The organism is Leifsonia sp. 21MFCrub1.1 (genome assembly GCF_900107895.1).
Taxonomy (GTDB): Bacteria; Actinomycetota; Actinomycetes; order Actinomycetales; family Microbacteriaceae; genus Leifsonia; species Leifsonia soli.
In genome coordinates this window covers 681370-736318 of the sequence record NZ_LT629867.1, presented here as the reverse complement: position 1 = coordinate 736318, position 54949 = coordinate 681370, and the positions used below count along the sequence as shown (strand labels likewise).

Genomic DNA, 54949 nt, shown 5'->3' with positions numbered 1-54949 from the left:
CGATCGCCCCGGACCCCGCCGGTCCGGACGAGCACGGGCGGCTGCGGACCCTCTACCGCGACCAGCTGATCGTCCGCGCCGGCGCGCTCACGCCCGTCGCCTGGTACGCCTTCTGGCTGTTCTGGCAGTGGCGCGGCCTGCGCCTGCGGCAGCTGGCGCCCACCTGGGCCTACGATCCCGAAGTGCGGACTCCGGCAGACGCGGAGGCCGCGGGCGACACCACGAACCCGGAGGACAGATGACGAACACCGAACCCCTTACCGGTGGAGACGTGCCCGGTGGACAGACGGGCGCCGTGACCCGTGCGGTCACCGCCGTGCAGACCGCGGACTGGCGGCGACGGGTGTTCGCCCTGTACGCGTCCGTCCGCCGGCTCGCCGGTCACGACCCGGCCGAGGCCCACGCGCACTGGGTGTCGTGCCGCAACGACCTGTTCTCGTCGCATCCCGCGTCGCCGCTGCTGCCCGAGGACCGCGAGGGCTTCACCGGGCTCCCGGTGACGCCGTACGACCCCGACTGGCGGTTCGAGCTGCCGATCCGCCCGGCCGCCGAGGCGACGCGGATGGACGTGGAGACCGGCACGGACGGCGTCGTCCCGTTCGAGCTGCTCGGGACGGTCCGCGTCCCGCTGGCGGGCACGCTGGACGTCTGGCGGCTGTCGTCGTACGGCGGCGGCCTGTTCGTCCCCGTCAAGGACGCCCTGGCCGGGCGCCCCGGAGGCACGTACGGCGGCGGGCGCTACCTGATCGACACCATCAAGGGCGCCGACCTGGGGCTCGACACGGATGAGGGCGAGGCCTCGCTGGTGCTCGACTTCAACTTCGCCTACAACCCGTCGTGCGCCTACGACCCCGCCTGGGCGTGCCCGCTCGCGCAGGCCGGCAACACCCTCCCCGTCGAGGTCCCCGTCGGCGAGCGCTACCCCGGCACCTGACCCGCACCCCGCTCCCCGCACACCCCGCTCCCCACCGTCGAGTCCGCGAATTTTCTACGTTTTCGCGGGACCCCGCGTGCAGTTTTTGCGGACTCGACGGTGGGGGTCAGCGCGCGACGAGGGTGAGGCGCTGGGTCGGGCGGGTCATCGCGACGTAGAGGGATGCGGCGCCGCGCGGCGACTCGGCGGCCAGCGCATCCGGGTCGGCCAGCACCACGGCGTCGAACTCGAGGCCCTTCGCCTCGTAGCCGGTGAGCACGGCGATCGGGCGGCTCAGGCCGGTCGCGCCGCGCCCCGCTGCGTCTCCGAAGCGCTCCTCCACCGCGGCGGCGACCTCCGGCAGGTCGGACGCCGTCGTGATCACCGCGAGCGTCCCGCCGTCGTCGATGCCGCGATCGTGCGCGACGGCACCGGCGACGGCCGCGGCGAGCGCCGCATCCCCGCGCTCCGCCGTGACGCGGCGGATCGGCCAGTCGCCCTCGCGGACGGCACGCGTCGGCGTGATCGGCAGGCCGGCGGAGGAGGCGATGCGCTCCGCCTCGCGGGTGATCTGCGCGGGCGTGCGGTAGTTGACCGTCAGCTCCTCCAGACGCCAGGCGTCCTTGAAGATCGGGTTCAGCGCGTCCTGCCAGCTCGTCGCTCCGGAGGCGGACGCGACCTGGGCGATGTCGCCGACGATCGTGAACGACTTCATCGGGCAGCGTCGCACGAGCACCCGCCACTGCATCGGCGACAGCTCCTGCGCCTCGTCCACGACGACGTGACCGTACGTCCAGCTGCGGTCGGCTGCTGCACGCTCCGCCGTCGTCCCGCGGTCGGCCTGCTCGGCGAAGCCGTCGGCCAGCTGCTCGGCGCTCACCAGCCCCTGGACGCCCATGTTGCGGATGGCCGCCCGCGCGTTCTCCAGGTCGCGCTTGCGCTGGCGGTCGCGCTCCCGGTCGGCGGGGTCCGGGCGGCCCGGGAAGTCGCCCAGCAGCTCGGCGGCCTCGTCGAGCAGGGGGACGTCGGAGACGGTGAAGGGCTCGGTGCGGTCGCGGTGCAGCGCGTCCCTCTGCTGCTCCGTCCAGCGCGGCGCCAGCTCGGCGAGCCAGGCGGGACGGGCGTAGAGGTCCTGCAGCAGTTTCTGCGGCGTCAGCGGCAACCAGGCCGTGTTGAGGAGCACGCGCACGTCGTACGAGGTGCGGAGGTCCTCGCGCAGCACCTTCAGGTCGGCGTCGTCGATCGTCGAACCGGAGGCGCGCAGCTGCGCCGCCAGCTGATCGGTGAGCTCAGCGAGGGCGTGCTTGACGAACGTCACGCGCGCGACGTTGTGCGGCTTGCCGGTGCGCTGGGCCTTGGCGATGGCGCGCTGGATGAGGTCGGGCGCGACCACCAGACGCTCGTTGTCGACGACGATGGTCTGCTCGTCGGCCGGCGCCTTCTGCCGCGACTTCACGGCCCGCGAGAGCAGCCGGGCCATCTGGGCAGAGCCCTTGAGCACCGCGGCCTCCGGCGCATCCTCAGCGGTCGCCTCGACGCCCGGGAACAGCTCACCGAGCGTCGACAGGACGACGCCGGTCTCGCCGAGCGACGGCAGGACGGCCTCGATGTAGCGCAGGAACGCCGTCGACGGGCCGACGACCAGCACGCCGGAGGTGCTCAGCCGCTGACGGTTCGCGTACAGCAGGTAGGCCGCACGGTGCAGGGCCACCGCCGTCTTGCCGGTGCCGGGGCCGCCCTGGACGACCAGCGCGCCGCGGAGGTCGGAGCGTATGATGCGGTCCTGCTCGGCCTGGATGGTCGCGACGATGTCGTGCATCCGGCCGGTCCGCTGCGCGGTCAGCGCGGCGAGCAGTGCGCCCTCGCCCTGCACCTGCTCCCCAGCGCTGCCGCCGTCGAGCAGGGACTCGTCGAAGACCTCATCGTCGATGCGGGTCACCTGGCGGCCCGACATCGTCAGGTGCCGCCGGGCGCGCACGCCCATCGGCTCGCTCGCCGTCGCCTGGTAGAAGGCGCCCGCCTGCTGCGCGCGCCAGTCGACCAGGAGGGAGCGCTGGTCGTCGTCGCGCAGGCCGACACGGCCGATGTAGCGGTGATCGGAGCCGTCCACCGGCTCGTCCAGCAGCAGACGACCGAACACCAGACGCGCGTCCACATCCCGCAGCTGGGTGAGCTGGTCCTCATAGAGGCGCGCGAAGGCGTCGCGCTCGCTGCGCGCCTGATGGTTGCTCCCGACGCTGTCGCGGCGCACGCGGGCCAGCCGCTCCTCCGTCTCGGCACGCAGCTCATCCAGCCGCTGATACAGCCCAGCGACCACGGCGCGCTCGCGTTCGAGCTCCGATTCCAGCACGCCCATGGCCACCTCTCGTTTCCGGGCCGACAGTCTACGACCTCGGGATGAGAGTGCGCTCCCAGCACTCGTACGGCCGGATGCTCTATGGTGGAGGAAGCGGGCGACGAATCTGCCCGCGGCGTCGTAGAACGCTTCGCGTCGCGCCGGGCCAACGGCCCCGCCGCGCTTCTCTTCATACGGCGAACGATCGCGCCGCTCGGTGCGCTCGCCATTTCCCCGGTCCGCCCCTGCCGACCGGGTCGATGCCTGAAAGGCACATCCTTGACTCTCTCCTTCGCCGAACTCGGCGTACCCGCTCCGCTCGTCGCCGTCCTCACGGCCGACGGCAAGACCACCCCGTTCCCGATCCAGGCCGACACGCTTCCCGACGCCCTCGCGGGCAAGGACGTGCTGGGCCGCGGCAAGACCGGCTCCGGCAAGACCATCGCCTTCGCCCTGCCGCTCGTCGCGCGCCTCGGAACCGTCCTCGCCGGCGGTCGCCGCCGCCCCGGACGCCCGCTGGCCCTCGTGCTGGCGCCGACCCGCGAGCTCGCCACTCAGATCGCGACCGCCTTCCGTCCGCTCGCCGACGCCTACGGGCTGCGCGTCTCCACCGTCTTCGGCGGCGTCTCGCAGAACAAGCAGGTCGCCGAGCTGAAGGCCGGCGTCGACATCCTCGTCGCCTGCCCCGGCCGCCTCGAAGACCTCATGAAGCAGGGATTCGTGAACCTCGACGCCGTCGAGATCACCGTGCTCGACGAAGCCGACCACATGGCCGACCTCGGCTTCCTGCCGGTCGTCACGCGCATCCTCACCGCAACGCCCGCCGACGGGCAGCGCCTGCTGTTCTCGGCCACGCTGGACAACGGCGTGGACAAGCTCGTCAAGCGCTTCCTGCACTCCCCCGTCCTGCACTCCGTCGACGACGCGAACAGCCCCGTCGAGGCGATGACCCACCACGTGCTGCAGGTGGAGACCCCGGAGGAGAAGAAGGACCTGGTGGAGGCGCTCGCCTCCGGCACCGGTCGCCGCATCCTCTTCACCCGCACCAAGCACCAGGCGAAGAAGCTCGCCAAGCAGCTCACCGCGTCCGGCATCCCGGCCGTCGACCTGCACGGCAACCTCGCCCAGGCCGCGCGCGACCGCAACCTGGCCGCCTTCGGCCAGGGCGACGTGAAGGTGCTCGTCGCGACCGACGTCGCCGCCCGCGGCGTGCACGTCGACAACGTCGAGCTCGTCGTCCACGTCGACCCGCCGGCGGAGCACAAGGCGTACCTCCACCGCTCCGGGCGCACCGCCCGCGCGGGCAGCGCCGGCGACGTCGTGACCGTCATGCTCTCGGCCCAGGCGGGCGACGTGAAGACGCTGCTCCGCAAGGCCGCCATCGACGCCACCCCGCAGCGCGTCACCGCGACCTCGACCGCCGTCGTCAGCCTCGTCGGCGACGTGGCGCCCCGCGTCGCGCCGTCGCTGCACGTGCCGCAGTCGACCGGCGGCGGGATGTCGCAGGGCGCGAACGCGCAGCGCAAGCGTGCGCGCCGCTCCGGCGGCCAGGGTGCCGGCACCGCCTCCGGCTCCGGCCGTGGCGGCCAGGGCGCCGGCTCCGGCCGTAGCGGCCAGGGCGCCGGCAACGGCCGTGGCGGCCAGGCTGCAGGTAACGGCTCCGGTCGTGGCGCAGGCAACGGCTCCGGCTCGCACGGCGCTGCCGCGGGCGGCGGAACCGCGGGCGGCTCGCGCCGTCGCGGCGGATCCCAGCGTCCCGCCAGCGCGCAGTCGGCCGGCGCGTCCCGCTCCGGCGGAGCTCCGCGCGCGACCGCGGGCCACGGCGACACCTCGGTGCGTCGCGGCAACGGCTCGCGCCGCGCCCAGGGCTGACGCCCCTTCGCTCCCGACCGCTGACGCGGGCGTTCCGATGGAACGCCCGCGTTCGTCGTTTCACGGCTCGGTGTCTGCCGCCCGGCCCTCCTCGGAAGCCACCGCCCCGTCGGCCGGCGCGTCCTCCCCGGATGCGCCGTCGCCATCGAGCTTCCCCGTGGGCTGGAGCAGGGAAACCGCGATGAACGGCACCACGAGTGTGCTGGAGAGGATCGCGAACACCAGGTGCTTCGTGTTCTCGATCGCCTCGCCGAAGACCGCGGTGATGAACTGCACCACCGTGAACGCCGCCATCAGCACCGCGGCATTGGCGAACCCCCAGGCGGGCGAGCCGCGTTGCGACCTCCGGCGCGCGAGCGCGCCGAGGGTGAACGCGAGCGCCCCGCCCACCACGAAGAAGTGCAGGCCGTTGATGGCCTTGCCGACGGCGGCGATCAGGGAGAAGGCCGGCTGCTTCTTCGGGCCGTGGCCCGGTTCGTTCGCACCCATGTAGGTCGGCTGGGCGACGAAGAAGTCGTACGCGCCCGTGTTGAGCAGCGGCCAGACGCGGTCCGGGTGGGCGAGCAGGAACCGGGCGACGGTCCCGTAGTTCATCCGGTCGCCGTACTCCCGCCACTCCGGAGTGTGCATCACGGACCCCTCGTCGCCTGCCGTCTTCCCGGCATACTTCGCCATCTCGGCAGGGAACCCCATCTCCTCGAGATCCTGCGCCGGGGTGTGACTCGGCCCGAGGATGCCGACGGAGATGAGTTCCCAGGGATTGATCTGCTGGAACTCCTTCGGGTTATTGGACAGCATCCACCCGGCGGACGCGACGAAGACGACGACCAGCGCGGCCCCGATGATCCGACCGGTGAACGCACCGGTCACGCTGCGCCGTCTCCGCCGCCCGCGCCGGCTCGAGATCGGGATCCACAGCAGCATCGCCGCCAGGGGCACGAGCAGAGTGATCATCTGCACCTTCGAGGTCACGACCAGCCACCCGCCGGCCCCCACCAGCAGCACACCCCACCACTGCCGCCCGAAGGTGGAGTAGTAGACCGTTCCCACCCCGACCAGAGCGACGCCGACCAGGCCGACGTACTCGCCCATCGGACCGGCCGCGTAGGACGCGAAGACGGGGTCGCTGAGGATCAGCAGCATCAGCGCGCTCCCCAGGAGCCGGACCGCCAGCGACGCCCGGTTCGCCGCCGACGCGAACAGCCCGACGATCAGACCGATGAGAAGCGCGTTCGCGATGACCAGCCAGTGGAAGTCGAGGGTGCCCGGCCGCCCGGAGATCGCGGACGAGAACCATTCGAGCGCCCGAAGCACCCAGATCTGCGACGACGGGTAGGGGATGCACGGGCTGGCCGGGGGCGATCCGGTGTGCTGCCACTCGAAGAGTGCGAAGTCCCAGTAACGCGGGGCGTCCTTCAGGACCGGCTCGACCGCGTCCGTCCCCAGCTGGCAGAGGTACCGGTCACCGTCGGGGTGCGGACCCTGCCCGGCGAACGTCGGTACGGTCGCCCGCAGCAGAGCGACGACCGCGGCGATCAGGCCGGTGGCGACACTGATCAGCGCGGACGGGAGACCACGGGAGAACCGCGACGACGCATCCATCGCTCTGGAAGTGAACCTGGACACCTGACCCCTGCCTCGGCCGTGACGACCGGCCCCGGGAGGGGTCCCCCGGGAGAGAGACGCCGTCGCTTCTAGGGACGACCGTGCCCGCGGTTTCGTGACGCGGAGGCGCGTGATCCGCAGCGGACGTGTCTCTCGCGGGTCAGGCGGCCAGCCGCTCCACTCCGGCGATCACCCCATCGACGAGCACAGAGTAGCTGCGGTCCAGATCGTCGGAAAGACGGAAGCCTCCGCCCAGCTCGAGCGTGACGAACCCGTGCACCGCGCTGCGCAGCATCCGGATGGCGTCGACCAGTTCGTCGTCGGGCAGGCCGAATCCGCGCAGCACGCCGGCCAGCACGGTCAGCGACTCGCCCGCCCGCGCGGCGAGTTCCGCGTCGGCCGGGTCCGCGGCGTCCGCCGCCACCTGCGTCGCCGCGTAGCGTCCGGGGTGCCGGTGGGCGAATCCGCGGATGGCGTCCGCTGCGGCACGGACCGCCTCCGGCCCTGCCCGCCCGATGGTGGCGCCTGCCAGCACGCGGGTGAGTTCCGTGACCGACTCGGTCGCGACCAGGCGTCTCAGATCCCCGAGCGACGCCACGTGCTTGTACAGGCTGGGGACGGCGACGCCGGCACGGCCGGCGACGGCCGCGAGCGTGAGCCGCTCGAAGCCCGCCGTGCCGCCCTCGTCGACCAGCTCCAGGGCGACCGCGGTGACGGCAGCACGCGTGAGCCCGGCCCTAGGCACGGGCCGCCCAGGCCGAGCCGTCGCCGTCGCGCCGGGAGGCGATGAACGCCAGCGTCGTCGGCACGGTGAGGTCGGGTCGCTGTGCGTGGGGGTAGTGGGCGGCGTCGGGCACGCGCACGACCTCCGCGCCGATGGACTCCATCCAGGCGCATTCGGCCGGGAGGTCGCGGAAGTCGGGGTCGAGGTCGCCGACGAAGGCGAGCATCGGGGCCCGCACGTCGGCGAGGCGAGGCTCCACCACCGAGTGGGTGAGGGCGAGCGTGAGGCGCCGGAAGCTCCTGAGGCGCCCCGGTTCGCTCAGGGAGGCGCGGATCCGCGCCGTGTGCTCGGCGAGCCAGGGGGCCTTCCTCCCACGGTTGAGGGTTCCGCCGTAGTAGCCGGCCCACGTGGCCGCACCCCACGGCTTCACGAACATCGCGCGGTACAGCAGGTGCATCAGGCCGGTGGCCGCGCGTCCCATCGCCGGGTCGCGGAGGAGCGGGCCGTAGAAGACGAGCCCGGCGACGAGGTCGGGACGTTCGGCGGCGGCCCACGCGGCCGCTGCGGCGCCCATGGAGTTGCCGAGGACGACGGCCGGGCCGCCGAGCTCCTCGATCAGCGCGATCACGTCGCGGCCGGTCGCGATGTCGCCGAACTCGGTGAAGGTCGTGTCCGAGTCGCCGTGCGCCCGCAGGTCGGTCACGGCCACGCGGTATCCGGCGGCCACGAGCGGGCCGACCAGTTCGCGGTAGCTGGAGCGGAGGTCGCCCATGCCGGGCACCGCGACCACGAGGGGCCCGGAGCCCTCGACGGTGTAGCTCACGCGCCCGTCCGGACGCTGCAGGAAGTGGACCTGCGAATCGGCGGAAGTGTTCATAGCCATAAAGCTAATGCCATTAGCCGAAGCGCGCAAGAGGTGATTCGGCAGCCATCGCGCCGAACGCTCAGGCGATGCGGCCGAGCGAGGCCATCGCCGCCTTCACGAGCGCACCGCGGCCCCCCTCGAGCTCCTCCGACACGGTGAGGGACACGGCCTCCTCCGGTGTCATCCAGGTCAGCTCGAGCGCATCCTGCCGCGGATCGCACGTACCGGTCACGGGAACGACGTACGCCAGCGAGACGGCGTGCTGCCGCTCGTCGGTGTACGGCGATACCCCCGGCATCGGGAAGTACTCCGCCACCTGGAACGGCACCGGGCTCGCCGGCAGCTGCGGGAACGCCATCGGGCCCAGGTCTTTCTCGAGGTGACGGAACAGCGCCTCGCGGAGCGTCTCGCCGTACATCACGCGCCCCGAGACCAGCGTGCGGGTGATCTGCCCGACCGCGTTGGCACGCAGCAGGATGCCGACCTCGGTCACCTGCCCGAGCCCGTCGACCCGCACAGGAACCGCCTCGACGTACAGCAGCGGGAGCCGGCGACGGATCTGCTCCAGCTCGATGTCGGACAGCCAGGCGGGACCCGGCTGCGGCCCGTCGCCGGGCAGCGGGTCGGGAGTCGGGTCCGGATCCGGGGTGCGAACGCTCATGCATGCATCCTACGGACGCTGAGGGTGGCGGCCTACGGGGGACAGACGGATCTGTGGACGGGCGGCACTCCGACGGGGGCTGTGGACGACTTCGGGTCCTGGCGCAGAATGGAGGGTGCCTTTCCCCGCCCCCGACCTGCGCATCGACCGCGACGCGGTCCTGTGGTCCGCCTCCGAACGCGACCGCGCGGGACGCCCGCTCCTCGTCCTCCTGCACGGCTACGCCTCCGACGAGGCCGATCTGTTCGGCATCTCGGCGTACCTGCCGCTCGAGCCGGTGATCGCCTCCCTGCGTGCGCCCATCCCGGAGGGCGCGGGCTTCGCCTGGTTCTCCCGGTTCACCAATGTCCCGGGCGACCCCCTCGCGGGCAACGCGGACGCCGCCGCTCGCGCAGTGCTCGACTGGCTGGACGAGCAGCCGCGCGTGCCGACGGGCCTCCTGGGCTTCTCGCAGGGCGGCGCGCTGGCCCTCCAGCTGCTGCGCCTCGCCCCGGAGCGCTTCGACTACGCCGTTCAGCTCTCCGGCTTCGTCGTGAAGGGCGATCAGCCGCGGGACGCGGAGCTCGCCGAGGCGCGCGTCCCGGTCTTCTGGGGCCGCGGCACGCTCGACGACGCCATCCCGACGGCATCGCTCGACCGGACCGCCGACTGGCTTCCCGGCCACTCCTCCCTGGACGCCCGCATCTACGAGGGCATGGGCCACGCCATCTCCCCGCTCGAGCTGGGCGACATCTCGTCGTTCATCCGCACGAATCTGCCTCGCTGAGCGTTCTCCACCGGTCCTGCAGAAGCCCCTGACAGTGTCGGTGGCGGGGTGCAGGATGGAGGGATGGCCGACGTGCTGGATCGATTCTCCCCCGCGACCCGGGAGTGGTTCCGGGGGGCCTTCGCCGCGCCGACGGCCGCGCAGGAGGGCGCGTGGGAGGCCATCTCCCATGGCAAGCACGCACTGGTGATCGCGCCGACCGGCTCGGGCAAGACGCTGGCCTCCTTCCTGTGGGCGATCGACCGCCTCGCCAACGATCCGCGGCCCTCCGACGCAAAGCCCGGCACGCGCGTGCTCTACATCTCGCCGCTGAAGGCGCTCGGCGTGGATGTGGAGCGCAACCTGCGCGCTCCGCTGGTCGGCGTGACGCAGACCGCCAAGCGACTGGGGTCCGAGCCGCCGCACGTGAGCGTGGGCGTCCGCTCGGGCGACACGCCGGCCTCCGACCGGCGGGCGCTGCTGAGCAGTCCGCCCGACATCCTGATCACCACGCCGGAATCGCTGTTCCTGATGCTCACCTCCCAGGCGCGCGAGACGCTGACGTCGGTCGAGACGGTCATCGTCGACGAGGTCCACGCCGTGGCATCGACCAAGCGCGGCGCGCACTTGGCGCTGTCGCTGGAGCGGCTCGACCAGCTGCTGGAGCGTCCGGCCCAGCGCATCGGGCTGTCGGCGACGGTCCGCCCGCCGGAGGAGGTGGCGCGCTTCCTCGCGGGCAACGCCCCGGTGGAGGTCGTCGCGCCCCCGGCCGGCAAGCGCTTCGACCTGAGGGTCGTCGTGCCGGTGGAGGACATGAGCGAGCTCGGCACATCGACCTACGCCAGCGAGAACCCCGGCGACGGGTCTCCCCCGCAGGCCGGCTCGATCTGGCCGCACGTCGAGGAGGCGATCGTCGACCGCGTGCTCGAGAACCGCTCCACCATCGTGTTCGCGAACTCACGCCGGCTCGCCGAGCGCCTGACGGCCCGGCTGAACGAGATCTACGAGGAGAGGATCCTCGGCGGGACGGCCGCCGAGACGGCCGCCCGCGCCCCCGCCGAGCTGATGGGGGGCTCCGGCCAGACGCGCGGGTCGCAGACGGTCGCCGACGCGGAGGCGCTGGTGCTCGCCCGCGCCCACCACGGCTCGGTCAGCAAGGAGCAGCGGGCGCTCATCGAAGACGACCTGAAGTCCGGTCGCCTCCGCTGCGTGGTCGCCACCTCGAGCCTCGAGCTCGGCATCGACATGGGTGCCGTCGACCTCGTCATCCAGGTGGAGGCACCGCCGTCGGTCGCGAGCGGCCTGCAGCGCGTCGGCCGCGCCGGGCACCAGGTCGGCGAGATCTCGCGGGGCGTGGTCTTCCCCAAGCACCGTGCCGATCTCATCCACTCGGCGATCGCGACGGAGCGGATGGCGGCCGGGCTGATCGAGTCGCTCTCGGTCCCGGCGAACCCGCTCGACATCCTCGCCCAGCAGACCGTCGCAGCGGCCGCGCTGGAGCCGATCGACGCAGACGACTGGTTCGACACCGTCCGGAAGAGCGCCCCGTTCTCGACCCTTCCGCGGAGCGCCTACGACGCGACCCTCGACCTGCTGGCCGGCCGCTACCCGTCGGACGAGTTCGCCGAGCTCCGGCCCCGGATCGTCTGGGACCGCGACACGGGAGCCATCACCGGCCGGCCGGGAGCACAGCGGCTCGCCGTCACGAACGGTGGCACGATCCCCGATCGCGGGCTCTTCGGCGTCTACATGGTGGGCGAGAAGGCCAGCCGCGTCGGCGAGCTCGACGAGGAGATGGTCTACGAGTCGCGGGTCGGCGACGTCTTCGCGCTGGGATCGACCAGCTGGCGCATCCAGGAGATCACGCACGACCGCGTCCTCGTCACCCCCGCGTTCGGCGAGCCGGGCCGGCTGCCGTTCTGGAAGGGCGACGGGATCGGCCGGCCGGCCGAGCTGGGCCGGGCGGTCGGCGCGTTCACGCGCGAACTGAGCACCGCATCCCCGGCGGATGCGGAGCTGCGGTGCGTCGAGGCCGGCCTCGATGCGTGGGCGACGAACAACCTGCTGGCCTTCCTGCGCGAGCAGAAGGAGGCGACGGGCCACATCCCGACGGACAAGACGCTCGTCGTCGAGCGCTTCCGCGACGAGCTCGGCGACTGGCGCGTCGTACTGCATTCCCCGTTCGGCATGCAGGTGCACTCGCCCTGGGCGCTCGCCGTGCAGGCGCGCGTGCGCGAGCGGTACGGGATCGACGCGGGAGCGATGGCGGCGGACGACGGCATCGTGGTGCGCATCCCCGACACGGAGGCGCAGCCGCCCGGCGGAGAGCTGTTCGTCTTCGACCCGCAGGAGCTCGACGAGCTGGTCACGGCCGAGGTCGGCGGGTCTGCGCTGTTCGCCTCGCGGTTCCGCGAGTCGGCCGCCCGGGCCCTCCTGCTTCCCAAGTACAACCCGGGCAAGCGCTCGCCGCTGTGGCAGCAGCGGCAGAAGGCGGCGCAGCTGCTGGACGTCGCACGCAAGTACCCGAGCTTCCCGATCATCCTCGAGACCATCCGTGAGGTGCTGCAGGATGTGTACGATCTCTCCGCGCTGACGGACGTCGCGAAGCAGATCGAGCAGCGCAGCATCCGGCTGGTCGAAGCGGCGACCGAGACGGCGTCGCCGTTCGCGCGGTCGCTGCTGTTCGGATATGTCGCTGCGTTCATGTACGAGGGCGACAGCCCACTGGCCGAGCGCCGAGCGGCGGCTCTCTCGCTCGACACGGGCCTGCTCGCCGAGCTGCTCGGCCGGGCGGAGCTGCGCGAGCTGCTCGATCCGGCGGTCATCGAACGCGTCGAGCTGCAGCTGCAGCGGCTCGCGCCGGAGCGGCGCGTGCGCGGCGTGGAGGGCGTCGCCGACCTGCTGCGGCTCCTCGGCCCGCTCTCGGTCGAGGAGGTCGCCGAGCGCCTCGAGGCGGAGGGCGAGACGGCGACAGCAGCGACGGGAAGCGCCGCGGGCGCCGCGAGCCCGGATGGCCCAGAAGCCCCCGATGGCGCAGAAGCCCCCGATGGTGCCGAGGACGCCGGGAACGGCGAGGCCGAACCCGCCGCACCGCATGCAGACCGCGCCACCGCCGCCGGGCATCTCGCGACTCTGGTCGACACGCACCGGGCGCTGGCCGTCACCATCGCGGGCGTCGAACGCTTCTCCGCGATCGAAGACGCCGGCCGTCTGCGCGACGCCCTGGGCGTCCCGCTTCCGATCGGCGTTCCCGTCGCCTTCATCGAGCCCGTCGACGATCCGCTCGGCGACCTGGTGAGCCGCTTCGCCCGCACCCACGGACCGTTCGAGACGGCCGACATCGCGACACGCCTCGGGCTCGGCCCGGCGATCGTCCACGACGCCCTGCGGCGGCTCGCCCGCGACGGTCGCGTCGTCGAGGGCGAGTTCCGCCCGCACGCGCACGGCAGCGAGTGGAGCGACGCCGAGGTGCTCCGGCGGCTGCGGCGGATGTCGCTCGCGGCGCTGCGGCACGAGGTCGAGCCCGTCGACACCGCGACGTTCGGGCGATTCCTGCCCGAGTGGCAGCACGTCGGTTCCACGCTGCGCGGCGTGGATGCGGTCGCCTCGGTCATCGAGCAGCTGGCCGGCGCGCGCATCCCGGCGTCGGCATGGGAGTCGCTCGTGCTGCCGAGCCGGGTGGCCGACTACAGCCCGGCCATGCTCGACGAGCTGACGGCGACGGGCGAGGTGATCTGGTCCGGAGACGGAAGCCTGCCCGGCGACGACGGGTGGATCAGCCTCCATCTCGCCGATTCCGCCCCGCTCACCCTCGCGCCGCCGTCCGATCACGAGCCCGACGAGCTGCAGCGCGGCATCCTGGAGGCCCTGGGCCGCGGGGGCGGGTACTTCTTCCGCCAGCTCTCCGACACGCTCGGCACGGAACGCGGCTCGGCGATCGACGATCCCGAGCTGGTGACAGCGCTCTGGGACCTGGTGTGGGCCGGACGCATCACCAACGACACGCTCGCACCGCTGCGCACGCTCACCGCCGGTGGCTCCGGGGCGCACAAGCGACCGCGCCAGCCCACGCGAGCGCGCATGTACCGCGGCCGCGTCCCGACCCGCTCGGCGATGGTCACCCGGATGGGCCCGCCGACCGCGGCGGGCCGGTGGTCCCTCCTGCCGGAGCGCGACCTCGACTCGACCGTGCGGGCGCACGGGCAGGCCGAGACCCTGCTCGACCGCTACGGCGTCGTCACCCGCGGATCGGTGATGAACGAGGGGACGCCGGGCGGCTTCGCGCTCGCCTACAAGGTGCTCAGCGGATTCGAGGAGACCGGGCGCGCGCGCCGCGGCTACTTCATCGAGACGCTGGGCGGCGCGCAGTTCGCCAACGGCGCGACGGTCGACCGATTGCGCTCCTACGCTCGGGACCACACGCAGCGACGCCCGTACGAGGCCGTCGCTCTCGCGGCGACCGACCCCGCGAACCCGTACGGTGCTGCACTGCCCTGGCCGGCCGTCCCTGGCGAGAGCGGGACCGGCCACCGCCCCGGCCGGAAGGCGGGTGCCCTCGTGGTGCTGGTCGACGGCGAGCTGGCGCTCTACGTCGAGCGCGGCGGCAAGAGCCTGCTCTGCTTCGTCGCCGGAGGTGAGCAGGACGAGACCGCCGAAGAGTCGGGCCTCGTGCTCGCCGCGGCGGCCCGCGCACTGGCCGCCCTCGTCACCTCCCGCCGCGTGGACAAGCTCGCGGTGGAGACCGTCAACGGCGGCTTCATCCTCGGCTCGTCGCTCGGCGACGCGCTCGGCGAGGCCGGCTTCCTCGCCACGCCACGCGGATTGCGGTTGCGGGCATGACGGGCCGTCCACGACAGCGGGTGCAGCATGCCTGAGGGCGACACCGTCTACCAGGCGGCCCAGCGCCTGCACCGCGCCCTGGCCGGCCGGATCCTCACGCAGACGGACTTCCGCGTCCCCGCGTACGCGACGGTCGACCTCTCCGGGCAGCACATGGACGAGGTCGTCAGCCGCGGAAAGCACCTGCTGATGCACGTGGGCGACCACACCATCCACAGCCACCTCAAGATGGAGGGCTCATGGGAGGTCTACCCGCCGGACGGCCGCTGGCGGCATCCCGGCTACCAGGCGCGGGCGGTGCTCCGCACGGCCGAGACGCAGGCCGTCGGCTTTCAGCTCGGGGTGCTGGAGGTCCTCCCCCGCGACCGGGAGGAGGACGTGGTCGGGCACCTCGGCCCCGACCTGCTCGGGCCGGACTGGGACGCCGACGAGGCGCTCCGCCGGCTCGCCGAGCATCCGGACGTGCCCGTCGCCGTCGCGCTCCTCGACCAGCGCAACCTCGCCGGCCTCGGCAACGTCTACGCCAACGAGCTGTGCTTCCTCCGCGGGATGCTGCCGACGCGGCCGGTCCGGGAGGCGGATCTGGCAGCCGCGGTCGACCTCGGCCACCGGCTCATCACGGCCAATCGCGATCGGAGCGTCCGCGTGACGACCGGCGACACGCGTCGTGGCCGCAACACCTGGGTGTACGGCCGCCGCGGTCAGCCCTGCCGCCGGTGCGGCGCGCGCATCCAGTCGTCGTCCCTCGGCCGGACCGAGCTCGAAGAACGGGTGACGTACTTCTGCCCGGTCTGCCAGACGTAGCAGACCGGGCAGAAGCCGGAGAGAGGGACGTCAGGCCGCGGCCTCGTCCTCGTCCTGCTGGGCGCCGGAGCGAACGGTCTCGAGCGCGGCGGACCACGCCTCGACCTGGTCGAACAGCGGGGTGAGCGCGGCGGTCTGCTGCTCGGTCGGCTTCAGCTGCCAGTTCTCGAAGTCGTGGGCGAGGCTGAGGCCCACGTGCGCGCTGACCGTGGCGACCTGGAGCTGCGAGAGCACCAGGCGCAGGTGCTCGACGGCGCGGGCGCCGCCGAAGACGCCGTAGCTGACGAACCCGGCGGCCTTGTTGTACCACTCGGCGCCGACGTAGTCGATCGCGTTCTTGAGGGCGCCGGAGGTGCTGTGGTTGTACTCGGGGGTGACGAACACGAAACCGTCGAACTCGGCGATCTTCGCGGCCCACGCCTTGGTGTGCTCACCGGCGTACTGCCCCATGGCGGCGGGCATGGCCTCGTCGAGGTGCGGAAGGTCCCAGTCCTTGAGGTCGACGAGCTCGTACTCGACGCCGGAGCGCTTCGCGGCGTTCTCGTAGACCCAGCGGGCGACGGCCTCGCCGTTGCGCCCGGGGCGCGTGCTTCCGATGATGATGGCGATCTTCGTCATGTCAGCCTTTCGTTTTTGATGACGTGTCATCCAACGCGAACCAGCCCGGTTCCTGATTCATTCCCGGCTAGGCTCGCCGCATGTCCGACCAGCGCGAACATCGGAACGACGACATCCATCTGCCCGCCGATGCGTCCGAGAACGAGCGGCGTCAGGCCGGCGACCGGCTGCGGGAGCGGATCTACGTCACCTTCACAGCGCTCGCCATCCTCATGGCGATGAACGCGCACGGCGAGGCGCTCGACTCCCCCACCGTGCTGTGGACGCTGGTCATCTCCGTCGTCGGAGTGCTGCTCGCCGGACTCGTCTCCGACCTCGTTTCGCACATGATCGCGCACAACACCCTCCCGTCGATCGCGGAGTTCCGGCACATGCTTGCGGTGTCGTCGCGCGCCCTCGGCGTGCTCGTGGTCCCGCTGATCGCCGTCGGGCTCGCCGTCTTCGACGTGATCGAGGACCGCACCGGGCTCACCATCGCGATCGTCGCCCTCATCGTGTCGCTGGCCGTCATCACGTGGATCGCCGTATCGCGGACCGGACTCTCGGGCTGGCGCCAGCTCGCGGTGCTGGCGGCCGTGGTGGCGCTCGGCGTGCTCGTCGTCTTCCTCGAGGCCCTGGCCCACTGATCCCGCGCGCGTGTCAGGATGGCGTATGGCCACCGTGCGCACCCGTCCCGACCCGCGGAAGCTGACGGACGACGAGCTGGAGCTGTTCCGCGCCTTCCATCTCATGCGACGCGGATTCGAACGGACCCTGGATGCGCAGCTGCAGCAGGACGACGGCATCTCGATCTCCGAGCTCGAAGTGCTAATGGCGCTGATCCGCTCGCCGGGGCGGCGACTGCGCGTCCGGGACCTGGTGGATGCGACGGGCTGGGAGAAGAGCCGCGTCTCGCATCAGGTCACCCGGATGGCGGCGCGCGGTTTCGTGGAGCGCCAGGAGTGCGCCGAAGACCGCCGTGCGACGTGGATCCACCTCACCGGGGAGGGCCGCCGCGTCGTCGTCCGCGCGTTGCCGAAGCACTCGGCGACGATCCGCCGCATCCTGTTCGACGCCCTCACGCCGGACCAGCAGGAGCACCTGCTCGGCATCGCACGGACGATGAACGCGGCCATCGACGCCGAGGAGTGCGAGCCGCCCGCGGACTGCGACGACTGAGCGTTCTCGCAGGCTGACCGCCGTCGCATCCCGGCCTCCGCTGTGAAGCCCGGGCGGAAAAGCTGGTGATTCCTCGGGAACACCGTGCGAAACCAGGCGGTTCCAAGCCGCCGCCCCCTAGCGTTTCGGTGTGCGACGCCCGAACTTCCCCGCCTCAGAGCCCGGTGCCGGCGGCAGCGACCAGCAGATGCCGCCGACGCAGGTCTTCGGCCGCGCGCCGTCGGCCGACCCGCGCCGGCCCGTGCGCGCGACCCGACCGGCCTCGGGCGTGCCGACCGGGAGCGGCGGCGCGCCGTTCGACCCGTTCGGGCTCGGCGGCGACGCCCCGGGTCTCGGCGGCGACGGCGCGGGACGCCGGGGCGGGTCCGGCGGCGGTAACGGCGGTAACGGAAACGGCCGTGGCGGTAGCGGCGGTGGCGGCGGAGCCGGCGACGACGGCACCCCCACCCCGCCCCCGGGCGGCCGACGTGGCAAGGCCCCGCGCAAGCACCGCCGCGCGAAGCGCATCATCGGCTGGACCGCCGCGGCCCTCGCGGTCATCCTGGTCGTCGTCGGCGGGTACGCCGCCTACAGCTACTTCCGGTTCGTCGGCGGCGTCAAGCACGTCGACGTGATCTCCAAGCCCGCCAACGACGTGGACGGCCAGGACCAGAACATCCTGCTCGTCGGCGACGACCACCGGCCGGACGGCGCGTCGCAGGCCGAGCTCGATCAGCTGAGCACGACCGACGACGGCGGCGGGACCAACACCGACACGATGATGATCCTGCACATCCCCGCGAACGGGAAGTCGGCGACCCTGATCTCGCTGCCGCGCGACTCCTGGGTGGATGTGCCCGGCCACGGCATGAACAAGCTCAACGCCGCCTTCTCGCTCGGCGGCGGTGCGACCGATGCCTCCAGTGGTGCGAAGCTCCTCATCCAGACCGTGCAGAACCTCACCGGCCTGAGCATCGACCACTACGTCCGCGTCTCGCTTCTCGGGTTCTACACGATCGCGCAGGCACTCGGCCCCGTGCAGGTCTGCCTCAACAACGCGGTCGGCGACCCCTACTCCGGAGCGAACTTCCCCGCAGGAGTGTCGACCCTCGATGCGAAGCAGGCGCTGTCGTTCGTGCGTCAGCGGCACGGCCTCCCCCGCGGCGACCTCGACCGCGTGGTGCGGCAGCAGTACTTCCTGTCGGTGGAGGCGCACAAGTTCCTCTCCGCCGGGACTCTGCTCAACCCCGGCAAGCTGACGAAGGTGCTGGATGCGGTGAGCGGCTCGTTGGAGACCGATCCCGGTCTCAACTTCCTGCAGCTGGCCGCCCAGCTGCAGGGCCTGACCGGCGGCAAGATCCAATCCGCCACCATCCCGGTCTCCGGCACGCCGACAATCACCGTGGACGGGTCGGACCTCTCGATCGTCGAGGTGGACACGGCGGCGATGCCCGCGTTCATCCAGAGCCTGATGGGGACGCCGACGGCCTACGACAAGGCGACGGCGGCGAAGCCGGCGGACACCAGCGTGACCGTGCTCAACGGCGGCAGTGCGAACGGCGCCGCGACGACGGCGACGCAGACCCTCGCCGCCGCCGGCTTCAAGACCGGAGCCCCTGGCGACGCGGACACCCGCGCGACCACCGTCATCCAGTACGCGGCCGGCCAGGAGGCGCAGGCCAAGGCCGTCGCCGCGTCCCTGCCGGGCGCGGCCGTGCAGGAGACCTCCGGCGTGAGCACGGTCACCGTGATCCTCGGCGACGACGGCATCATGCCGGCCGCCCCGTCCGCCGGCGGAGCGGCGACCGCCCCGCCGGCGCCCGCACCCACCCCGTCCGGCCCGGCCGCCAACTACAGCTCCACGGTCTGCATCAACTAGTTCAGCGTCTGCTTCTCCCCCGTGCCGCCCACATCGAGGGTGACGACGTCGCCCGGGTTCACCGTCACGGCTTGGCGGTACACCCGGTAGCCGGGGACGCTCGACAGCGAGAGATACCAGGCGTGCTCACCGGCCACGTGCGAGAGGTAGTGCCCGTTGTTCCGTGCCGTCACCCCGGGGGTGGTGTACAGCGTGTTGATCGGCACCCAGATCTCCAGCACGGAGGACGTGCCGCCCGTGTGCACGAGCTGGCCCGTCACCCCCTGGAAGGAGTCCGGGAGCGGAGTGAGCACCTGTCTCGTGCCGTTCTGGTGGACGCGCAGCTCGACCTGATCGCCCGGCGTGACCGTGATCGTGTTGTAGTAGGTGCGCGTTGCGGCCCCGGTGCGTTGGTACAGGTAGTAGTACTCGGAGCCCTTCACGGTGCCCAGGTACTCGCCGTTCTTCGTCGCGGCAACGTCGGGCACGGACGTCAGGCTGCGCGGCACAATGATCTGCAGCTGGTACTGGTCGCCGCCGAGGGGCGCGAGCTGGCCGCGGATGCCCTGGAACGCATCTCGCGGCTGGAGCGCCGCCGCGACGGCCTGGCCTGTCGCCTTCAGGCCCGCTGCATTGGGGTGGAAGGACTGCGGGGTCGCTCCGGAGAGGCCCCTCAGCTCGAGCGATCCGATGTACGGCTGCCCGGATGCGGAACAGACCGTGTGGTCGGCGGCCGTCGTCAGCTGCGACAGGTACTCCGCGCCCGTGTTCTCCGCCGCCTGCTGGAACTGGACGTCGACGGTGCGCTGCACCGAGTGCATCCACTCGAGGTCCGTTGTGACGAACGGGAAGATCGCCCCCTGCAGCGTCAGCTTCTGGAAGCAGCCGCCGGCCGGGGTGTGAGCGGCATCCGGCATGAGAGGCAGGTAGCCGACGACGAGGATGCGGGCCTTCGGGTAGGTGGTCCTCAGCTTCGCGAGCGTCGCCTCGAACTTCGGCGTCACCTCGTTCGTCAGCTTCTGAACGATGTCGTCGACGCCCCCGCTGGTGTGCTTCTCGCGGCAGGACGCCGCCCCGTCGGTGATCGGTCCCGTCGCCGAGACGGCGAGACAGTTCGTGAGCACCGAGCGGAAGCCGAGGTCGTTGCCGCCCATCGAGAGGGTGATCAGTCCGATCGAGTCCGCCGGCGCGCCGGCCTGCGGTGGCCGGCCGGCCGACGACGTGCTGAACACGTCGTCCAGCACCGCGCCGCTGCAGGTGTTGTCGGTGAGGGCGAGGCCGAAGTCGGCCGCGATCTGCGAGGGGTAGCTCGCCGGGGACTGCAGGCAGGCCGGATCCGCTCCCTTCGCACCGCCGATCGCCTGGCCTGTGGCGTACGAGTCGCCGAGCGCAAGGTAGCCGTTCGATGCCGCGAACGCGGGCGCGGCCGTCAGCAGGGACGCGGCGAGCGCGGCCGACGCGGACGCGGCCGCCAACCACCTGGCACCGCGGCCCCTTCTGACCGCGGGGTGAACGATTCTTCGAGTTGCGTGCATGATCCGTCCCTTCGTCACGACCGCCGTTCGAAGGCAGCCGTCACTCTGTAGACGGGTCAGTACACCGTTTGATAACGGAGGAACGCGAAAATACCGGCGGCGTCAGTCGAACAGGCGCCGGAAGACGTTCGTGTCGGCCAGGTCGATCAGCTCGTCGCCGCGTCCGCTCATGATCGTCCGGAGCGCGTACAGCGTGAACCCGCTGACCTGCTTCGCCGTGATCGCGGGCGGGATGCTGAGCTCCTGGCGGGCGGTCACGACCTCCACCAGCGCCGGGCCGTCGTGGGCGAAGGCCGTGCGCAGGGCGTCCTCGAGGTCGTCCGGCTTCTCGACGCGCTGGCCGTGCAGTCCGATGGCCCGGGCGACCTCACCGAAGTCCGGGTTCTCCAGCCCGGTGCCGAAGTTGACGAACCCCGCCGCCTTCATCTCGACTTCGACGAAGTTCAGCGACGAGTTGTTGAAGACCACGATCTTCACGGGCAGCTTGTTCTGCCGGAGCGTCAGCAGCTCGCCGAGCAGCATGGCCAGGCCGCCGTCTCCGGCGAGCGCGACCACCTGCCGGCCCGGGAACGCCGTCTGCGCCCCGATCGCCTGCGGGAGGGCGTTCGCCATGCTGCCGTGCGAGAACGAGCCGATCAGTCGCCGGCGTCCGTTCATGCGCAGGTAGCGTGCCGCCCAGACGACCGGCGATCCGACATCCGGGATGAACACGGCGTCCTCCGCCGCCAGCTCGCTCACCAGCCGGGCGACGTACTGCGGGTGGATGGGCGTGCGGTTGCGGTCGTTGACCGCCAGGTCGTCCAGACTCTTCCGGGTCTTGGCGTAGTGCGAGAGCGATGCGTCGAGGTGCTTGCGGTCCTTTCGGCCTTTCAGCAGCGGCAACAGCGCCTCGGCCGTGTCCCGCACGCTGCCGACCAGGCCGAGGTCGAGCGGGACCCGGCGACCGAGGTTCTCACCCCGGATGTCGACCTGGATGACCTTCGCCTTCGACGGGAAGAACTGCTGGTACGGGAAGTCGGTCCCGAGCATGAGGAGCACATCGCACGACTCCATCGCCCGGTAGCCGGAGGAGAACCCGAGCAGGCCCGTCATCCCCACGTCGTAGGGGTTGTCGTACTCGATGAACTCCTTGCCGCGCATCGCGTGCACGATGGGCGCCTGGAGGGCACCGGCGAGGCCGACCAGCTGCGCGTGCGCGCCCTCGGCTCCTGCGCCGGCGAGGATGGTGACCCGCTTGGCATCGTTGAGGATGTCGGCGGCGGCCTGGAGCTCGGGGTCGGTCGGCCGGGTGACGCGCGGCGAGAACGTGATCGGGGCCGACTTCTTGCGGCCGGCGCTGTCGGCGAGGAAGATCTCTCCGGGCACGACGATCACGGCGACGCCCCGGCGCTCGATGGCCGTGCGCATGGCGATCTCGAGGACCCGCGGCATCTGGTCCGCCTGGCTGACGAGCTCGGTGTAGACGCTCGCCTCGCGGAACAGCTCCTGCGGGTGCGTCTCCTGGAAGTACGCGCTGCCGATCTCGGCGCCCGGGATCTGGGCGGCGATCGCGAGCACGGGGACGCGGCTGCGGTTGGCGTCGTAGAGACCGTTGATGAGGTGGGTGTTGCCCGGGCCGCAGCTGCCGGCGCAGACGGCGAGCTCGCCGGTCAGCGCCGCCTCGGCGGAGGCCGCGAAGGCCGCCGCCTCCTCGTGCCGCACGTGCTCCCACGTCACGCCGTCGGTGCGGCGGATGGCGTCGGTGAAACCGTTGAGCGAGTCTCCGGGGATGCCGTAGATGCGGGTCACCCCCGCATCCCTCAGGATCTCGACAGCGGTATCGGCGACTGTGGGCACAGCGGTCTCCCCTCGATTCGGATGCGGTGCTGCCGGCCCGCAGCGAACGGCCCGGCAGACCCAACGCTACGCCGGGGAGGTGAATCGTCGCATCCTCCCCGGAGCAACTGTGCGTTAACGTGAGCGCATCATGGTGAAGCAGGAGCGGGCCCAGGTGACGCGGGGGACGATCGTCTCCGGAGCCGCCGCGGTGTTCGGCCGCCGGGGGTACGGTCTCGCCTCGATCGCCGACATCGCCGCCGAGGCGGGCGTGACGAAGGGCGCGCTGTACTTCCACTTCCCGTCGAAGGACGAGCTGGCCCGCGCGGTGATCACCGAGCAGCACCGGCGGACGATGGTCGCGGCCGCCGAGGTGGTCCAGCAGGGCCTCCCGGGGCTGGAGACCGTTGTGCGGCTGAGCGCGGTGCTCGCGCACCAGCTGCTGACGGACCCCGTGGTGCAGGCGGGGATCCGGCTGACCACGGACGTGTCGATGTTCGATCCCCCGGTGACGGAGCCGTACGAGGACTGGCTGCGGACCACGGAGGCTCTGTTCCGCCAGGCCGCCGAGGAGGGCGATCTGCGGCGCGACCTGGACCCGGGGATGCTCGCCGGCGTGGTCGTCCCGGCGTACACCGGCGTGCAGCTGGTCTCGGAGACGGTGGCGCGCCGGGCAGACCTGCTGGAGCGCGTCCGCGATCTGTGGACCGTCCTGCTCCCCGGAATCGTGCCGCCGGGCGAGTTCGAGCGGCTGCGTCGCCTGCCCGAGCTGATCCGCTGAGACGGGCCGGTCCGACGGGCCGGTCCGACCCGGCCGCAGCGCCCCCAATCCGCTACGGCCGCGCCGGAATACCTTTATATTCTACTCCAGAACCGGACGATCGGTATGGACTCTCGGAGGACGCCCAGCGGGTCGGCCGGGGCGCGGTCCCCTAGACTTGGCCGACGGGGAACGCCGGAGACGGCGGGAGCAACAGGGGGAGGCCGGATGCCGTCTCGGGGCAGCAAACAGAAGAAGCGCGCGACGATGCGGCTGGTGTACATCGACTTCTGGTCGGCACTGAAGATGTCGTTCCTGGTCAGCATCATCGTTGCGGCGATCACCGTCGTGATCGGCCTGCTCATCTGGAGCGCCCTCGAACGTTTCGGTCTGGTCGCCGCCGCCAGCAACTTCCTCGAGGACATCGCGGGGGCGCAGGGCGCCGACCTCGTCGCCGGGCTGACCTTCCCCAATGTGCTGACGTTCACGCTCGTGGTCGCACTGCTCGAGGTCATCGTGGTGTCCGCGCTCGGGGCGATCTTCGCCGCCCTGTTCAACCTCGCCGTCCACGTCGTGGGCGGCTGGAAGGTCACCTTCGGGAGCGACTGAGCTCCAGTCCGCCGACCAGCAGGTCGACGCCGAAGGCGAACGCCGCGGCGGGGTCGTCCTCGTCGAGCGGGGAGCTGTCGCCCGTGGCCAGCACGCCGAGCGAGTCGTACTGCAGGCGCTGCTGCTCGTGCGAGACGTGGCCCAGCACGAAGTGCAGCAGCGCGGTCGCGGCGCGGCGGGAGGTCTCGGCGTCGAAGCCGCCCCGCGCGACCGCGCGGGCGAAGCGGTCCACCGTCTCCGGCGACCCCAGGCCGAGCGCCAGGGTGCTGGAGACCACCTCGGCGCCGTCGCGGTACGCCAGCAGGGCGTCGCGCAGGGCGGCGGCCTCCGAGCGGACGGATTCCGCCCAGTCCGTGTCGGCGCCGCCCGCAGCCTCCGGGCCCGCGTCCTTACCGGCAGCACTCCCCTCCGGCCGCGTCGCGACGATGCGGTCGGCGAGCTCGGCGAGCAGCGTCTGCTTGTTCGGGAAGTGCCAGTAGAGCGCACTCGGCTGCACATCGAGGGATGCCGCCAGCCGCCGCATGGTCAGGTCCGGCAGCCCGAGGTCGTCGAGGATGCGCAGAGCGGCCTCCGCCACATCGTCGCGCGAGTGCCGCCGTCCGGTTTCGTTGCCTGCCACGTTCTCACTATAGTGAACACCGTTCAGGTGAACAGTGTTCAGGTAAGGATGTCCGCATGACCGTCAGCACCCCCATCGCCCCCCGCCGCCGCCTCGACGCGACCGACCTGGCGCGCGTCGCCGTCTTCGCCGCGCTCGTCGCGGTGCTCGGCCTGCCGTCCGGCGTGACCGTCTTCGGCTCGGTGCCGATCACCGCCCAGACGCTCGGCGTGATGCTCGCCGGCGCCATCCTCGGCCCGTGGCTCGGAGCGCTGAGCATGGCCGTGCTGCTCGCCCTGGTCGCCGTCGGGCTCCCCCTGCTCGCGGGCGGCCACGGCGGCATCGGCGCCTTCGTCGGACCGTCGGCCGGCTACCTGTTCGGCTGGATCGCCGGCGCGTTCGTCATCGGCCTGATCGTGCACGCCGGCCGCCGCACGCCGGTCTGGTGGCGGACGCTGCTCGGGATGATCGTGGGCGGCATCCTCGTCGTCTACCTGTTCGGCGTTCCGGTGCAGAGCCTGGTGACCCGCCTGCCGCTCGACGCCACCGCCCTCATGAGCCTCGTCTTCGTACCGGGCGACCTGGTGAAGGCCGTCATCGCGACCGCGGTGGTGACCACCCTGGTGCGCGCGTACCCGCGGGCCTTCCGCCGCACCTGGGTGACCGACCAGCGCGGCGTGGCGGCCGACGCCCCGGCTCCGGCGGACTCGCGCGTCCCGTGACCGGAAGCGTCCCGATGCCCGGCAGCCTCCCCGCGCCGGACGCCGTCCCCGCCCTGCGGCTGGACGGCGTCGGCGTGCGCCTCGGTGAGGTGGACGCGCTCCGCGACGTCAGCCTGGCCCTCGACGCGCGCACCGTCGCGGTGATCGGCGAGAACGGCTCCGGCAAGTCGACCTTCGCCCGCCTGCTCGCCGGGCTGGTCGCCCCGGGCGCCGGCGTCACCCGCATCCTCGGCCTCGACCCGGTGCGGCAGGCCGCCGAGCTCCGGCGGCGCGTCGCCGTGGTGTTCAGCAATCCCGACGCGCAGATCGTGATGCCGACCGTCGCGGAGGACGTCGCCTTCTCGCTCCGTCCCGAACGCCTCGGCCGTGACGAGCTGCGACGGCGGGTGGATGCGGCGCTCGAGCGCTTCGGGCTCTCCGCGCTGCGTGAGCGCTCGTCTCACGACCTGTCGGGCGGCCAGAAGCAGCTCCTCGCCCTCGCCGGTGCGTTCGTCCGCGAGCCCGAGCTGGTCGTCGCCGACGAGCCGACCACGTACCTCGACGCCCGCAACGCGCGCCGCGTCTCCGACCATCTGCTGGCCGACACCGGGCACCGCCTGGTGCTCGTCACCCACGACCTGGCGCTCGCCGAGCGCTGCGAGGCCGCCGTGCTCTTCGCCGGCGGCCGGGTGGAGGCGGTCGGACGACCCGCGGAGGTCATCGCGGACTACGAAGCGGCGCTCGCGTGCTGAGCCTCTACCGCCCCGGCGACGGCCTCCTGCACCGCCTCCCCGCGGGCCCGAAGCTGCTCCTGCTGCTCGTCGTCGTGCTCGCCGTCTCGCTGCTCCCCTCCGCGTGGTGGGCGGTGGGGGTGGCCGCTGCCACCGCGGTCGTCGCGTACGCGGTCGCCGGGCTGCGGGACGGGATGCTCGGGATGCGCGAACTCGCTCGCCAGCTCGTCGCCCTGCGCTGGCTCATCGTCGTCACGCTCGCGGGCCAGCTGATCTTCCTCGGGCCGGAACCGGCGGTGTCGAACACCGCGCGCGTGACCGCCGCCGTCGTGCTCGCCGGTCTCCTGGTGCTCACCACGCGGGTCGGCGACCTCCTGGACGCCGTCGAGCGCGGGCTGCGGCCGCTCGACCGCTTCGGGTTCGATTCCGGGCGGGCGGCGGTGCTGCTCACGGTCGCGCTGACCACGGTCCCGGTGCTCGGGCGACTGGCAGGCGACGTCCGCGAGGCGCAACGCGCGCGGGGTGCCCGGCAGGGACTGCGCTTCTTCGCGGTGCCCTTCCTCATCCTGTCGCTCAAGCACGCCGACCAGCTCGGCGAGGCGCTCGCGGCGCGGGGTGTGCGATGAACGGCCGGCCCCGGGTGCTCGGCGCGGTCGTCGACGACGAGACGCGCTGCATCCACTACCGGTCGCCCCTCGACGTGATCGCGATCCGCTTCGCGTGCTGCGGTGAGTACTACCCGTGCCACCTCTGCCACGCCGAGGCGGCCGGACACCCCGCCCGCCAGTGGGCCGCCGACCGCCGGGACGAGCGCGCCGTGCTGTGCGGCGTCTGCGGCCACGAACTGACCATCGCCGAGTACCTCGCCACCGACGACTGCCCGGAGTGCGGCGCCGGCTTCAATCCGGGCTGCCGGCTGCACACGCATCTCTACTTCGAGTAGCCGACACCCCGGCGCACGGCCCCCGAACGCACGGATGCCGGGCACGCGCCCGCGTGCCCGGCATCCGTCAGGGTGTGGCTAGAACCAGCCGAAGAGGCGGTCCAGCAGGTCGAGCAGCCAGTCGATGACCGGGATGCCCGTGTGCGGCTTGTCGGCCTTCACCTTGAGGGTGGTCCAGCCGATCACCTGGTTGGACGCGTCCTGCACCGACAGCTTGTGCTGACCGTTGCCCGCGTCCTTCGGGAGGGTGAGCGTCAGCACGCCGTCCGCCGGCACCTGCACCCAGCCCCCGCTGAGGTTCTGCGGCTTCGAGTACAGCCAGACCGACACCCACTCGCCGGCGTGCTTCGCGCCGACGGTCACCCGGATCGCGTCACCCGGGCGGTAGGTGTCCTTGTCGACGGTGACCTTGTCCTCGAGCGCCTTCTTGAGCGCCGACTCCTTGGCCGCCTTCGGGTCGGTTCCCGGCTTCGGGTTGGTCGGGGCGTCCGCCACGGTGAGCGGGACGCGGACCGTCGTGCCCGAGTCGGGAGCGGTCAGCACGAGCGCGCTCGCGCCGGCCGCATCCGCCGGGACGGTGAAGGCGACGGTCGCGCTGCCCGCGGCATCCACCGGCACCGAGCCGATCGGGGCCGAGCCGTTCCAGGTGAGGTCGAGCTTCGTGTTCGCCGGGCTGCCGAGCGAGGTCAGGTTCAGCTTGGACACCTGGAGGGTGACCTGCTGACCGCGCTGCAGCGTCCCGGTCGGCACGCCGCTCACGCCGACGCCGCGCTTGGCGAAGCTGGGCGAGAGCGGGCTGTTCTTCTGGATGTAGCTGATCCACGCGTCGCGGTCGATCAGCCCGGAGTCCTTCGTGTTCGCCCCCGCCGCGAAGGCGCGGAAGTTGTCGCCGCCCTGGAGCAGGAACGAGAAGGACCCGATGCGGTACGACTTCGCCGGGTCGATCGGCTGGCCGTTCACGACGATGCTCGTGATGCGGTCGCCCTCCGGCCGGGAGGCGTCGTACGTGTAGCTGACGTTCTTCGACAGTCCCAGGTTGAGGAACGGCCGGGTCGGCACGGTGCCGTCGGCGTTCCGCTGCCACTGCTGCTCGAGCGCCTGCTTGAACTGCGCCCCGGTGAGGGACGTGGTCCACAGGTTGTTCACGAACGGCAGCACCGCGTTGGCCTGCGCGTAGGTGACGGTCCCGTCGGTGCCGTACAGCAGCTCCGCCCGCAGTCCGCCCGGGTTCACCACGCCGATCTCGGCGCCGCCGAGCTCCTGCGAGGAGAGAGTGGACAGCAGCGAGTCGGCGACCAGGTTGCCCAGGGTCGACTCGCTCGAACGGTCGTCGCGCGCTCCGTTGAGGTAGGCGGTGGTGATGTCCTTCGTCACCGAGCCGACCTTCTGGTTGCCGATCACGGCCGCGTCGGCGAGCGCCTTGTCGACGATCGTCTTGACGGCGGCGACCCGCGGGTACGCGGCGACGAGGGCGGCGTCGGCGTCGGTGGTCCTGGCGACGTTGCGGGCGGTGTACGAGGTGACCTTCTCGGTCTCCGGGTCCACCGTCAGCTTCACCTGGCCGATGTTCTCGCCGTAGCTGCCGGTCTGGAGGATCGGGCGGGTCTTACCGTCGACTCCCGGCACCGGGGCGTCCCACGCGTACTGCTTGTGCGTGTGACCGGTGAAGATCGCGGCGACCTTCGCGCTCGTCTTGGTGACGATCTCCGCGAACGCGCCGCCTGCGGCGACCTCCAGGTCGAGCGTCGCCCCCTCCGGCGTGCCGAAGCCGGCGCCCTCGTGGTACTCCGCGACCAGCACGTCGGCCTCGCCGTTGGCGGGGTCGCCGTCGGTCAGCTCACCGGCGACGCGGTTGACCGCATCCACCGGGTCGCCGAAGTCGAGCGACGAGACGCCACCCGGCGAGACGAGCGTCGGGGTCTCCTGCGTGACGGCTCCGATGACGCCGACGGTCAGTCCGTCGATGTCGAAGGTGGCGTACTCGGGAAGGGCCGGGGTCGTCGTGCCCTTCTCGTACACGTTGGCGCCGAGGTACGAGAAGTCGGCCGCATCCTTCACGCGTCCGGTGAGGTCGGCGTAGCCCTTGTCGAACTCGTGGTTGCCCACGGCGCTCGTCTTCAGCTGCAGCGTGTTCAGCACGTCGATGGTCGGGATGTCGCCCGCCGTCGCCGAGGCGAACAGCGATGCGCCGATGTTGTCGCCGCTGGAGAGGAAGAGCGAGTTGGCCTCGCCCGACTCCGCCTTGAGCTTCTCGATCGTGCCCGCGAACTTCACGGTGTTGGCGTCGATCCTGCCGTGGAAGTCGTTGATGTTCAGCAGGTTGAGGGTGACCGGCTTCGCCGTGAGGCCGAGGCCGACGACGATCGGGTCGTGGTCGCTCGACCGGTACGGGTCGGCCGCGTAGAAGTTCGTGACGTTGTAGTTGTAGCGGCTGTACTCCAGCGCCACCGACTCGCCCGAGTTGATGTTCCACACGTCCGCGCCCGTGATGGCCGCATCGGCCGCCGGGGATGCCAGCACGTGGTCGAGCGAGCCGACCGTTCCGCCGAAGGAGTAGGTCGCCTTCGTCGTGCGGGTGCTGACCTGGTCGACGTAGCCGGCGTCCGTGAGGACCTTGATCGGGTCTTCCTTCAGGTACGCGTTGAAGTCGCCGATGAGGAGCACCTTGTCGGTCTTCAGCGCGGCCTTGCGCTCGTCCGCGAACGCGACGAGGGCGGTGGCCTGCTTGACGCGGGAGGCGTTCGACGCTCCCTGGCCGTCGCCCTGGTCGGCGTCCGCGCCGGTGCCGGACCCCTTCGACTTGAAGTGGTTGACGATGGCGAGGAACGCGGACGAGTCCTTCGCGCCGACCTTCTTGAAGGCCTGGGCGAGCGGCTGGCGTGCGTTCGAGAACGCCGAGTCGTCGAGGATCTTCGCGTCGCCGACCGGGGTGGCGTTCGCCTTCTTGTAGATGAACGCGGTGCGGATGACGTCCTCCGTCGCCGGGAGGGTCGCCGGCGACTTCACGTACGCCCACACCTCGGATCCGGCGGCCGCGTTCAGCGCGATGACCAGGCTCGCGAGAGCGGAGTCGCGGTTCTCGCCGAAGCGGGCCGAGTTCTCGATCTCCTCCAGCGACACCACGTCGGCGCTCAGGCCGTTGATCGCCGCGACGATCTTGTCCTGCTGACGCTTGAGGTTGGCCGCATCGGCGGCGCCGCGAGCGTCGCATCCGCTGTTGACCGTGATGGGGTTGCCGTCGCGGTCGGTGTAGAAGGTGCAGCCGCTGAGCTGGTCGCCCGTCGTGGTGAAGTAGTTCAGCACGTTGAAGGTCGCGAGCCGCAGGTCGCCTCCGACGTTCCCGGGGGCGGCGGTCCGGGTGTTCGTGAACGTGACCGGCTGCACGGCATCGGCGTTGGCCGGCGTCAGCTCGCCGGTCGGCTGGAACTTCCAGGTGTTGTTGCGGTAGTCGAGGACGACCGGCTTCGTGAACGCGACCGGCTCGCCGACGCGGACCGGGTTGCTCAGCGAGAGGTACGGGAGCGGCTTCGACTTGTTGGCCGCGCTCAGGAAGTTGGTCGAAGCGCCGTCGTCGAGCGTGACCGCGCGGGCCGCGTTGTCCGCGACGACCGCGGCGTACTCGGCCGAACCGGGGCGCGCGGCCTCCGTCGGCTGCACCAGCGGCTTGTCGCCGGCGGCGAGGCCGATCTCGCCGTACTGGTTGGCCGCGTAGACGTCGGTGACGGTGAACGCGCCCTGCGGCGCGAGCAGCATGCCCTCGAGGCTCTCCCGCTGAGCGGCCGTTCCCGGCAGGCCGACCGTGGCCGGCACCGGCGCGGTGACCGTCGACGCGTCGAGCTTGGTGACGCCCGTCGCCGTGATCTCGGTGAGCCCGTTGAACTCGCTGACCGCTCCGGTGACCTTCACGTAGTCGCCCGCGGCGACCGTCCCGGCGAAGGACGAGCCGTAGACGAAGACCGCGTCGGAGGCCGTGTGCGTCGCAAGGTCGATCGCGCCGCCCGTGCCGGGTGTCTGGATGTAGAAGCCGTTGAAGCCGCCGGTCGCGTACTGCGCCGTCACGACGCCGACGGTGGTGACCGTCGTGCCCGCCTTCGGGCTGGTGTCGCCGGTGCCCTGGATCTCCGCGATCGGGGTGGTGGCGCCGTCGCCCGGCGTGCCGGGGTCGCCGGGGTCACCCGGGTCACCTGGCGCGCTCGCGGCGTTCTGCGGGGTGATCGTCGCGCTGAGGGTGAAGTCGGCGCTGTTGTCGTCGGTGTCGGCGAAGTTGGTGCGAACCAGCGACTTGACGTCGGTGTTACCCGACGGCGCCGTCGCCTTCGCCTTCTCGAACGTGTTCGACGTTCCGTAGCCGAGGAGGTCGGCGACGTTCGCGTCGCCCGTGATCGAGCCGGTCGGCAGGGTCAGCGCCGAGGCGGTCTTCGCGAGGACCAGCGTCCCCGTCGTGCCGCTCGGGTTGAGGGCGCCGCTCGCCACGTCCGGGGCCGGCAGCGCCTGCCCGTTCGTTCCGTTCGACCCGCCGGCGACGAGGTAGTAGCCCTTGGCGCCGATCGAGCCGGTCAGCGGAACGACGCCGGTCGATGCGTTCGTCCCGGTCGCCGGGCGGTACTGGATGCTCCATCCCGCCAGGCTGACAGCGCTGTCACCGGGGTTGTAGAGCTCGACGAACTTGTTCGTGAAGGCGGCACCGGCGCTCCCGCCGGACAGGTAGGCCTCGTTGATGACGACACCGGTGCCGTCGGTGCTGGCGAACGCCGGAGTCGCGACGAGCGAGCCGGCGGCGAGGCCGGCCCCCGCGAGCGCGGCGGCGGCGACGCGCGCCAGCCTGCCGAATCTGGTTGACATTGTTCTCCTCGGTCGGTGAGGTGTGGGATGAGTCCGCGCCCACGGTAGGGACGGCGTGAAACGGGACTGTTTCTCGTGTGTGAACGTACAGAAAACTCGTTCAGGGGTAGACCGCTCATTTGAGCACCACACGGGGGAACGCGCCGATACGCCATGATGAGAGGCATGCGGATCGACGAGATCGCCCACTTCCGGGCGCTGGCCGCGGAGGGCCATCCTGCTCTCGCCGCCGAGACCCTCGGGGTGTCGCAGTCGACCCTCACGCGATCCCTCGCCCGCCTCGAGCACGAGATGGGCGTCGAGCTGTTCGACCGCCGTCGCGGCCACCTGGAGCTCAACCAGTACGGCGAGATCCTGCTCGCGCACGCGGTGCGGGCCGAATCGGAGCTGGAGAACGCGCGGGCCCGCATCGAGGCGCTCCGGGACCCGTCGGGCGGCACCGTCTCGGTCGCCTACGTTTCGTCGTTCGGCGGGTGGCTCATCCCGAAGGTCATCAGCGAGTACCGCGGCCTGTTCCCCGACATCCGCTTCGTGCTGAGCGGCGGCACGGCGGACACCGTGCTGGATGCGCTGCGCGACGGCGCGGCCGACGTCGCCTTCCTGAGCCCCGATCCCCGCGACCCGGAGATCGAGTGGGAGCCGCTGACGGCCGAGCGCCTCGTGCTGGGCGTGCCGGAGGGGCACCCCCTCGCCGGAGCGGCGGCGGTGAGCGTCCCCGACCTCGAGCCGTACGACCTCGTCGCCCTGCGCACCGGGTCGGGCCTCCGGCACATCGCGGATGCCTACTTCGCCGCCCACGGCGTCGTGATGAGCCCGGTCATCGAGGTCACGGAGCTGTCGACGCTCCGCGGTCTCGTGCGCGACGGGGTCGGCGCTGCGCTCATCCCCGACACCCCCGCCGAACCGGGCATCGTCGCTGTCCCCCTGCGGGACGAGGCCACACGCATCATCGGGCTGGCACGCAACCGCACCCGCTCGCAGTCCGCGGCGGCCGCGCAGTTCGCCCGCTTCGTCCGCGAGGAGCTCGACTCCCTCGGCTGAGACCGCTGGGCCAGCCGGAGGACACGCCGCGTCACAAGAGACGCACAGCGGTCTCCCATGCGCTTGACTATGGCCGCTCCACCTCACCGAACACGTGTCTTGGAAAGGACTCCCTCGTGACGTCTCCGCAGTACCCGACAACTCCCGCCGCCGCACCGACCGGCGAGACCCCGCTCTGGGCGCCGCTCTACGGGGCGTCGTTCGGCCAGTCCGTCCAGCGCTTCTTCAAGAAGTATGCGGACTTCACCGGGCGCGCCAGCCGCAGCGAGTACTGGTGGTGGATCCTGTTCTCCGTCATCGTCGCGATCGTGCTCGAAGTCCTGGCGCTCGTGCTCGGATCGATCGGCGCGACCGTGAACGACGACGGCACCTCGACTCCCGGCCCGCTGTTCTGGCTGGTCGGCGTGCTGATCCTCGCCTGGGGGCTCGGCACGATCGTCCCCCACCTGGCGATCGTCTGGCGCCGCCTTCACGACGCGAACCTCGCGGGCCCGTTCTTCTTCCTCAGCTTCATCCCGTTCGGCAGCATCGTCGTGCTCATCCTGACGATCCTGCCGTCGAAGCCCGAGGGCGCGCGCTTCGACCGCCCCCGCGCCTAGCGGGAGCCGGGCCGGCTCAGCGGGAGCGCATCCTCAGCGGGAGCGCCTCAGCAGGAGTCGGCCCACAGCCGGCGCGGCCGCTCGGGGTCGGTGTCGTCCAGCAGGACGGGCGCCACCTCGCGCGGCGCGCCGAGCGGATCCTTCTGCCCGGTGGTGACGAACGACCAGTCCGGGCTCCGCTCCGGGTCGTGCTCGACCCACAGCGAGAAGTTCCAGAATCCGCGGAACTCCGCGTCGAGCAGGCCGCGGCCGTCGACGACCAGCACCCCGTCTCGGGAGCGGAACGGCGTGACGACCGCATCGCGGAACGCGTCAGCCCCTGTGGCCGGGTCGACAGTCGCACGCTCGACCTGCTGGCCGGCGTCGCGCAGCGCTCCCGCGAGTGCGTCGGCCACGCGCGCGGTGTCAGCGGCCGGGACGCCCGTCACGGCGACGAACCGCGGCCCGCGCGTGTAGTGCTGCAGGAACTCGGCCGCCACCCCCGCGAAGAACTCCGCAGCCTCCGTCGACGCCTTCTCCGTGTCGGTCATCGTCCGCTCCTTCCGATGCGCTCACCGTCTCGAACGCTACGCGCAGGGCGGCCATTCCGGGAGCGCCGACGCCGAGCTCAGTCGTCGCGGTCGATCGTCCCGATGCGCGCGCCGGACGAGTCGTAGACCGTCATCACGTTGCCGTCCACCTTCCCGCTCGCGGCGGTCGACATCCACGTGTCCACTCCGTTGCAGACCTTCTTCGTCATGGCGACGGTGCCGAGGTCGATGGTGTTGCCGGAGATCGTGCCGGTGCCCTTCATCGTGTTGCAGCCGTCCGATCCGGAGTACGAGCCGTTAGCGTTGATGATGAGGTTCGGTTCTCCGGGGTCGGTGCTGCCCCACTTCCCCGGGACGTCGCCGCCCTGCGGGGTGCACGCCGTCAGGGCGAGGCCGGCGGCGAGGATGGCCGTGAGCGCGGCCGAGCGTGTCCTGTTCATGGCCCCGGAGGATACGCGCGTCGCCGACCGGCCGAATAGACAGTCGTCGGGTCGCGTCGTCGCGATCCCTTCTCGTCCTGTGGCGGGCGTACCTCCGTTCCGCGCCGGCGGGTCGGGCCCGTCGCCCGTACGCGCCTGAGGGTTCGCTGCAACCCCTCCACGCGGCGCGCAACGCGATCTATCCTCATCGCAACGAGGACAGCGGGGAGGGGACGGCTCATGGACGAGGCACCCGAGGAGACCCTGCGCCCACCGGACGCCGTGCCGGAACTAGCGGAGGAGCAGGCTGTGGAGATGGTGGCCGTCTCGGCCGAGCGCGAGGCGGAGCTCGAGCAGCGCGCCCGCGACTTCATTCGCGAACTCGCGGCGGCGGAGCCAGGATCGGACGCGTTCACGCGCAAGATCGTCGGCTTCTCTCACCTGGGAGAGGCCGAGATGCGCGCCTCCAGCGACGCATCGCGCCAGCTGCTGGAGCGGCCGGCCAGCTCGCTCGCCGCGGCCCGCGGCAAGGCGGTGCGCACCGACCCGCAGTACGGCGTCATCCGCACGCTGCAGGATCTCCGCGCCACCGTCAGCGACTTCGACCCGCAACACCTCACCGGCCGCAACCGGATGCTGTCGCGCGTGCCCGGCGGGCGCCGGCTGCGCCAGTACGTGCAGCGGTTCGAGTCGGCGCAGAAGCAGCTCGACGGCATCGTCGAAGCGCTGGACCACGGCCAGGAGTGGCTCGCCCGCGACAATGTGGAGATCGAGAAGGAGCGGGCGTCGCTCTGGAAGACCACGGAGCGGCTCAATGAGTACGTCGTGCTGACCGCAGCGCTCGACCGGGCGACGGTGGAGGCGGCGGCCGAGTTGCGGATGACCGATCCCGCACGCGCGACCCTGCTGGAGAAGGAGGCGCTCTTCCCGATCCGGCAGCGCCGCCAGGATCTGACCACGCAGATCGCCGTCTCGGTGCAGGCGTATCTCGCGCTCGACGTCATCAAGAAGAACAACGTCGAGCTGATCAAGGGCGTCGAGCGCGCGAAGACGACCACCGTCTCGGCTCTCCGCACGGCCGTCGTCGTCGCCCAGGCGCTGGAGAACCAGAAACTCGTCATCGACCAGCTCGGCGCGCTGCACGACAGCACCAACGCACTGATCGGGCGCACGGGCGAGGTTCTCAGGACGCAGACCGAGCAGGTGCAGAAGGAGCAGACATCGTCGGCGGTCGACGTGGAGGTACTGCAGCGCGCCTTCGACAACGTGTTCGCGACGATGGACAGCATCGACACCTACCGCACCGAGGCCGTGGCGCGCATGGCGACGACGGTGGACGCGCTCGACCAGCAGGTCGCCCGGTCGCGCGCCTACCTGAAGCGATCGCGCCCGACGGAGCCGCCCCGGTAGGCGAGATCCACCGGTCACGCTCGGGGCCGTGCGCGTTACCGTTGACGCCATGAGCCATCGGATCTTCGCCATGCCGTTCGCCGACATCTACCCGCTCTACGTGACCAAGGTGGAGCGCAAGGGGCACGGCAAGGACGAGGTGGACGAGGTCACCCGCTGGCTGACCGGCTACGACCAGGCGGGCATCGATGCGGCCATCGCCGACCGGATCGACCTCGAGACCTTCTTCGCCGCCGCGCCGCACTGGAACCCGAACGCAGCGCTCATCACCGGAGTCATCTGCGGCATCCGCGTCGAGGAGATCGAGGACCCGCTGATGCAGAAGGTCCGGTACCTCGACAAGCTCGTCGACGAAGTGGCGCGCGGCAAAAAGATGTCGTCGATCCTCCGCGGCGAGACGGCGGCCCCCGCATCCCGCAGCTGAACCGAGTGCCGGAGCATGGCCATCGGCCGCCGCGCGTATTAGCCTCGTCGCAGGCGGTCCCACCCGGGGACCGGCGCGAGGGTGGGAGGACAATCGTGGACGACCTTCACGGCTCAGCGGCGGAGCGGCTCCGGCAGCTCGACGACCTCGTCTCGGCCGGGGAGCCGTCGAACGAGTGGCTGACCCGGCACCTGCGCCAGACGCTGAGCGAGCTGGCCGAAGCCGAGCCGGTGGTCGACGCCGAACGGGACCGCCGCGAGGACTACTGACGCCCGTCAGGTGCGGGCCACGCCCGCGATCTGCGTGTTGAACGGCAGGAACGGGGTGTGGAGGCGGTAGCGCTCCACCTCCACGGCCGCGAACCCGGCCGATCGGATGGCGTGCTCCAGGTCGCGCTCGCACGAGCATCCCTCGAAGGTCCACGCCCACGGTCGGCGGACGAGGCGCTGGGATGCGCGGGTCGGCGTCCCTCTCGGAGCGGCGACGTGCTCCACGAACCGGAAGGCGCCGCCCGGGCGCAGGATGCGGCGGATCTCAGCGAGCACCGCATCCGGGTCCTGCACGGAGCAGAGCACCAGCGACGAGATGACGCTGTCGACGCTGGCGTCGGGCAGGCCGGTCCGCTCGGCCGTCCGCTCCCGCAGGTCGAGTGCGACGCCCGCGCGGAGAGCGGCGGCGCGCAGGCCGTCGTGCATGGAGCGGTTGGGCTCGATGGCGACCAGCGCCGCTCCGGCGGGAACGTAGGGGAGGTTCGCACCGACTCCCGGGCCGATCTCGGCGACCTCACCCGCCAGCCCCGCGAACACGCGCCTCTTGCGCGGACGCAGCGACGCCTCCAGGTACGGCCCCATCACCCGGAAGAAGGCGGCATTGAAGCGTCCGCGTCCGGGATGCTGCACGAACCCCGCCGTCGCTTCGTCGCCTGTCGCGGTCGTCCTGGTCATGGCCTCTCCTGCCCTCGGGTGTTGCCGTCGGGACGACTCTGCCGCGCCTCGGATGCTCGATCAGGCGGGGAACTACCCCACTTCGCCCGTCGCGGCACCGATCACGGCGCAGGGGGAGCGGCCGGCCGCTCCCCCTGCGCCGCCCACCAGGACGCGATCTGCGCACGCGACCGGAACCCCAACCGCAGCCGGATGCGCTCCACATGCCCCTCGGCCGACCGCTCGTCGATCCCGAGCCGCTCGGCGATCTCGCGGTTCGTCCGCCCATCGCTCACCAGGGCGGCGACCTCGCGCTGGCGCGGCGTCAGCCCTCCCTCGGCGGCTCCGACCGGGCGCAGACCGAGGAAGCGGCGGATCGTGGCGGCGAGCGCCACGGCATCCCCGGCCCAGGGCAGGTGCGAGCGCCCGGGGAGGACGACGAGCTCCGCTCCGGGGATGCCGCGCGCCAGCTCCTCCGCCTGCGCGAGAGGCGCCGCGCGATCCCGCTCCCGGTGCACGACGAGCGTCGGCGTGCGCACCTCCGCCAGCAGCGGCCCGACGTCGAGCGCGTAGCTCAGGGCGAGGAGCGACTGCGCGGTCGCCGCGTCGGACGCGGCGCGCTGGTAGCGGCCGAACTCCGCGCGGGCGGCGGCGGACGCATCCGGGGCGAACAGATCGGTGAGGACGTCCGACCCGAGACCCCAGTGCGAGCCGACGAGAGCCAGCACGTGCTCGCGCGCGCTCGGCGGCGAGACCGCGGCGCCGGAGACCCAGCCGCCGGAGAGCACCAGCCGCCGGACCGTCGCGGGATGGGCGGCCGCCCACGCCACCGCGACCAGCGCGCCCAGCGAGACGCCGACGAGGTCGAACGGCTCCGGGCCGAGCGGTGCGACGACCGCCGCGAGCTGCTCCAGCTCGGAGGCGAGAGAGGGAGGCTGTCGGGCCGGACCCGACATCCCGCACCCGGCCCGGTCGTACCGGATCAGCCGGCAACCGCGTGCGAGGCGCCGGTAGAAGGCGCGCTCGTCGGGAAGCCGCCACCCGTGTTCGAGATGGCTCAGCCAGCCTGAGATGTAGACGACCGGCCGGCCCGCGCCGATCGACGCGACGGCGATGACAGTGCCGTCGGCGGTGGTGACGCTGCCGAGGTGCTGCCGGTCCGACTCAGGCGTGACCATCCGGCACCCCAGCGGCCAGTTCGGCGAAGACCTCGCGTGCGTCGTCGTGCCGCGACAGCCCGGCGCTCTGCCCCATCCAGAGGCTCAGCAGGTCGGCGTCCCCGATCTCGGCCGCTCGCCGGCGGAAGATGCCGGTGAGGATGTTCTGCAGCGGGAAGGGGGCGATGGCGCCACCCTGCTCGATCGTCCGCACCGCGCGGTTCGGCAGTCCCCGCGCCGCGCGCCCGCTCATCGCACGGGTCAGCACGGTCTCGTGGGCGAGTGCGGTGCGGATACGGTCCCGGTGGACGGCGGGCGCCGCCGACTGCCGGGTGGCGAGGAACGCCGACCCGACCTGCGCGCCCGAGGCGCCGAGGGCGAACGCGGCGGCGACACCGCGCCGGTCGGCGATGCCGCCGGCGGCGATCACCGGAACGCTCACCGCGTCGACCACCTGCGGGATGAGCGCGAGTCCGCCGACCAGGCTGTCGGCCGGATCGGACAGGAACGACGGGCGGTGGCCGGCGGCCTCCGAGCCGGACGCGACCACCGCATCCGCCCCGCCCGCTTCGAGCGCCTGCGCCTCCGGCACGGTCGTCGCCGTGCCGATCACCCGGATTCCTCGCGCGTGTGCCGCCTCGACGACGTCGGCCGGCGGGACGCCGAAGACGAAGCTCAGCGCCGCCGGCTGCGCGTCGAACGCCGCCGCGAGCTGGTCGTGGAAGTCCGGAAGCGGGGCGATCGGTCCCTCGGGAACAGGAGCCCCGGCCTCCTCGAACAACGGCCGCAACGCGGCGAGCGCGCGGTCGACGTCGTCGCGCGGGAAGCCGTCTCCCGGCTCGGGCTCGCCGGGGCCGCGAAAGGGCAGCCACAGGTTGAGGGCGAACGGCCGGGCCGTCCGCCGGCGCACCTCGTCGCCGACGGCCCGGATACGCTCAGCGCTCAGGCCGTAGAGGCCGTACGAACCGAGACCTCCGGCCTCGCTCACCGCCGCGGTCAGCTCCTCGGAGGACATGCCCCCGAACGGTCCGAGCACGATCGGAGTCTCGATGCCGAGCAGCTCACGCAATCTCACGGGTCTTGTCTACACCCGCCGGGACGATGCGTACTCTGGACTTTCCCCCACGGAGGGCGCACGCTTGACCCACCGAAGCTATCGACCGGTAGCGTTGGTGGAATGGACAGCGGCACCGGATGAACGAGAGCATCGCGGATGCGCGCCCCGGTGACGCGCAGCAGGCGGAGTACTGGCGCCCCTTCATGGAGGCGCTCCCCGTCACGGGGACGGCCGTCTCGACCATCGGAGACCTGCTGGGCACGGAGACGGTCTCGGCCAGCGATGCGGTGGCCGCCCGCCTCGACGAGCTGCAGTTCGACCTCGGCGAAGGCCCGTGCTGGGACGCCCTGACCCTGCGCCGTCCCGTGCTCGAGCCCGACCTGCAGGGCCGTCCGCGTCGCGCGTGGCCCTCGTTCACGGCCGCCGCGATCGATGCGGGAGTCGGCGCCCTGTTCGCCTTCCCGATGCTCGTCGGACCGCTGCGGATCGGAGCGGTCGACCTGTACGCGCGCGAAGCGCTGCCCCTCGACGAGGCCCACACACAGGCGGCGACGCGGCTCGCGGAGGCCGCCGGGCGCACGCTGCTGAGACGTGCCCTCGCCGCGGCGGGGCGCGAGGAGCCGCCCGAGGACGCGAACCCCTTCTCGCGCCGTGTCGTGCATCAGGCGACCGGGATGGTGCTCGCCCAGCTGGATGTCAGCGCGGACGACGCACGGATGGTCATCCAGGCGCATGCGTTCGCGACGGAGCGGTCGATGATGGAGGTCTCCCGCGACATCCTCGATGGGCGGCTCGACCTGTCGGAGCTCGATCGCGAGGGGGGTCCGGAGCGATGACCCTGACGCGCGAACAAGGGATCCTGCGGGCGTTCGCCCAGCTGGCCGACACGCTCGTCGACGACTACGACGTCGTCGACCTGCTGCAGAACCTCGTCGATCTCTCCAGCCGCTTCCTCGGCGCGACCGCCTCCGGTGTGATGCTGGCCGACGAGCACGGCGATCTCGACGTGATCGCCTCCACCAGCGAGGCCAGCCGGCTGGTCGAGGTCATGCAGCTGAGCGCGTACGCCGGGCCGTGCATCGAGAGCTTCGAGACCGGGGCGGTGGTGTCCGTCGCCGATATCATGCAGGTGCCCGACCGCTGGCACGCGTTCCGCGACCGGGCTCTGGAGCAGGGCTTCGTCGCCATCGACGCGATCCCGCTGCGCCTGCGCACCCAGACGATCGGCACCCTCAATCTGTTCCGCGACAGGGTCGGCGACCTGCCGGAAGACGACCTGGTCGCCGCCCAGGCGTTCGCGGATGTGGCGACCATCGGCATCCTCCACCAGCGGAGCCTCGCCGAGAGCGACGCCATCCGCCGCCAGCTGCAGTTCGCCCTGAACAGCCGGATCATCATCGAGCAGGCCAAGGGCGTCGTCGCCCAGACCCGCGGGGTCCCCATCGATCAGGCGTTCACGCTCATCCGCGACTACGCGCGCCGCAACCAGCGCGGCATCTCGCTAGTCGCCTCCGACATCGTGGAGCGCCGGCTGGGACTCTGAGCGGACCCGTCAGACGGACGTCAGGAAGGACGACACCGTGTCCAGCGAGCCGGGCACCAGCCGGTAGTACGCCCAGGTGCCCCGCTTCGATCTGCTGAGGAAACCGGCGTCGACCAGGATCTTGAGGTGATGCGAGACCGTCGGCTGGGAGAGCCCGAGCGGCTCGGTCAGATCGCAGACGCACGCTTCTCCCCCGTCGTGCGCGGCGACCATCGAGATCAGGCGGAGGCGGGCAGGATCGGCCAGCGCCTTCATCGCCCGCGCCACCGAGTGCGCGTTCTCCTCACTGAGCACCTCTTTCGTGAGCGGTGAGCAGCAGGCCTGCAGGTCGCGCAGCGGGAGGAGTTCGGTGATCGCCATACGTCGATTCTCATCCATACATTGACAAACGTCAATGTATGCGTCCATCGTAGTTCATCGATGCTGATCGATGAAGAAGGGAGGGTCATCATGGGATGCTGCGACACCGACGAGTGCCAGACGCTGCCGGACGGCTCCTGCGCGCCGGACTGCTGCTGACGGCCGAGGCCGAGGCCGTCGTCGTCGCGGGCGCGACGGCGACGGCCCGGCATCAGGGCGCGGTCGGGCTCACGCGGCGCCGCTGAGCGCCTTCCCCTTCAGGGTCTCGAACTCGGCCGGTGTGATCGCGCCGCTGTCGAGCAGGCGCTTCGCCGACTCGATCTCCGCAGACGGCGAGCTGGCGCCCGCCACCGCGCGGACGTGGTCCGCGGCCGCGGCCTGCGCCTCCATCGCCCCCGCAGCGCTCCGCTGCGCCATGCGGCCGCCGCGAGCGATGAGGTAGATGAAGGCCGCGAGGAACGGCACCAGGACGAGGAACAGGACCCACAGTGCTTTCGCCCAGCCGTTCAGCTCGGGATCCCGGAAGACGTCGATGATCACGCGGATGAAGATCGTGATGCAGACGACGACCAGGTAGAACCAGAACGTCCAGACGATGAAATCCCAGAAAGTCATAGCAACTCCTCTCAGTGGGCGGAGCGGCCAGCACTTCGCGTGGCCTGAAGCTACGACGCCGGGATCATCCGCGGCTAGTAGGCAGATTCGGTCGTCTCAGACCCCGACGTCGCGGACGAAGGTGAGCAGCTGGAGGCTCCGGCCGTCCGGGAGTTCGACGATGCCCTCGCGGTCGGGCTCCCGGCGGAACCCGAGCTTCCGGTAGAGGGCGTGCGCACCGACCATGACCGGGCCGCTGTTCATCACGACCGCCCGCTGGCCGCGCTGCGCCGCCTGATCGAGCGCGAACTGCGTGAGGGCGATCCCGATCCCCCGCCCGCGGGCCGATGGGTGGGTCGCGAGCAGCCGGAAGTACAGCTCGTCCTGCGCGATCTGGCCGCCCTGGTCGCGGCCCGGCCGGAGCAGCGCGATGGTGCCGAGCAGCTGTCCGGTCCCGGTGTCCTCCGCCACGAAGAACTCGAAGTCGTCGAGCAGGGCTTCCGGATGCTTCAGCTCGTCGCGGTAGTGGGGCGAGAGGTCGGTGTAGTCGGTGGTGTACGCGGCGTGGGTCAGCTCCCCGATCGCCGGGTACTCGTCCGGCCGGGCCGGCCGGATGAGCGGAGTGGTCATCCCTCCAGTATCACCCGCATCGTGGGCCACTTCCGACGGTGCGAGGATGAGCCCATGACCTCCTCTCCCGTCCTCCTCATCACCGGCACATCCTCCGGCATCGGCCTCGCCACCGCCATCGCGGCAGCGCGCCGCGGTTTCCGCGTGATCGCGACCATGCGCGACCTCGCGAAAGCCGGGCGGCTACGCACCGCAGCGCTGGACGCCGGGGTCGAGCTCGACATCCAGCGCCTCGATGTCACCGACGAGGAGGCCGTCGCGGCCGAGCTCGACCGCATCCGTGGCGCGTACGGCCGGCTCGACGCCCTGCTCAACAACGCGGGAGCCGGGCACGTCGGCACGGTCGAGCTGGAGTCTCTCGACGAGGTCCGCACGGTGATGGAGGTCAACTTCTTCGGGGTGGTGTCCGTCACCCGGGCCGCGCTCCCCCTGCTGCGCGAGAGCCACGGCCGCATCGTCACGGTGTCGAGCGTCGGCGGCGTCGTCGGCCAGCCTTTCAACGAGGCGTACTGCGCGGCCAAGTTCGCCGTCGAGGGGTTCCTGGAATCCCTGACCCCGGTCGCGGCCAGTCTCGGCGTGAAGGTCACCATCGTCGAGCCCGGTGCTGTCGGGACGGAGTTCGTGGCGAATGTCGGCCTGGAGGAGACGCCCGCCGCCTTCGGAACCCCGTACGAGGACGCCCTCCGCGCGTACCTCGCGCGCACCGCGGCCGCGTTCGATCCGGCCGCCGCGCAGACCCCGGAGAGCGTTGCCGACGTCATCGTCGACGTGCTCGCCGCCGAGAACCCGCCCGCGCGCATCCAGACGTCGGAGAACGCCCGGCGCTTCGCGGCCATCAAGCTGTCCGACCTGGACGGCGCGCACGTGCAGGCGGTCACCCGCCGGTGGGTGGCACCCGCCGAGGCGTGAGCCCGCGGCGGGGCCGCCTGAGACGTCGCCCCGTCAGCCGGCGACGCGATCCAGCTGCGGCACGTCGACCGGTTCTTCGGTCACCACGAGTCCTGTCTTGCTCGTGGCCGACCGCAGCATGTCCTCGATCCACCGCCTGTTCAGCTGCGGCGCACGACTGCCGAAGAACTGGAACCGGAGGTCGGTGGTCGGCGAGATCCAGATGGTCTCGCGTCCGTATCCCTCGTTCATCGCGTGGGTGAAGGTGAACGCGACTCCCTGGCCGCTCCGGAGGAGTGTGAGGATCACGACTTTGACGTGTGCGAGCGTCCGGTCGTCGACGCCCGCGATCGGGGTCCGGGATCGGGTTCACTCTACCGCCGCCGACGCCGTGCGTCACGGCCGATCTCAGCCGGTCGGACGAACCCCGTCATCTGGCGGTGGACGACGAGCGGCCAGGTAGACGAGCCGCGGCCAACGGCGGAGCATGGTGGCTGTGGGAGCGGGGATGGAGATCGTACGGGCCGGCGCTGTGCCGTGGCCCGATATCCTCAGGCTGTTCGGGCCGGCTGGGGCCTCGAATGGATGCTGGTGCCAGTACTGGCTCCTGGGCCCGGACTACCATCGGCGCGACCGCAAAGCGAATCGCGACGACCTCCATCACCAGGTCGACGCGGATCGCGCCGGCATCGTGGCACTGAGTGACGGCGAGCCGGTGGGATGGGCACGGCTGACGCACCGGTCGCAGCTCGGCTACCTGACACGGCGGTTCGCCCGCTATCCCTTCCCGGACGACGACCCGCTATCGCTCGCGTGCTTCTCCGTACGCCCTCAGGCGCGCGGCGGGGGCGTGATGTCGGCGCTGATCGACGGCGCCCTGCGCGAGGCCGACCGCGCGAAGTCTCCCCTGGAGGCGTATTCGATCGACCCGGCCGCTCCGTCGGCGACGAAGAACCGCTTCTCGGGGATACTTCCGGTGTTTCTCTTGCTCGGCTTCACCGAGATCGGGCGCTTGTCCGAAGACCGCGCGGTCGTCCGCTCCGATTGAGACGCGGCGTCCTCCGGCGGCGCATCGGCCAGCCGGGAGAGCGCGAAGAACTCGAGTGGGCCACAACATCCGGAGGGGTTGCTTGCCGGCGCCGATCCGGCGTAGCCGCGAGCGAAGTCCGCTCCTATACTTTCGCCCGAACGGCAGTCGCCGCTCTTCTGAGGAGGCTCGACATGACCGATGCAACATCCACTCCCGCCGACAAGACCGGCGCGGATGACGAGGCCGTCAGCGTGGAGGCGGCGGCCATCAGCGACGGCGCGTACACGCTCATCGCCGCCGATTTCGCGGACACCGACGTCGCGATGGAGGCATACGAAGCGCTCAAGAAGGTCGAGGACGGCGCGACGGTGAAGATCGACGGAGTCGTGGTCGTCAGACGGAATGCGGGCGGCAGACTCGAAGTGCAGAAGGCCACCGACCACAGCACGCGCGAGGGCCTCACCTGGGGCGCCGTCGGCGGCGCCGTGCTGGGCGTCCTGTTCCCGCCTTCGATCATCGGCAGCGCTCTCGTGGTGGGCGCAGGTGGCGGTCTCATCGGCAAGCTGCGTGAGCTCCATCACAAGAAGGAGCTGGCGAAGGAGCTCGAGGACGCCATCGAACCCGGCCACTCCGGCATCGTCGCCCTCGTCTCCAACCCCGGCGAAGTCAAGATCCGCGCGGCGCTCGAGAAGGCCGACCGTATCGTCGAGAAGGCCATCGACGATGCCGCCGCTGCGGACATCAAGGCAGCGGGCAAAGATGCAGACAGCGCGTCCGGTTCCGGTGCCGCGACCGATGCATCCGCCGCCGAGGGCGGTGCTGCCGACACGAAGTAGAAGCCGCATCCGGTGCCGATTCGGGAAACGAGAAGCCCCCGGATCCCTGATAAACACGGGGATCGCGGGGGCTTGCACGTGGCGGTACCGGTGGGATTTGAACCCACGGTGGGCTTTCACCCACACAACTTTTCGAGAGTTGCACCTTCGGCCGCTCGGACACGGTACCGCGGACTATCGTACGCGATTCGCGCGGCCGTCTCCAATCGGGAGGGAGGCCACGCACCGGGTCACCCGGAGGCGTGCTTCGTGGAGGCGCGGGCCATCTCGTTCTCCAGCCAGGGCGCCAACAGCGCCATGCCTGTCGCGTTGAAGTGCGCACCATCCCGGTAGATGCCTTGGCCGTTCGCGTCCTTGTCGAGGCACGGACCCTCAGGACAGACCGCCTTCTCGAGGTCGAGGGTGACGATGTTGGAGTGCCGGGCCGCGGCGTCCGCAGCGACGCGGTTCACGCAGTCGAGCCTCTCGCGGCTGAGCGGGCCGTCAGGAGCGCGCGGGTGGTCGTTGGAGAGGAGGATGACGGGCTTGTGTCCGGAGGCATCGCCGATCGATACCAGGAGGTCGAGCTGAGAGGCGTAACGCTGCTGCCACTGCGGAGTACACGGGCCGACCCACTCCCCGTCGATGAGCTGGTCGTTCGCATCCCAGAGATTGTGGACGACGTAGGCGTCCACCGGCTGCTCGGCACTCGCCGAACGCAGCTCGGGCTGCCACTTCCAGCACAGGTTCTTCGAATCCATGATGTAGCCCTCACCCGAACGGGCCTTCTCGGCATCGATGATGCCGCAGCCGCCGACCGTCACATCCACCGCGGCCACGGCCGGCGAGCCGTACTGGGTGAGGGCGTCGTACATGTTCTCGGCGACCGAGTCACCGATGACGGCCACGCGGAAGGGACCGCCACCCGCACCCGCGGGCAGGGCTGTCGGATTCTTCAGGGCGAGAGGCACGGGTGCGGGGGTCGGTGCTGCCTCTCCACGGAACCCGGACGTGGGCCGGCTCTCCTCAAGAGCCGCGGCATGCGACTTCGGGTGGCCCTCACGCTCCATCGGCAGCAACCACGCCGCAGCGAGCACCGCACCGAACGCGATCGCGATCGTCAGCACGGCAGACAGCGGCCGCCACGTCCTCTTCCGAAGCGGCTCGGTGACGAGATGGTGCAGCACCACCGCCGCGAGCCAGGTGATCAGCCCGCCGACGAGGAAGAGCACGAGGGGCGGCATGCCACCCCTTGCCTGCTGCTGCACGATCCAGAACACGGGCAGGTGCAGCAGGAACATGGAGTAGGAGACCACGCCGATCGCCGCGAACGGACGCCAGGCGAACACATGCATCACGGCGCTCGCACGCAGGCAGAGTGTGGCGACGAAGATCCCAGCAGCGACCGCGACCACGGCCAAGCCACCCCGGTACAGCCACGGGTCCTGGTAGCTCACCGTCGCGATGCTCGCAGCGACCACTACGCCGAGTGACAGTATGCTCACCGCCGTCACGGCCACGCGGGCCCGGGCGCCAGGGCGGTCACCCGCCCAGGCCGCTCCGCTCCTGCGCAGCCACGCCACGATCGCCGCGCAGGCACCACCGGCGACGAAGGCGACGGCTCGCGCGTCGGTGCCGAGGTACAGGCGGTCCTGATTGGAACCGTCGAAGAGCAGGGGCGCAACCAGAGCCGAGAGGACGAGGAGCACGAGCAGGGCGACAGCGAGCCGACCGATCCGGCGGCGGCAGGCGAACCAGAGCGCGGCCAGAAGGAGCGGCCAGACAAGATAGAACTGCTCGGTGGCGGACAGCGACCACATCTGGCCGAAGGGCACCAGCGCGCCGCTCGATTGCTGGTAAGCGATGTTCGCGTCGAGCTGCTGCCAGTTGGCGACCTGGAACACCGAAGCGATGGCGGTCGCCGCGGCATCCTGCAGCTCTTGCAGCGAACCCGCCCACCAGAGGACGAGGAGGACGGCGAGCAGAGTGATCGCGAGCCCGGGAAGCAAGCGCTTCGCACGTCGCGCGTAGAAACGCCCGAAGCGGATGCGGCCCTTCGCCTCCGCCTCTTTGATGAGCAGGAATGTGATGAGAAAGCCCGAGATCACGAAGAAGACGTCGACACCGAAGAGCCCTCGACTCGACCAGCCGGCGTGATACAGGAGGACGGAGACGATGGCGATCCCGCGGGCGCCGTCCACGCCGGCGAAGTGCTCCGCGGCGGCACGTCGTCGCGCTGCCCGCGTCTCGGGCTGCACCGCATCCGGCGCGATCTCCCGGATACCACTCATAGTCATCCCCCGATCAGAGCGGAAGCCCGGCAGGTGAGAGGCTCCGCTTCTTAAAGAGACCTCGCCGTGCACCGTTCCATGACGCGCCGAATCCCCGGCGACGGTCGGCAGGCCGGGGTACCCTTCCGTGCATGGAAGCTCTCGGTCGTATCCTCGCGGTGGTCTTCGGTATCGCGACAGGCAGCGTTCTCGCCGCCGTCGGGTGGCGGCGCGTCCAGGCCACGCGGGCCGCCGTCGCCGAGGGTCGGGTCCGGCTCAACGAGATGCTCCCGGTGCACTCGAAGTGGTGGCGGGATGCCGAGAAGGACCCGGGAGAGCTGCTCTACGTGGCCATCGGCGACAGCGCCGCCCAGGGGATCGGCGCCTCGGCACCGAAGAACAGCTACGTCGGCGTGATCGCCGACCACCTCCGATCCGTGACCGGCCGATCGGTCCGGATCGCCAATCTCTCCGTGTCGGGCGCCACGGTCGCCCTCGCGGTCGCGGACCAGCTGCCCCGCTTCGCGAAGCTGGAACCCGACATCGTGACCGTCTCCATCGGCGCCAACGACATCGCGGCGTTCGACCCCGAGCGGTTCCGCGAGGGGATGCGCGCGGTGTTCGCCGCGCTCCCGCCGCACGCCATCGTGGCGGACCTCCCCTACTTCTACCTGCCCTGGAACGAGCGGCTCGTCGCTGAGGGCAACCGCATCCTGCGCGAGGAGGCCTCCGCCCGCGGGCTCACCGTGGTCCCCTTGCACGCGACCATGCGCCGGCAGGGGCTGCGCGGGGCGTTCACGCAGTTCGCCGAAGACCTCTTCCACCCGAACGACCACGGCTACCGGGTGTGGGCGTCCGCGTTCCTCCCCGCCGTGACCGCCCGTGCGCGCGCGCTGTACCCGCGGCACGGCGAGGCCGCGACGCAGGAGGCGCTCAGCGCCTAGGGCAGTGCCCCCGCCTCAGTGCGTCACGTGCGCCGGGGCGACGTGCGAAAGGACGCGTCCCCAGGTCGGGACGATGGCCAGATGCCCGGCGCCCGGCACCATCTCCATCCGGGCGTCCGGCAGCGACCGCTGATACCAGGCCGCGTGCGCGTGGCCGGCGAGCGCGTCCGCCTGACCGGCGATCACCAGCGTCTTCGCCGTGACGTCCGCGAGATCGAAGCCCCACGGGCGTGCGGTGTAGCTCAGGATGTCGCCCGCCACGCCCCCGGTGCCCTGACGGAACGCGTCGATCAGCATCCGGCCGAGCCGATCGCGCACGCCAGGGAGAGCCAGCGCCGACGCATCCACGGCGCCGATGCCCAGCGCATCCAGCGGCACCTCGCCCGGCTCGGCGGCTGCGGCGACGGCGTCCGCCTGCGGCTGGAGCATCGCCGAGAGGCGGCCCATCGCCTCGTCCGGCGCCATCGCCGCGAGCTGATCGGACACCTGCTGCAGCTGCGGATCGATCCACGGTACCGCCTCGTTCGGAGCGGGTGTTCCGACGATCGCGACCCGGTCGACGAGCTGGGGATGGCGTGCGGCGAAGGCGAGAGCGACCCGGCCGCCTGCCGACCATCCCACCACGCCGACCGTCCGCGGGCGGGTGACACCGATCACGGTCTCGGCGACGACGACGGAGCGCACGTACTCCGCGATGTCGTCGGCGGCCTGGACGATGCTCGGCCAGTGCCCGGACGGCCACGGGTCGCTCGATCCGTAGCCCGGCCGGTCGAGCGCGACGATGTGCGCGCGGCGCTCGGCCGACGCGTCGGGGTCCGGATCGAACACCGACGACCCCGGAGCGGGGTGGCAGAAGATCACCAGCCGCTCGGCGTCGGAGTCGCCGAAGCCGGTCAGCCCGACCACGCGGCCGGAACGGAGAGTGAACGTACGGTCAGCCATGCGGCCCATTGTGCACGCCGCGACCGACACGCAGAAGGGCCGCACGCAGAACCGGCCGGCGGATGTGCCCACAGCGTGGGCGCGCGGCGACTTGTGCACGGCCTCCGCGATCCTCCCTCCGATGACAGTGGCTCACCGTAGTGTTGACCCCGATCGAGGAGGTGCCGTGCCGAAGGCGTCTGTCAACTACCGCTGCTCCGACTGCGGGTGGTCCACTGCCAAGTGGGTGGGCCGCTGTCCGGAATGCCAGGCCTGGGGCACGGTGGCCGAGACGGCGCAGCCGACCGGGGTGCTCCGGGCTCTCAAGCCGGTGACGATCGCGGCAGGCCGGGAAGCGCGGGCGATCACCGACATCGACCCCGCCGACGGCACCAACCGGCGGCCGAGCGGCATCGGCGAGTTCGACCGCGTGCTCGGCGGCGGGATCGTTCCCGGGGCGGCCATCCTGCTGAGCGGCGAGCCGGGCGTCGGCAAGTCCACCCTCCTGCTCGAGGTCGCCTCCCGCGCCGCCCGGGCGCGCAACCGCGTGCTCTACGTCAGCGCCGAGGAGTCGGTGAGCCAGGTCCGGATGCGCGCCGAGCGCACCGGCGCCGTCCACGACGAGCTCTACCTCGCCTCCGAGACCGACCTCTCCACGATCGTGGCGCAGATCGACGCGGTCGACCCGTCCCTCGTCATCGTCGACTCGGTGCAGACCGTCTCCAGCAGCTCCGCCGAGGGCATCGCCGGCGGCCCGAGCCAGGTCCGCGAGGTGGCGAGCGCGCTGATCCGCATCGCGAAGGAACGCGATCTGCCCGTGCTGATCGTCGGCCACGTGACGAAGGACGGCTCGATCGCCGGTCCGCGCCTGCTGGAGCACCTGGTCGATGTGGTGTGCCAGTTCGAGGGCGACCGGCAGACGGCGCTGCGGTTCATCCGCGCTCTGAAGAACCGGTTCGGGCCCACCGACGAGGTCGGCTGCTTCGAGATGACCGGAGACGGCATCGCCGAGGTGCCCGACCCGAGCGGCCTCTTCCTCAGCCGCACCACGACCCCGGTCTCCGGCACGTGCGTCACCGTCGCCATGGAGGGCCGCCGTCCGCTGCCCGTCGAGGTGCAGGCGCTCGTCGTCGGCACGACCGCCCCCAACCCGCGCCGGGTCACGAACGGCGTGGATGCGTCCCGCGTCGCCATGCTGCTGGCCGTCCTCGAGCGCCGCGCCGGCATCCGTCTCGGCGACAAGGATGTCTACGTGTCCACAGTCGGCGGCGTGCGCCTGACCGAGCCGGGGGCCGACCTGGCCATCGCGCTGGCCATCGCCTCGGCGGCGACCGAGCGCGCCATCCCCCACACTCTCGCCGCGTTCGGCGAGATCAGCCTCGCGGGCGAGATCCGCCCGGTCGTCAGCGGCAAGCAGCGCACCGCCGAGGCCGCACGCCTGGGCTTCGCCACGAGGGTGGACGACCGCAGCGCCACCGTGCGCGAAGCGCTCCGTGTCGCGTTCACGGCGGCGAGCACCGATCGGGAGCGCGAGCTCGACGCCGCATTCTGACGCACAGTCGAAAAGCGCGGACGCCAGACGACGCCCTGGTGACGACATCCGTCAGACGGAAGGACCGACCATGCCGCAGTACGCCATCCTCATCTACTCCGACCCCACCGCGGAGCACGACGCCGCAGAGCTCGCCGAGCACGACGCGCACTCCGCCGACCTCATCCGATCCGGCGCGCTCGCGGCCGCCTATGCGCTCGCGCCGCGGACGGCCGCCCGCTCGGTTCGCGCCGAGGGCGTCACCGACGGACCGTTCACCGAGAGCAAGGAGCTGATCGCCGGCATCGGCATCATCGAGGCTCCCGACCTGGACGCGGCCCTCGCCATCGCGCGCCGCAATCCGGCGACCCGGCACGGAGCCGGCGTGGAGGTGCGCGAGATCGAGAGCGGCTACCTGCGCGAAGCTACTGCAGGATGAACTGCTTCGTCTCCGCGCTCTTGATGCCCGAGACGGTGGTCTCCAGGTGGTACGAGGCTCCGGCCGCCGGCACCTGCTCGCGGCTCGCCTGACAGGTGGACGGGTCCGAGCGGGTGCGGTCCCACGTGATCGGCGCCTTCGAGGAGATCGTCTTGGCGGGCTCCAGCAGCACCTCCGCATCCACCTTGTCGCTCTGGCAGTCCGTCGACTTCCAGTAGACCTCCGACCCGCTGGTGATCGTGAACACCTGCTGTGCGGTGCCCGCGTCGATCGTGCACGCCTTCGAACCGGTGTTGGTGAGCGCGACCGACAGTTGCGGGAGCTCGCCGGCGGCATACACGGCCTTGTCCGTCACGGCCTCCACCTTCACATCGGCGGGCTTGCACGGCTGGCCGTCCGCCGTGGCGCTGGTGGTCGGGATGCTCGTCGCCACAGCAGCCGGGGTGGTGGTGCTGCCCGGCGCGGGCTTCTTGCCGGCCGGCTCTCCGTTCGAGGCGCCGGGACGCACGACGATCAGGACGATGACGACGACGACGGCGATCACGCCGAGGAGGACGATGAGCCTGCGGCGCCAGTAGACGCCGCTGGGCTGGGGGCCGACCGGGTTCTTGAACGTCGACATGCCCGCACTATAGCCAGCGCCCGGCGGCGCGCCGGGCAGGCGCGCCCGGCGTTCCGCGAGCCCTCAGCGAGCGGACGGACGCGCTGCGACGCGACTCAGAGCCGCTTCAGCATCCGGGTGTTGCCGAGCGTGTTCGGCTTCACGCGCGCAAGGTCCAGGAACTCCGCGACACCCTCGTCGTGCGAGCGCACGAGCTCGGCGTAGAGCTGCGGGTCGACCGTCGACTCCCCCATGTCCTCGAAGCCGTTGCGCGCGAAGAAGTCGACTTCGAAGGTCAGGCAGAACAGGCGGTTCAGGCCGATCTCGCGCGCATCCGCCTCCAGCCGGCCGAGCAGCGCCCTGCCGACGCCCTTGCCGAGCCAGCCGTCGGCGACCGCGAGCGTGCGCACCTCGCCGAGGTCGCTCCACATCACGTGCAGCGCGCCGCAGCCGATCAGGCTGCCGTCGGCGTCCTCCGCCACCCGGAACTCCTGCACCGACTCGTAGAAGGTGACGGTCTCCTTGCCGAGCAGGATGCGTCGCTGCACCAGAGGCTCCACCAGCTCCTGGATGCGGGGGACATCGCCTGTCCGCGCCCGCCTGATGCTGAACCCTGGTCCGCTCTCACCGCTCACCGTTCCACCCTACCGAGCCAGAACACGGCGGAAGGGCCGGCCTCCGAGGAGACCGGCCCTTCCGTGTATCACGCTGTCGCGACGACGATCACTCGTTCGCGGCGAGGTCCGGCGTCGCCGGCCCGGTGCCGATCGCGGCCGTGGCGTTGATCCCGGCGCCGATGGGCTCCTTGCGCGCGGTCGTCGTGAAGACGAACTCGCCGTCGGCGAAGTCGACGTGGACGTGGTCGCCCGCGTTCAGCTCGCCGTGCAGGATCCGCTCGCTCAGCCGGTCCTCGATCTCGTGCTGCACCGCGCGGCGGAGCGGGCGGGCGCCGAGCGTCGGGTCGAACCCGACCTCGATCAGTCGCTCCTTCGCCGGGACGGTCAGCTCGATGGTCATGTCGCGGTCGAGCAGGCGGGTCGAGAGCCGCTTGATGAACAGGTCGACGATCTGCAGGAGCTCGCTCTTGTCCAGCTGCGGGAAGACGATGATCTCGTCGACACGGTTCAGGAACTCGGGCTTGAAGTTCTTCTTCAGCTCCTCGTAGACCTTGCCGCGCATCCGGTCGTAGCCGGTCTGCGGGTCGCCCTCGATCTGGAACCCGACGGGGCCGCCGGAGATGTCCTTCGTGCCGAGGTTCGTGGTCATGATGATCACGGTGTTCTTGAAGTCGACCACGCGTCCCTGGCCATCCGTCAGACGTCCCTCCTCCAGGATCTGGAGCAGCGAGTTGAAGATGTCCGGGTGCGCCTTCTCGATCTCGTCGAACAGCACGACGCTGAACGGCTTGCGGCGGACCTTCTCGGTGAGCTGGCCGCCCTCCTCGAAGCCGACGAACCCGGGAGGGGCGCCGAAGAGACGGGAGACGGTGTGCTTCTCGCCGTACTCCGACATGTCGAGGGAGATCATGGCCGACTCGTCGTCGAACAGGAACTCGGCGAGCGCCTTCGCCAGCTCGGTCTTACCGACACCGGTGGGGCCGGCGAAGATGAACGAGCCGGACGGACGCTTCGGGTCCTTCAGGCCGGCGCGGGTGCGGCGGATCGTCTTCGAGAGGGCCGCGATGGCCTCCTCCTGGCCGATGACGCGCTCGTGCAGCGCCTTCTCCATGTAGACGAGCCGGGCCGACTCCTCCTCGGTGAGCTTGAACACCGGGATGCCGGTCGCCTGGGCCAGCACCTCGGCGATGAGGCCCTCGTCGACCTCGGCCGTGGTCTTGACCTCACCCGAACGCCACTGCTTCTCGAGGCGCAGCCGCTCGCCGAGGAGGTTCTTCTCCTCGTCGCGGAGGCTGGCCGCCTTCTCGAAGTCCTGGTCCTCGATCGCGCCCTCCTTCTGGGAGCGGACGGCGGCGATCTTGTCGTCGAACTCGCGGAGCTCCGGCGGCGCCGACAGGATCGACAGGCGCAGGCGGGCGCCGGCCTCGTCGATCAGGTCGATGGCCTTGTCCGGCAGGAAGCGGTCCTGGATGTAGCGGTCGGCGAGGTTCGCCGCGGCCACGATCGCGCCGTCGGTGATGGACACCTTGTGGTGCGCCTCGTAGCGGTCGCGCAGCCCCTTGAGGATGTTGATCGCGTGGGGCAGCGACGGCTCGGCCACCTGGATGGGCTGGAAGCGGCGCTCGAGGGCCGCATCCTTCTCGAAGTGCTTGCGGTACTCGTCGAGGGTGGTCGCACCGATGGTCTGCAGCTCGCCACGGGCCAGCAGCGGCTTGAGGATGCTGGCCGCGTCGATCGCGCCCTCCGCGGCACCCGCGCCGACGAGCGTGTGGATCTCGTCGATGAAGGTGATGATGTCGCCGCGGGTGCGGATCTCCTTCGTGACCTTCTTCAGGCGCTCCTCGAAGTCGCCGCGGTAGCGGGAACCGGCGATGAGCGAGCCGAGGTCGAGGGTGTAGAGCTGCTTGTCCTTCAGCGTCTCCGGCACGTCGCCGCGGACGATGGCCTGCGCGAGGCCCTCGACGACGGCCGTCTTGCCGACGCCGGGCTCGCCGATCAGCACGGGGTTGTTCTTCGAGCGGCGCGACAGGATCTGCATCACGCGCTCGATCTCCTTCTCGCGCCCGATCACCGGGTCGAGCTTGTTGTCGCGCGCCGCCTGAGTGAGGTTGCGGCCGAACTGGTCGAGGATCTGGCTACCGGCCTGCGCGGTGGTCTGATCGTTGCCCCCGACCTGGACCTGCTCCTTGCCCTGGTAGCCGGAGAGGAGCTGGATGACCTGCTGGCGCACGCGGTTGAGGTCCGCGCCGAGCTTCACGAGCACCTGGGCGGCGACGCCCTCGCCTTCGCGGATCAGGCCGAGCAGGATGTGCTCCGTGCCGATGTAGTTGTGGCCGAGCTGCAGCGCCTCGCGGAGGCTGAGCTCCAGCACCTTCTTGGCGCGCGGCGTGAACGGGATGTGCCCGGTCGGCTGCTGCTGGCCCTGGCCGATGATGTCCTGGACCTGCTCGCGGACCGCGTCCAGCGAGATGCCGAGCGACTCGAGCGCCTTGGCGGCGACGCCCTCACCCTCGTGGATCAGGCCGAGCAGGATGTGCTCCGTCCCGATGTAGTTGTGGTTGAGCATCTTGGCCTCTTCCTGGGCCAGGACGACGACACGGCGGGCGCGGTCGGTGAATCTCTCGAACATGTCTACTCCTCGGCGACACCGTTGCAGGTTCGGCGTCGATACAAAGAGAGTAACCACCGCTCCCCCT

General features: G+C 71.2%; 53 protein-coding genes and 1 tRNA gene (1 of these 54 cut by a window edge). 29 read left to right on the top strand and 25 right to left on the bottom strand.

The genetic code is table 11. The features are described 5' to 3' along the window. Both BLW09_RS03345 and BLW09_RS03340 read left to right on the top strand, forming a co-directional pair. Positions 1–242: the 3' end of a hypothetical protein gene (locus BLW09_RS03345; RefSeq protein WP_089908446.1), read on the top strand. The gene continues 325 nt to the left of window position 1, outside the view; 242 of the gene's 567 nt are visible here — the last part of the coding sequence; its start codon lies beyond the left edge, outside the window; it ends in the stop codon at positions 240–242. After that, complete coding sequence (locus BLW09_RS03340; protein ID WP_089908443.1) at positions 239–934, top strand: DUF1684 domain-containing protein; 696 nt, start codon at positions 239–241, stop codon at positions 932–934. Before BLW09_RS03345 ends, BLW09_RS03340 begins: the two co-directional genes overlap by 4 nt. A 106-nt stretch (positions 935–1040) precedes the next feature. Here the strand turns inward: BLW09_RS03340 and BLW09_RS03335 are convergent, their stop codons facing one another. Beyond that, positions 1041–3269, bottom strand: a complete 2229-nt coding sequence (locus BLW09_RS03335; RefSeq protein ID WP_089908439.1) for a HelD family protein — start codon at positions 3267–3269, stop codon at positions 1041–1043. 258 nt (positions 3270–3527) lie between these two features. On the opposite strand from BLW09_RS03335, the gene BLW09_RS03330 reads away from it, so the two are divergent. Further along, on the top strand, positions 3528–5120 hold the full coding sequence (locus tag BLW09_RS03330; protein WP_089908436.1) for a DEAD/DEAH box helicase: 1593 nt from the start codon (positions 3528–3530) through the stop codon (positions 5118–5120). A 60-nt stretch (positions 5121–5180) separates the two neighbouring features. Here BLW09_RS03330 and wsfD read toward each other — a convergent pair whose 3' ends face one another. The 4 genes from wsfD to BLW09_RS03310 form a co-directional block, all read right to left on the bottom strand. Continuing rightward, positions 5181–6746, bottom strand: a complete 1566-nt coding sequence (wsfD, locus tag BLW09_RS03325) for a glycan biosynthesis hexose transferase WsfD (protein ID WP_172824170.1) — start codon at positions 6744–6746, stop codon at positions 5181–5183. Between the two features lie 139 nt (positions 6747–6885). Next, positions 6886–7470, bottom strand: a complete 585-nt coding sequence (locus BLW09_RS03320) for a TetR/AcrR family transcriptional regulator (protein ID WP_172824169.1) — start codon at positions 7468–7470, stop codon at positions 6886–6888. After that, entirely contained in the window at positions 7463–8326 is an 864-nt protein-coding gene (locus tag BLW09_RS03315; RefSeq protein WP_089908430.1) for an alpha/beta fold hydrolase, read from the bottom strand. The genes BLW09_RS03320 and BLW09_RS03315 overlap by 8 nt, the downstream gene beginning before the upstream one ends. Before the next feature lie 67 nt (positions 8327–8393). After that, positions 8394–8975 carry an NUDIX hydrolase family protein gene (locus BLW09_RS03310; RefSeq protein ID WP_018192021.1) on the bottom strand — a complete coding sequence of 194 codons (582 nt, stop codon included), beginning with the start codon at positions 8973–8975 and terminating at the stop codon, positions 8394–8396. A gap of 115 nt (positions 8976–9090) precedes the next feature. Here BLW09_RS03310 and BLW09_RS03305 point away from each other — a divergent pair, with 115 nt between their 5' ends. The 3 genes from BLW09_RS03305 to BLW09_RS03295 all read left to right on the top strand — a co-directional run bounded on the left by BLW09_RS03305 (position 9091) and on the right by BLW09_RS03295 (position 15363). Continuing rightward, on the top strand, positions 9091–9741 hold the full coding sequence (locus BLW09_RS03305) for an alpha/beta hydrolase (RefSeq protein WP_089908428.1): 651 nt from the start codon (positions 9091–9093) through the stop codon (positions 9739–9741). A gap of 63 nt (positions 9742–9804) precedes the next feature. Continuing rightward, complete coding sequence (locus BLW09_RS03300) at positions 9805–14559, top strand: Lhr family ATP-dependent helicase (protein ID WP_089908425.1); 4755 nt, start codon at positions 9805–9807, stop codon at positions 14557–14559. Between the two features lie 27 nt (positions 14560–14586). Further along, the gene (locus BLW09_RS03295) at positions 14587–15363 is read left to right on the top strand and encodes a DNA-formamidopyrimidine glycosylase family protein (protein WP_089908422.1); all 777 of its coding nucleotides are present in this window, start codon (positions 14587–14589) and stop codon (positions 15361–15363) included. A gap of 30 nt (positions 15364–15393) precedes the next feature. Here the strand turns inward: BLW09_RS03295 and BLW09_RS03290 are convergent, their stop codons facing one another. Then, on the bottom strand, positions 15394–15981 hold the full coding sequence (locus tag BLW09_RS03290; RefSeq protein WP_089908420.1) for an NADPH-dependent FMN reductase: 588 nt from the start codon (positions 15979–15981) through the stop codon (positions 15394–15396). An 80-nt stretch (positions 15982–16061) separates the two neighbouring features. Between BLW09_RS03290 and BLW09_RS03285 the strand changes: the two genes are divergently transcribed. The 3 genes from BLW09_RS03285 to BLW09_RS03275 all read left to right on the top strand — a co-directional run bounded on the left by BLW09_RS03285 (position 16062) and on the right by BLW09_RS03275 (position 18997). Further along, entirely contained in the window at positions 16062–16607 is a 546-nt protein-coding gene (locus BLW09_RS03285; RefSeq protein ID WP_089908417.1) for a hypothetical protein, read from the top strand. Positions 16608–16632: 25 nt separating this feature from the next. Next, positions 16633–17139 carry a MarR family winged helix-turn-helix transcriptional regulator gene (locus BLW09_RS03280; RefSeq protein WP_089908414.1) on the top strand — a complete coding sequence of 169 codons (507 nt, stop codon included), beginning with the start codon at positions 16633–16635 and terminating at the stop codon, positions 17137–17139. A 130-nt stretch (positions 17140–17269) separates the two neighbouring features. After that, the gene (locus BLW09_RS03275; RefSeq protein WP_089908412.1) at positions 17270–18997 is read left to right on the top strand and encodes an LCP family protein; all 1728 of its coding nucleotides are present in this window, start codon (positions 17270–17272) and stop codon (positions 18995–18997) included. Here BLW09_RS03275 and BLW09_RS03270 read toward each other — a convergent pair. Then, complete coding sequence (locus BLW09_RS03270) at positions 18994–20451, bottom strand: SGNH/GDSL hydrolase family protein (protein WP_157696896.1); 1458 nt, start codon at positions 20449–20451, stop codon at positions 18994–18996. The genes BLW09_RS03275 and BLW09_RS03270 overlap by 4 nt on opposite strands. A 162-nt stretch (positions 20452–20613) precedes the next feature. Beyond that, positions 20614–22347 carry a ubiquinone-dependent pyruvate dehydrogenase gene (gene poxB, locus BLW09_RS03265; RefSeq protein WP_089908406.1) on the bottom strand — a complete coding sequence of 578 codons (1734 nt, stop codon included), beginning with the start codon at positions 22345–22347 and terminating at the stop codon, positions 20614–20616. Between the two features lie 130 nt (positions 22348–22477). Here poxB and BLW09_RS03260 point away from each other — a divergent pair, with 130 nt between their 5' ends. Both BLW09_RS03260 and BLW09_RS03255 read left to right on the top strand, forming a co-directional pair. Then, positions 22478–23107, top strand: coding sequence for a ScbR family autoregulator-binding transcription factor (locus BLW09_RS03260; protein ID WP_089908403.1), 630 nt, complete (start codon positions 22478–22480; stop codon positions 23105–23107). Positions 23108–23314: 207 nt separating this feature from the next. Then, positions 23315–23695, top strand: a complete 381-nt coding sequence (locus tag BLW09_RS03255; protein ID WP_089908400.1) for a DUF3566 domain-containing protein — start codon at positions 23315–23317, stop codon at positions 23693–23695. Here BLW09_RS03255 and BLW09_RS03250 read toward each other — a convergent pair. Next, positions 23676–24218 carry a TetR/AcrR family transcriptional regulator C-terminal domain-containing protein gene (locus tag BLW09_RS03250; RefSeq protein WP_231947203.1) on the bottom strand — a complete coding sequence of 181 codons (543 nt, stop codon included), beginning with the start codon at positions 24216–24218 and terminating at the stop codon, positions 23676–23678. The genes BLW09_RS03255 and BLW09_RS03250 overlap by 20 nt on opposite strands. 152 nt (positions 24219–24370) lie before the next feature. On the opposite strand from BLW09_RS03250, the gene BLW09_RS03245 reads away from it, so the two are divergent. Genes BLW09_RS03245 through BLW09_RS03230 form a run of 4 tightly spaced genes read left to right on the top strand, consistent with a single transcriptional unit; the run spans position 24371 to position 26668 of the window. After that, positions 24371–25015 carry a biotin transporter BioY gene (locus BLW09_RS03245; RefSeq protein WP_089908394.1) on the top strand — a complete coding sequence of 215 codons (645 nt, stop codon included), beginning with the start codon at positions 24371–24373 and terminating at the stop codon, positions 25013–25015. Between the two features lie 14 nt (positions 25016–25029). After that, positions 25030–25746 carry an energy-coupling factor ABC transporter ATP-binding protein gene (locus BLW09_RS03240; RefSeq protein WP_172824168.1) on the top strand — a complete coding sequence of 239 codons (717 nt, stop codon included), beginning with the start codon at positions 25030–25032 and terminating at the stop codon, positions 25744–25746. Next, positions 25740–26351, top strand: a complete 612-nt coding sequence (locus BLW09_RS03235) for an energy-coupling factor transporter transmembrane component T (protein ID WP_089908389.1) — start codon at positions 25740–25742, stop codon at positions 26349–26351. Before BLW09_RS03240 ends, BLW09_RS03235 begins: the two co-directional genes overlap by 7 nt. After that, positions 26348–26668 (top strand): CHY zinc finger protein, encoded by a 321-nt coding sequence (locus BLW09_RS03230; RefSeq protein ID WP_089908386.1) that lies wholly within the window; start codon positions 26348–26350, stop codon positions 26666–26668. The genes BLW09_RS03235 and BLW09_RS03230 overlap by 4 nt, the downstream gene beginning before the upstream one ends. Before the next feature lie 78 nt (positions 26669–26746). Here the strand turns inward: BLW09_RS03230 and BLW09_RS03225 are convergent, their stop codons facing one another. Beyond that, positions 26747–31510, bottom strand: coding sequence for an ExeM/NucH family extracellular endonuclease (locus BLW09_RS03225; RefSeq protein ID WP_089908383.1), 4764 nt, complete (start codon positions 31508–31510; stop codon positions 26747–26749). 165 nt (positions 31511–31675) lie between these two features. Here BLW09_RS03225 and BLW09_RS03220 point away from each other — a divergent pair, with 165 nt between their 5' ends. Both BLW09_RS03220 and BLW09_RS03215 read left to right on the top strand, forming a co-directional pair. Further along, positions 31676–32551, top strand: coding sequence for a LysR substrate-binding domain-containing protein (locus BLW09_RS03220; RefSeq protein WP_089908380.1), 876 nt, complete (start codon positions 31676–31678; stop codon positions 32549–32551). A 116-nt stretch (positions 32552–32667) separates the two neighbouring features. Then, the gene (locus BLW09_RS03215; protein ID WP_089908377.1) at positions 32668–33150 is read left to right on the top strand and encodes a DUF805 domain-containing protein; all 483 of its coding nucleotides are present in this window, start codon (positions 32668–32670) and stop codon (positions 33148–33150) included. A gap of 47 nt (positions 33151–33197) precedes the next feature. Here BLW09_RS03215 and BLW09_RS03210 read toward each other — a convergent pair whose 3' ends face one another. Further along, complete coding sequence (locus BLW09_RS03210; RefSeq protein WP_089908375.1) at positions 33198–33680, bottom strand: hypothetical protein; 483 nt, start codon at positions 33678–33680, stop codon at positions 33198–33200. Positions 33681–33757: 77 nt separating this feature from the next. Beyond that, positions 33758–34120, bottom strand: a complete 363-nt coding sequence (locus BLW09_RS03205) for an META domain-containing protein (protein WP_089908372.1) — start codon at positions 34118–34120, stop codon at positions 33758–33760. Between the two features lie 219 nt (positions 34121–34339). Here BLW09_RS03205 and BLW09_RS03200 point away from each other — a divergent pair, with 219 nt between their 5' ends. From BLW09_RS03200 to BLW09_RS19045, 3 genes are all read left to right on the top strand, one after another. Next, the gene (locus tag BLW09_RS03200; protein ID WP_231947031.1) at positions 34340–35509 is read left to right on the top strand and encodes a toxic anion resistance protein; all 1170 of its coding nucleotides are present in this window, start codon (positions 34340–34342) and stop codon (positions 35507–35509) included. Between the two features lie 49 nt (positions 35510–35558). Continuing rightward, positions 35559–35933, top strand: a complete 375-nt coding sequence (locus BLW09_RS03195; protein WP_089908370.1) for a DUF2200 domain-containing protein — start codon at positions 35559–35561, stop codon at positions 35931–35933. A 95-nt stretch (positions 35934–36028) separates the two neighbouring features. Further along, complete coding sequence (locus BLW09_RS19045; protein WP_172824167.1) at positions 36029–36202, top strand: hypothetical protein; 174 nt, start codon at positions 36029–36031, stop codon at positions 36200–36202. A gap of 6 nt (positions 36203–36208) precedes the next feature. Here the strand turns inward: BLW09_RS19045 and BLW09_RS03190 are convergent, their stop codons facing one another. The 3 genes from BLW09_RS03190 to BLW09_RS03180 all read right to left on the bottom strand — a co-directional run bounded on the left by BLW09_RS03190 (position 36209) and on the right by BLW09_RS03180 (position 39082). Further along, positions 36209–36877, bottom strand: a complete 669-nt coding sequence (locus BLW09_RS03190) for a class I SAM-dependent methyltransferase (RefSeq protein ID WP_089908369.1) — start codon at positions 36875–36877, stop codon at positions 36209–36211. A 101-nt stretch (positions 36878–36978) separates the two neighbouring features. Continuing rightward, positions 36979–38034: an alpha/beta fold hydrolase gene (locus BLW09_RS03185; RefSeq protein WP_089908367.1), complete on the bottom strand. Its 1056-nt coding sequence runs from the start codon at positions 38032–38034 to the stop codon at positions 36979–36981. Then, positions 38021–39082: an NAD(P)H-dependent flavin oxidoreductase gene (locus BLW09_RS03180; protein ID WP_089908366.1), complete on the bottom strand. Its 1062-nt coding sequence runs from the start codon at positions 39080–39082 to the stop codon at positions 38021–38023. Before BLW09_RS03180 ends, BLW09_RS03185 begins: the two co-directional genes overlap by 14 nt. Positions 39083–39207: 125 nt before the next feature. Between BLW09_RS03180 and BLW09_RS03175 the strand changes: the two genes are divergently transcribed. Beyond that, positions 39208–39906, top strand: a complete 699-nt coding sequence (locus BLW09_RS03175) for a GAF and ANTAR domain-containing protein (RefSeq protein ID WP_089908363.1) — start codon at positions 39208–39210, stop codon at positions 39904–39906. Then, positions 39903–40613: a GAF and ANTAR domain-containing protein gene (locus BLW09_RS03170; protein ID WP_089908361.1), complete on the top strand. Its 711-nt coding sequence runs from the start codon at positions 39903–39905 to the stop codon at positions 40611–40613. The genes BLW09_RS03175 and BLW09_RS03170 overlap by 4 nt, the downstream gene beginning before the upstream one ends. A gap of 9 nt (positions 40614–40622) precedes the next feature. Here BLW09_RS03170 and BLW09_RS03165 read toward each other — a convergent pair whose 3' ends face one another. Further along, positions 40623–40973, bottom strand: a complete 351-nt coding sequence (locus tag BLW09_RS03165; protein ID WP_089908358.1) for an ArsR/SmtB family transcription factor — start codon at positions 40971–40973, stop codon at positions 40623–40625. A gap of 113 nt (positions 40974–41086) precedes the next feature. Here BLW09_RS03165 and BLW09_RS19240 point away from each other — a divergent pair, with 113 nt between their 5' ends. Next, a complete protein-coding gene (locus BLW09_RS19240; protein WP_269457904.1) occupies positions 41087–41218 on the top strand; it encodes a hypothetical protein in 132 nt (43 codons plus the stop codon). Here the strand turns inward: BLW09_RS19240 and BLW09_RS03160 are convergent. Both BLW09_RS03160 and BLW09_RS03155 read right to left on the bottom strand, forming a co-directional pair. Continuing rightward, positions 41202–41588 (bottom strand): SHOCT domain-containing protein, encoded by a 387-nt coding sequence (locus BLW09_RS03160; RefSeq protein WP_089908356.1) that lies wholly within the window; start codon positions 41586–41588, stop codon positions 41202–41204. The two genes, BLW09_RS19240 and BLW09_RS03160, sit on opposite strands and share 17 nt — an antisense overlap. A 96-nt stretch (positions 41589–41684) precedes the next feature. Continuing rightward, positions 41685–42197 (bottom strand): GNAT family N-acetyltransferase, encoded by a 513-nt coding sequence (locus BLW09_RS03155; RefSeq protein WP_089908354.1) that lies wholly within the window; start codon positions 42195–42197, stop codon positions 41685–41687. A 54-nt stretch (positions 42198–42251) separates the two neighbouring features. On the opposite strand from BLW09_RS03155, the gene BLW09_RS03150 reads away from it, so the two are divergent. Continuing rightward, the gene (locus tag BLW09_RS03150; RefSeq protein ID WP_089908351.1) at positions 42252–43106 is read left to right on the top strand and encodes an SDR family oxidoreductase; all 855 of its coding nucleotides are present in this window, start codon (positions 42252–42254) and stop codon (positions 43104–43106) included. 33 nt (positions 43107–43139) lie between these two features. Here the strand turns inward: BLW09_RS03150 and BLW09_RS03145 are convergent, their stop codons facing one another. Further along, positions 43140–43436: a DUF7882 family protein gene (locus BLW09_RS03145; RefSeq protein ID WP_442911298.1), complete on the bottom strand. Its 297-nt coding sequence runs from the start codon at positions 43434–43436 to the stop codon at positions 43140–43142. Positions 43437–43593: 157 nt separating this feature from the next. On the opposite strand from BLW09_RS03145, the gene BLW09_RS03140 reads away from it, so the two are divergent. Beyond that, positions 43594–44133: a GNAT family N-acetyltransferase gene (locus BLW09_RS03140; protein WP_157696895.1), complete on the top strand. Its 540-nt coding sequence runs from the start codon at positions 43594–43596 to the stop codon at positions 44131–44133. 173 nt (positions 44134–44306) lie between these two features. Continuing rightward, positions 44307–44951 (top strand): DUF1269 domain-containing protein, encoded by a 645-nt coding sequence (locus tag BLW09_RS03135; protein WP_089908343.1) that lies wholly within the window; start codon positions 44307–44309, stop codon positions 44949–44951. Between the two features lie 79 nt (positions 44952–45030). Here the strand turns inward: BLW09_RS03135 and BLW09_RS03130 are convergent. Both BLW09_RS03130 and BLW09_RS03125 read right to left on the bottom strand, forming a co-directional pair. Further along, positions 45031–45120, bottom strand: a tRNA-Ser gene (locus BLW09_RS03130). 61 nt (positions 45121–45181) lie between these two features. Further along, on the bottom strand, positions 45182–47221 hold the full coding sequence (locus BLW09_RS03125; RefSeq protein WP_157696894.1) for an acyltransferase family protein: 2040 nt from the start codon (positions 47219–47221) through the stop codon (positions 45182–45184). A gap of 131 nt (positions 47222–47352) precedes the next feature. Between BLW09_RS03125 and BLW09_RS03120 the strand changes: the two genes are divergently transcribed. After that, a complete protein-coding gene (locus BLW09_RS03120) occupies positions 47353–48144 on the top strand; it encodes an SGNH/GDSL hydrolase family protein (protein WP_089908339.1) in 792 nt (263 codons plus the stop codon). A 15-nt stretch (positions 48145–48159) separates the two neighbouring features. Here the strand turns inward: BLW09_RS03120 and BLW09_RS03115 are convergent, their stop codons facing one another. Then, positions 48160–49086 (bottom strand): alpha/beta fold hydrolase, encoded by a 927-nt coding sequence (locus tag BLW09_RS03115; RefSeq protein ID WP_089916571.1) that lies wholly within the window; start codon positions 49084–49086, stop codon positions 48160–48162. Positions 49087–49252: 166 nt separating this feature from the next. On the opposite strand from BLW09_RS03115, the gene radA reads away from it, so the two are divergent. Further along, on the top strand, positions 49253–50617 hold the full coding sequence (radA, locus tag BLW09_RS03110; RefSeq protein ID WP_089908337.1) for a DNA repair protein RadA: 1365 nt from the start codon (positions 49253–49255) through the stop codon (positions 50615–50617). Between the two features lie 70 nt (positions 50618–50687). Then, positions 50688–51035 carry a YciI family protein gene (locus BLW09_RS03105; RefSeq protein WP_089908335.1) on the top strand — a complete coding sequence of 116 codons (348 nt, stop codon included), beginning with the start codon at positions 50688–50690 and terminating at the stop codon, positions 51033–51035. Here BLW09_RS03105 and BLW09_RS03100 read toward each other — a convergent pair. From BLW09_RS03100 to BLW09_RS03090, 3 genes are all read right to left on the bottom strand, one after another. Next, entirely contained in the window at positions 51022–51657 is a 636-nt protein-coding gene (locus BLW09_RS03100; protein WP_089908331.1) for a hypothetical protein, read from the bottom strand. The genes BLW09_RS03105 and BLW09_RS03100 overlap by 14 nt on opposite strands. A 95-nt stretch (positions 51658–51752) precedes the next feature. After that, positions 51753–52271, bottom strand: coding sequence for an amino-acid N-acetyltransferase (locus BLW09_RS03095; protein WP_089908328.1), 519 nt, complete (start codon positions 52269–52271; stop codon positions 51753–51755). 88 nt (positions 52272–52359) lie between these two features. Beyond that, on the bottom strand, positions 52360–54882 hold the full coding sequence (locus BLW09_RS03090; RefSeq protein WP_089908325.1) for an ATP-dependent Clp protease ATP-binding subunit: 2523 nt from the start codon (positions 54880–54882) through the stop codon (positions 52360–52362). Between the last annotated feature and the right edge of the window lie 67 nt (positions 54883–54949).

Bases quoted from the DNA above. Each gene is read 5' to 3' on its own strand.
- BLW09_RS03135 (WP_089908343.1), top strand. From the start codon at position 44,307: ATGACCGATGCAACATCCACTCCCGCCGACAAGACCGGCGCGGATGAC.
- BLW09_RS03165 (WP_089908358.1), bottom strand. From the start codon at position 40,973: ATGGCGATCACCGAACTCCTCCCGCTGCGCGACCTGCAGGCCTGCTGC.
- BLW09_RS03105 (WP_089908335.1), top strand. From the start codon at position 50,688: ATGCCGCAGTACGCCATCCTCATCTACTCCGACCCCACCGCGGAGCAC.
- BLW09_RS03240 (WP_172824168.1), top strand. From the start codon at position 25,030: ATGCCCGGCAGCCTCCCCGCGCCGGACGCCGTCCCCGCCCTGCGGCTG.
- BLW09_RS03195 (WP_089908370.1), top strand. From the start codon at position 35,559: ATGAGCCATCGGATCTTCGCCATGCCGTTCGCCGACATCTACCCGCTC.
- BLW09_RS03200 (WP_231947031.1), top strand. From the start codon at position 34,340: ATGGACGAGGCACCCGAGGAGACCCTGCGCCCACCGGACGCCGTGCCG.
- BLW09_RS03100 (WP_089908331.1), bottom strand. From the start codon at position 51,657: ATGTCGACGTTCAAGAACCCGGTCGGCCCCCAGCCCAGCGGCGTCTAC.
- BLW09_RS03250 (WP_231947203.1), bottom strand. From the start codon at position 24,218: ATGCGGCGGCTGGCGGCATCCCTCGATGTGCAGCCGAGTGCGCTCTAC.
- BLW09_RS03315 (WP_089908430.1), bottom strand. From the start codon at position 8,326: ATGAACACTTCCGCCGATTCGCAGGTCCACTTCCTGCAGCGTCCGGAC.
- BLW09_RS03205 (WP_089908372.1), bottom strand. From the start codon at position 34,120: ATGAACAGGACACGCTCGGCCGCGCTCACGGCCATCCTCGCCGCCGGC.
- BLW09_RS03280 (WP_089908414.1), top strand. From the start codon at position 16,633: ATGGCCACCGTGCGCACCCGTCCCGACCCGCGGAAGCTGACGGACGAC.
- BLW09_RS03295 (WP_089908422.1), top strand. From the start codon at position 14,587: ATGCCTGAGGGCGACACCGTCTACCAGGCGGCCCAGCGCCTGCACCGC.
- BLW09_RS03185 (WP_089908367.1), bottom strand. From the start codon at position 38,034: ATGGTCACGCCTGAGTCGGACCGGCAGCACCTCGGCAGCGTCACCACC.
- BLW09_RS03335 (WP_089908439.1), bottom strand. From the start codon at position 3,269: ATGGGCGTGCTGGAATCGGAGCTCGAACGCGAGCGCGCCGTGGTCGCT.
- BLW09_RS03300 (WP_089908425.1), top strand. From the start codon at position 9,805: ATGGCCGACGTGCTGGATCGATTCTCCCCCGCGACCCGGGAGTGGTTC.
- BLW09_RS03340 (WP_089908443.1), top strand. From the start codon at position 239: ATGACGAACACCGAACCCCTTACCGGTGGAGACGTGCCCGGTGGACAG.
- BLW09_RS03125 (WP_157696894.1), bottom strand. From the start codon at position 47,221: ATGAGTGGTATCCGGGAGATCGCGCCGGATGCGGTGCAGCCCGAGACG.
- BLW09_RS03140 (WP_157696895.1), top strand. From the start codon at position 43,594: ATGGAGATCGTACGGGCCGGCGCTGTGCCGTGGCCCGATATCCTCAGG.
- BLW09_RS03175 (WP_089908363.1), top strand. From the start codon at position 39,208: ATGAACGAGAGCATCGCGGATGCGCGCCCCGGTGACGCGCAGCAGGCG.
- BLW09_RS03310 (WP_018192021.1), bottom strand. From the start codon at position 8,975: ATGAGCGTTCGCACCCCGGATCCGGACCCGACTCCCGACCCGCTGCCC.
- BLW09_RS03285 (WP_089908417.1), top strand. From the start codon at position 16,062: ATGTCCGACCAGCGCGAACATCGGAACGACGACATCCATCTGCCCGCC.
- BLW09_RS03230 (WP_089908386.1), top strand. From the start codon at position 26,348: ATGAACGGCCGGCCCCGGGTGCTCGGCGCGGTCGTCGACGACGAGACG.
- BLW09_RS03090 (WP_089908325.1), bottom strand. From the start codon at position 54,882: ATGTTCGAGAGATTCACCGACCGCGCCCGCCGTGTCGTCGTCCTGGCC.
- BLW09_RS03120 (WP_089908339.1), top strand. From the start codon at position 47,353: ATGGAAGCTCTCGGTCGTATCCTCGCGGTGGTCTTCGGTATCGCGACA.
- BLW09_RS03260 (WP_089908403.1), top strand. From the start codon at position 22,478: ATGGTGAAGCAGGAGCGGGCCCAGGTGACGCGGGGGACGATCGTCTCC.
- BLW09_RS03170 (WP_089908361.1), top strand. From the start codon at position 39,903: ATGACCCTGACGCGCGAACAAGGGATCCTGCGGGCGTTCGCCCAGCTG.
- BLW09_RS03150 (WP_089908351.1), top strand. From the start codon at position 42,252: ATGACCTCCTCTCCCGTCCTCCTCATCACCGGCACATCCTCCGGCATC.
- BLW09_RS03225 (WP_089908383.1), bottom strand. From the start codon at position 31,510: ATGTCAACCAGATTCGGCAGGCTGGCGCGCGTCGCCGCCGCCGCGCTC.
- BLW09_RS03255 (WP_089908400.1), top strand. From the start codon at position 23,315: ATGCCGTCTCGGGGCAGCAAACAGAAGAAGCGCGCGACGATGCGGCTG.
- BLW09_RS03290 (WP_089908420.1), bottom strand. From the start codon at position 15,981: ATGACGAAGATCGCCATCATCATCGGAAGCACGCGCCCCGGGCGCAAC.
- BLW09_RS03155 (WP_089908354.1), bottom strand. From the start codon at position 42,197: ATGACCACTCCGCTCATCCGGCCGGCCCGGCCGGACGAGTACCCGGCG.
- BLW09_RS03160 (WP_089908356.1), bottom strand. From the start codon at position 41,588: ATGACTTTCTGGGATTTCATCGTCTGGACGTTCTGGTTCTACCTGGTC.
- BLW09_RS03220 (WP_089908380.1), top strand. From the start codon at position 31,676: ATGCGGATCGACGAGATCGCCCACTTCCGGGCGCTGGCCGCGGAGGGC.
- BLW09_RS03115 (WP_089916571.1), bottom strand. From the start codon at position 49,086: ATGGCTGACCGTACGTTCACTCTCCGTTCCGGCCGCGTGGTCGGGCTG.
- BLW09_RS03210 (WP_089908375.1), bottom strand. From the start codon at position 33,680: ATGACCGACACGGAGAAGGCGTCGACGGAGGCTGCGGAGTTCTTCGCG.
- BLW09_RS03190 (WP_089908369.1), bottom strand. From the start codon at position 36,877: ATGACCAGGACGACCGCGACAGGCGACGAAGCGACGGCGGGGTTCGTG.
- BLW09_RS03245 (WP_089908394.1), top strand. From the start codon at position 24,371: ATGACCGTCAGCACCCCCATCGCCCCCCGCCGCCGCCTCGACGCGACC.